This is a genomic window from Pseudomonadota bacterium, from assembly GCA_039033415.1.
Taxonomy (GTDB): Bacteria; Pseudomonadota; Gammaproteobacteria; order Xanthomonadales; family SZUA-38; genus JANQOZ01.
In genome coordinates, this window is sequence record JBCCCR010000027.1 from 1 (window position 1) to 54,891 (window position 54,891).

General features: G+C 58.7%; 65 protein-coding genes (1 of these 65 only partly in view). 45 read left to right on the top strand and 20 right to left on the bottom strand.

The annotated features are described in order from the left end of the window. Positions 1-189 precede the first annotated feature (189 nt). From AAF358_19750 to AAF358_19895, 30 genes are all read left to right on the top strand, one after another. Positions 190-807: a hypothetical protein gene (locus tag AAF358_19750; GenBank protein ID MEM7707796.1), complete on the top strand. Its 618-nt coding sequence runs from the start codon at positions 190-192 to the stop codon at positions 805-807. A gap of 53 nt (positions 808-860) precedes the next feature. Then, positions 861-1,412 carry a hypothetical protein gene (locus AAF358_19755; protein ID MEM7707797.1) on the top strand — a complete coding sequence of 184 codons (552 nt, stop codon included), beginning with the start codon at positions 861-863 and terminating at the stop codon, positions 1,410-1,412. Between the two features lie 74 nt (positions 1,413-1,486). Then, positions 1,487-1,930, top strand: coding sequence for a hypothetical protein (locus AAF358_19760; protein ID MEM7707798.1), 444 nt, complete (start codon positions 1,487-1,489; stop codon positions 1,928-1,930). 612 nt (positions 1,931-2,542) lie between these two features. After that, a complete protein-coding gene (locus AAF358_19765) occupies positions 2,543-2,920 on the top strand; it encodes a hypothetical protein (protein ID MEM7707799.1) in 378 nt (125 codons plus the stop codon). 78 nt (positions 2,921-2,998) lie between these two features. Beyond that, positions 2,999-3,418 (top strand): hypothetical protein, encoded by a 420-nt coding sequence (locus tag AAF358_19770; GenBank protein ID MEM7707800.1) that lies wholly within the window; start codon positions 2,999-3,001, stop codon positions 3,416-3,418. Between the two features lie 37 nt (positions 3,419-3,455). After that, a complete protein-coding gene (locus tag AAF358_19775) occupies positions 3,456-3,881 on the top strand; it encodes a hypothetical protein (protein ID MEM7707801.1) in 426 nt (141 codons plus the stop codon). A gap of 160 nt (positions 3,882-4,041) precedes the next feature. Beyond that, complete coding sequence (locus AAF358_19780; GenBank protein MEM7707802.1) at positions 4,042-4,431, top strand: hypothetical protein; 390 nt, start codon at positions 4,042-4,044, stop codon at positions 4,429-4,431. A 414-nt stretch (positions 4,432-4,845) separates the two neighbouring features. Then, positions 4,846-5,139 (top strand): hypothetical protein, encoded by a 294-nt coding sequence (locus AAF358_19785; GenBank protein MEM7707803.1) that lies wholly within the window; start codon positions 4,846-4,848, stop codon positions 5,137-5,139. 275 nt (positions 5,140-5,414) lie between these two features. Next, positions 5,415-5,918 carry a hypothetical protein gene (locus tag AAF358_19790; GenBank protein MEM7707804.1) on the top strand — a complete coding sequence of 168 codons (504 nt, stop codon included), beginning with the start codon at positions 5,415-5,417 and terminating at the stop codon, positions 5,916-5,918. Between the two features lie 89 nt (positions 5,919-6,007). After that, entirely contained in the window at positions 6,008-6,412 is a 405-nt protein-coding gene (locus AAF358_19795) for a hypothetical protein (protein ID MEM7707805.1), read from the top strand. 609 nt (positions 6,413-7,021) lie between these two features. Continuing rightward, positions 7,022-7,666, top strand: coding sequence for an alpha/beta hydrolase (locus AAF358_19800; protein ID MEM7707806.1), 645 nt, complete (start codon positions 7,022-7,024; stop codon positions 7,664-7,666). 890 nt (positions 7,667-8,556) lie between these two features. Then, a complete protein-coding gene (locus tag AAF358_19805; GenBank protein MEM7707807.1) occupies positions 8,557-9,075 on the top strand; it encodes an O-acetyl-ADP-ribose deacetylase in 519 nt (172 codons plus the stop codon). Positions 9,076-9,215: 140 nt separating this feature from the next. Beyond that, the gene (locus AAF358_19810) at positions 9,216-9,509 is read left to right on the top strand and encodes a hypothetical protein (protein MEM7707808.1); all 294 of its coding nucleotides are present in this window, start codon (positions 9,216-9,218) and stop codon (positions 9,507-9,509) included. Continuing rightward, entirely contained in the window at positions 9,506-9,691 is a 186-nt protein-coding gene (locus AAF358_19815) for a hypothetical protein (GenBank protein MEM7707809.1), read from the top strand. The genes AAF358_19810 and AAF358_19815 overlap by 4 nt, the downstream gene beginning before the upstream one ends. A 452-nt stretch (positions 9,692-10,143) precedes the next feature. Beyond that, entirely contained in the window at positions 10,144-10,413 is a 270-nt protein-coding gene (locus AAF358_19820) for a hypothetical protein (protein ID MEM7707810.1), read from the top strand. Positions 10,414-10,437: 24 nt separating this feature from the next. Beyond that, entirely contained in the window at positions 10,438-10,788 is a 351-nt protein-coding gene (locus tag AAF358_19825; protein MEM7707811.1) for a hypothetical protein, read from the top strand. 197 nt (positions 10,789-10,985) lie between these two features. Then, positions 10,986-11,612: an MSMEG_1061 family FMN-dependent PPOX-type flavoprotein gene (locus AAF358_19830; GenBank protein MEM7707812.1), complete on the top strand. Its 627-nt coding sequence runs from the start codon at positions 10,986-10,988 to the stop codon at positions 11,610-11,612. Positions 11,613-11,994: 382 nt separating this feature from the next. Continuing rightward, positions 11,995-12,297 carry a hypothetical protein gene (locus AAF358_19835; GenBank protein MEM7707813.1) on the top strand — a complete coding sequence of 101 codons (303 nt, stop codon included), beginning with the start codon at positions 11,995-11,997 and terminating at the stop codon, positions 12,295-12,297. Positions 12,298-12,425: 128 nt separating this feature from the next. Next, on the top strand, positions 12,426-12,863 hold the full coding sequence (locus tag AAF358_19840) for a hypothetical protein (protein ID MEM7707814.1): 438 nt from the start codon (positions 12,426-12,428) through the stop codon (positions 12,861-12,863). Between the two features lie 114 nt (positions 12,864-12,977). Next, positions 12,978-13,373 carry a VOC family protein gene (locus tag AAF358_19845; protein MEM7707815.1) on the top strand — a complete coding sequence of 132 codons (396 nt, stop codon included), beginning with the start codon at positions 12,978-12,980 and terminating at the stop codon, positions 13,371-13,373. Positions 13,374-13,575: 202 nt separating this feature from the next. Further along, a complete protein-coding gene (locus tag AAF358_19850) occupies positions 13,576-13,959 on the top strand; it encodes a RidA family protein (protein ID MEM7707816.1) in 384 nt (127 codons plus the stop codon). Positions 13,960-14,061: 102 nt separating this feature from the next. Further along, a complete protein-coding gene (locus tag AAF358_19855; protein ID MEM7707817.1) occupies positions 14,062-14,577 on the top strand; it encodes a hypothetical protein in 516 nt (171 codons plus the stop codon). Between the two features lie 623 nt (positions 14,578-15,200). Next, the gene (locus tag AAF358_19860) at positions 15,201-15,446 is read left to right on the top strand and encodes a hypothetical protein (protein ID MEM7707818.1); all 246 of its coding nucleotides are present in this window, start codon (positions 15,201-15,203) and stop codon (positions 15,444-15,446) included. 47 nt (positions 15,447-15,493) lie between these two features. Then, complete coding sequence (locus AAF358_19865) at positions 15,494-15,763, top strand: DNA-binding protein (protein ID MEM7707819.1); 270 nt, start codon at positions 15,494-15,496, stop codon at positions 15,761-15,763. A 31-nt stretch (positions 15,764-15,794) separates the two neighbouring features. Beyond that, on the top strand, positions 15,795-16,322 hold the full coding sequence (locus tag AAF358_19870) for a GNAT family N-acetyltransferase (GenBank protein MEM7707820.1): 528 nt from the start codon (positions 15,795-15,797) through the stop codon (positions 16,320-16,322). A gap of 39 nt (positions 16,323-16,361) precedes the next feature. Then, on the top strand, positions 16,362-16,664 hold the full coding sequence (locus AAF358_19875; GenBank protein MEM7707821.1) for an antibiotic biosynthesis monooxygenase: 303 nt from the start codon (positions 16,362-16,364) through the stop codon (positions 16,662-16,664). Between the two features lie 149 nt (positions 16,665-16,813). After that, positions 16,814-17,338, top strand: coding sequence for a GNAT family N-acetyltransferase (locus tag AAF358_19880; GenBank protein ID MEM7707822.1), 525 nt, complete (start codon positions 16,814-16,816; stop codon positions 17,336-17,338). 37 nt (positions 17,339-17,375) lie between these two features. After that, on the top strand, positions 17,376-18,125 hold the full coding sequence (locus tag AAF358_19885; protein ID MEM7707823.1) for a class I SAM-dependent methyltransferase: 750 nt from the start codon (positions 17,376-17,378) through the stop codon (positions 18,123-18,125). A gap of 52 nt (positions 18,126-18,177) precedes the next feature. After that, positions 18,178-18,672: a DUF3291 domain-containing protein gene (locus tag AAF358_19890; protein ID MEM7707824.1), complete on the top strand. Its 495-nt coding sequence runs from the start codon at positions 18,178-18,180 to the stop codon at positions 18,670-18,672. Positions 18,673-18,690: 18 nt separating this feature from the next. Then, positions 18,691-19,194, top strand: coding sequence for a ClbS/DfsB family four-helix bundle protein (locus AAF358_19895; protein ID MEM7707825.1), 504 nt, complete (start codon positions 18,691-18,693; stop codon positions 19,192-19,194). A 190-nt stretch (positions 19,195-19,384) separates the two neighbouring features. Here the strand turns inward: AAF358_19895 and AAF358_19900 are convergent, their stop codons facing one another. The 3 genes from AAF358_19900 to AAF358_19910 all read right to left on the bottom strand — a co-directional run bounded on the left by AAF358_19900 (position 19,385) and on the right by AAF358_19910 (position 21,298). After that, entirely contained in the window at positions 19,385-19,675 is a 291-nt protein-coding gene (locus AAF358_19900) for a hypothetical protein (GenBank protein MEM7707826.1), read from the bottom strand. Next, positions 19,668-19,889: a hypothetical protein gene (locus AAF358_19905; GenBank protein MEM7707827.1), complete on the bottom strand. Its 222-nt coding sequence runs from the start codon at positions 19,887-19,889 to the stop codon at positions 19,668-19,670. The genes AAF358_19900 and AAF358_19905 overlap by 8 nt, the downstream gene beginning before the upstream one ends. A gap of 278 nt (positions 19,890-20,167) precedes the next feature. Beyond that, positions 20,168-21,298 (bottom strand): SRPBCC family protein, encoded by a 1,131-nt coding sequence (locus tag AAF358_19910; GenBank protein ID MEM7707828.1) that lies wholly within the window; start codon positions 21,296-21,298, stop codon positions 20,168-20,170. Positions 21,299-21,371: 73 nt separating this feature from the next. Between AAF358_19910 and AAF358_19915 the strand changes: the two genes are divergently transcribed. Together AAF358_19915 and AAF358_19920 are read left to right on the top strand one after the other, a co-directional pair. Continuing rightward, the gene (locus AAF358_19915) at positions 21,372-21,989 is read left to right on the top strand and encodes a TetR/AcrR family transcriptional regulator (protein MEM7707829.1); all 618 of its coding nucleotides are present in this window, start codon (positions 21,372-21,374) and stop codon (positions 21,987-21,989) included. 68 nt (positions 21,990-22,057) lie between these two features. Next, the gene (locus AAF358_19920) at positions 22,058-22,690 is read left to right on the top strand and encodes a gamma-glutamylcyclotransferase family protein (protein MEM7707830.1); all 633 of its coding nucleotides are present in this window, start codon (positions 22,058-22,060) and stop codon (positions 22,688-22,690) included. On the opposite strand, the gene AAF358_19925 is transcribed toward AAF358_19920, so the two are convergent. Then, positions 22,638-25,010 carry a serine/threonine-protein kinase gene (locus AAF358_19925; GenBank protein ID MEM7707831.1) on the bottom strand — a complete coding sequence of 791 codons (2,373 nt, stop codon included), beginning with the start codon at positions 25,008-25,010 and terminating at the stop codon, positions 22,638-22,640. The two genes, AAF358_19920 and AAF358_19925, sit on opposite strands and share 53 nt — an antisense overlap. Positions 25,011-25,191: 181 nt before the next feature. Continuing rightward, positions 25,192-26,235, bottom strand: a complete 1,044-nt coding sequence (locus AAF358_19930; protein MEM7707832.1) for a TIGR03032 family protein — start codon at positions 26,233-26,235, stop codon at positions 25,192-25,194. A gap of 113 nt (positions 26,236-26,348) precedes the next feature. Between AAF358_19930 and AAF358_19935 the strand changes: the two genes are divergently transcribed. The 4 genes from AAF358_19935 to AAF358_19950 all read left to right on the top strand — a co-directional run bounded on the left by AAF358_19935 (position 26,349) and on the right by AAF358_19950 (position 28,754). Next, positions 26,349-26,588 (top strand): hypothetical protein, encoded by a 240-nt coding sequence (locus AAF358_19935; protein ID MEM7707833.1) that lies wholly within the window; start codon positions 26,349-26,351, stop codon positions 26,586-26,588. A gap of 94 nt (positions 26,589-26,682) precedes the next feature. Beyond that, a complete protein-coding gene (locus AAF358_19940) occupies positions 26,683-27,375 on the top strand; it encodes an aspartate/glutamate racemase family protein (GenBank protein ID MEM7707834.1) in 693 nt (230 codons plus the stop codon). A 115-nt stretch (positions 27,376-27,490) separates the two neighbouring features. Continuing rightward, positions 27,491-28,285, top strand: a complete 795-nt coding sequence (locus AAF358_19945) for a hypothetical protein (GenBank protein ID MEM7707835.1) — start codon at positions 27,491-27,493, stop codon at positions 28,283-28,285. Continuing rightward, a complete protein-coding gene (locus AAF358_19950) occupies positions 28,242-28,754 on the top strand; it encodes a GNAT family N-acetyltransferase (protein MEM7707836.1) in 513 nt (170 codons plus the stop codon). Before AAF358_19945 ends, AAF358_19950 begins: the two co-directional genes overlap by 44 nt. Before the next feature lie 16 nt (positions 28,755-28,770). On the opposite strand, the gene AAF358_19955 is transcribed toward AAF358_19950, so the two are convergent. Then, positions 28,771-29,916, bottom strand: coding sequence for a sigma-54 dependent transcriptional regulator (locus tag AAF358_19955; protein MEM7707837.1), 1,146 nt, complete (start codon positions 29,914-29,916; stop codon positions 28,771-28,773). A gap of 31 nt (positions 29,917-29,947) precedes the next feature. Beyond that, complete coding sequence (locus tag AAF358_19960) at positions 29,948-30,499, bottom strand: hypothetical protein (GenBank protein MEM7707838.1); 552 nt, start codon at positions 30,497-30,499, stop codon at positions 29,948-29,950. Between the two features lie 359 nt (positions 30,500-30,858). Here AAF358_19960 and AAF358_19965 point away from each other — a divergent pair, with 359 nt between their 5' ends. Continuing rightward, on the top strand, positions 30,859-34,155 hold the full coding sequence (locus AAF358_19965; GenBank protein ID MEM7707839.1) for an amidohydrolase family protein: 3,297 nt from the start codon (positions 30,859-30,861) through the stop codon (positions 34,153-34,155). A gap of 17 nt (positions 34,156-34,172) precedes the next feature. Here the strand turns inward: AAF358_19965 and AAF358_19970 are convergent, their stop codons facing one another. Beyond that, the gene (locus AAF358_19970; protein ID MEM7707840.1) at positions 34,173-35,186 is read right to left on the bottom strand and encodes a GGDEF domain-containing protein; all 1,014 of its coding nucleotides are present in this window, start codon (positions 35,184-35,186) and stop codon (positions 34,173-34,175) included. A 218-nt stretch (positions 35,187-35,404) separates the two neighbouring features. Here AAF358_19970 and AAF358_19975 point away from each other — a divergent pair, with 218 nt between their 5' ends. Further along, complete coding sequence (locus AAF358_19975; protein ID MEM7707841.1) at positions 35,405-36,976, top strand: ankyrin repeat domain-containing protein; 1,572 nt, start codon at positions 35,405-35,407, stop codon at positions 36,974-36,976. Between the two features lie 25 nt (positions 36,977-37,001). Here the strand turns inward: AAF358_19975 and AAF358_19980 are convergent, their stop codons facing one another. The 6 genes from AAF358_19980 to AAF358_20005 form a co-directional block, all read right to left on the bottom strand. Then, the gene (locus AAF358_19980) at positions 37,002-38,309 is read right to left on the bottom strand and encodes an HD domain-containing phosphohydrolase (GenBank protein ID MEM7707842.1); all 1,308 of its coding nucleotides are present in this window, start codon (positions 38,307-38,309) and stop codon (positions 37,002-37,004) included. A 63-nt stretch (positions 38,310-38,372) separates the two neighbouring features. Beyond that, a complete protein-coding gene (locus AAF358_19985) occupies positions 38,373-40,940 on the bottom strand; it encodes a M14 family zinc carboxypeptidase (protein MEM7707843.1) in 2,568 nt (855 codons plus the stop codon). Positions 40,941-40,960: 20 nt separating this feature from the next. After that, positions 40,961-41,887, bottom strand: coding sequence for a hypothetical protein (locus tag AAF358_19990; protein MEM7707844.1), 927 nt, complete (start codon positions 41,885-41,887; stop codon positions 40,961-40,963). A gap of 79 nt (positions 41,888-41,966) precedes the next feature. After that, on the bottom strand, positions 41,967-42,353 hold the full coding sequence (locus AAF358_19995; protein MEM7707845.1) for a hypothetical protein: 387 nt from the start codon (positions 42,351-42,353) through the stop codon (positions 41,967-41,969). Positions 42,354-42,394: 41 nt separating this feature from the next. Then, positions 42,395-42,928 (bottom strand): RNA polymerase sigma factor, encoded by a 534-nt coding sequence (locus AAF358_20000; GenBank protein MEM7707846.1) that lies wholly within the window; start codon positions 42,926-42,928, stop codon positions 42,395-42,397. A gap of 14 nt (positions 42,929-42,942) precedes the next feature. Further along, positions 42,943-43,326, bottom strand: coding sequence for a hypothetical protein (locus AAF358_20005; GenBank protein ID MEM7707847.1), 384 nt, complete (start codon positions 43,324-43,326; stop codon positions 42,943-42,945). Positions 43,327-43,460: 134 nt separating this feature from the next. Between AAF358_20005 and AAF358_20010 the strand changes: the two genes are divergently transcribed. Both AAF358_20010 and AAF358_20015 read left to right on the top strand, forming a co-directional pair. Continuing rightward, on the top strand, positions 43,461-44,981 hold the full coding sequence (locus AAF358_20010) for a PQQ-dependent sugar dehydrogenase (protein MEM7707848.1): 1,521 nt from the start codon (positions 43,461-43,463) through the stop codon (positions 44,979-44,981). Between the two features lie 89 nt (positions 44,982-45,070). Further along, positions 45,071-47,227 (top strand): pilin, encoded by a 2,157-nt coding sequence (locus AAF358_20015; protein ID MEM7707849.1) that lies wholly within the window; start codon positions 45,071-45,073, stop codon positions 47,225-47,227. Positions 47,228-47,254: 27 nt separating this feature from the next. On the opposite strand, the gene AAF358_20020 is transcribed toward AAF358_20015, so the two are convergent. The 4 genes from AAF358_20020 to AAF358_20035 all read right to left on the bottom strand — a co-directional run bounded on the left by AAF358_20020 (position 47,255) and on the right by AAF358_20035 (position 49,589). Then, positions 47,255-47,614, bottom strand: a complete 360-nt coding sequence (locus tag AAF358_20020) for an energy transducer TonB (GenBank protein ID MEM7707850.1) — start codon at positions 47,612-47,614, stop codon at positions 47,255-47,257. Beyond that, positions 47,604-48,122, bottom strand: coding sequence for a tetratricopeptide repeat protein (locus tag AAF358_20025; protein ID MEM7707851.1), 519 nt, complete (start codon positions 48,120-48,122; stop codon positions 47,604-47,606). Before AAF358_20025 ends, AAF358_20020 begins: the two co-directional genes overlap by 11 nt. 64 nt (positions 48,123-48,186) lie before the next feature. Beyond that, positions 48,187-48,714, bottom strand: coding sequence for a hypothetical protein (locus AAF358_20030; GenBank protein ID MEM7707852.1), 528 nt, complete (start codon positions 48,712-48,714; stop codon positions 48,187-48,189). A 191-nt stretch (positions 48,715-48,905) separates the two neighbouring features. Further along, positions 48,906-49,589 (bottom strand): hypothetical protein, encoded by a 684-nt coding sequence (locus AAF358_20035; GenBank protein ID MEM7707853.1) that lies wholly within the window; start codon positions 49,587-49,589, stop codon positions 48,906-48,908. A 124-nt stretch (positions 49,590-49,713) separates the two neighbouring features. Here AAF358_20035 and AAF358_20040 point away from each other — a divergent pair, with 124 nt between their 5' ends. The 4 genes from AAF358_20040 to AAF358_20055 all read left to right on the top strand — a co-directional run bounded on the left by AAF358_20040 (position 49,714) and on the right by AAF358_20055 (position 52,998). Beyond that, positions 49,714-50,340 carry an alpha-ketoglutarate-dependent dioxygenase AlkB gene (locus AAF358_20040; GenBank protein ID MEM7707854.1) on the top strand — a complete coding sequence of 209 codons (627 nt, stop codon included), beginning with the start codon at positions 49,714-49,716 and terminating at the stop codon, positions 50,338-50,340. Between the two features lie 125 nt (positions 50,341-50,465). Next, entirely contained in the window at positions 50,466-51,278 is an 813-nt protein-coding gene (locus AAF358_20045; protein MEM7707855.1) for a 5-bromo-4-chloroindolyl phosphate hydrolysis family protein, read from the top strand. Then, complete coding sequence (locus AAF358_20050; GenBank protein ID MEM7707856.1) at positions 51,271-52,272, top strand: toxic anion resistance protein; 1,002 nt, start codon at positions 51,271-51,273, stop codon at positions 52,270-52,272. The genes AAF358_20045 and AAF358_20050 overlap by 8 nt, the downstream gene beginning before the upstream one ends. Positions 52,273-52,350: 78 nt before the next feature. Then, positions 52,351-52,998, top strand: coding sequence for a DUF6498-containing protein (locus tag AAF358_20055; GenBank protein MEM7707857.1), 648 nt, complete (start codon positions 52,351-52,353; stop codon positions 52,996-52,998). On the opposite strand, the gene AAF358_20060 is transcribed toward AAF358_20055, so the two are convergent. Then, entirely contained in the window at positions 52,985-54,319 is a 1,335-nt protein-coding gene (locus AAF358_20060; protein ID MEM7707858.1) for a dihydroorotase, read from the bottom strand. The two genes, AAF358_20055 and AAF358_20060, sit on opposite strands and share 14 nt — an antisense overlap. Then, positions 54,312-54,560, bottom strand: a complete 249-nt coding sequence (gene yidD, locus AAF358_20065; protein MEM7707859.1) for a membrane protein insertion efficiency factor YidD — start codon at positions 54,558-54,560, stop codon at positions 54,312-54,314. Before yidD ends, AAF358_20060 begins: the two co-directional genes overlap by 8 nt. Positions 54,561-54,804: 244 nt before the next feature. On the opposite strand from yidD, the gene dksA reads away from it, so the two are divergent. Further along, positions 54,805-54,891: the 5' end (the start) of an RNA polymerase-binding protein DksA gene (dksA, locus tag AAF358_20070; protein ID MEM7707860.1), read on the top strand. It continues 366 nt past the right edge of the window; the window shows 87 of its 453 coding nt (coding positions 1-87); the start codon lies at positions 54,805-54,807; the stop codon falls past the right edge of the window.

Consider the following 54,891-nt stretch of genomic DNA (forward strand, 5'->3'; position numbering starts at 1 on the left):
AAATCGACGGCGATGGTTTTAGACTGCATGGGTGGACTCCTCCGTTTCCAATTGCATAGCAATTTTGGCACTTAGATGCCGGGCGACCGGTCCCAACCTACCGGTGGGACGTGAGGAGTCCATTTCACCACTGCAGCTGACTGGCTGCGCTGGAAGCTAAGCCTAGTCGTTGTATTCCACACAAACAGCATGTCGGCAGCCAATAACTATCAAAAAGAGCTTGGTTCGGATCTGGAGGAATTATTCGGAGGGGAGTTTAGATTTTTCAGATCTAAGCTTGAGCTTAGGAGAGAGCGGCAAGATGGATACGACGTAATCGTGTTATCTGGGTCAAATAAATGGTCGCCATTTATTAATCTATCATTCTACTTTGGTAGAAATTTCGCTGCGGCTCGAAGAATGGAAAAGCTACTCGGACTCTGCCCCATGCATTACCAAATTCAGCAATACTCACCTAATGTCCAACATATGGAAGGCTTAGGCTACGAGGGACAAGGAAGCTGGGATATAAATATCGAAGATCCGCCTAAAGATATGCCACAAAAGCTTAAGATCGCAATCGAAGGGATAGCATTTCCCTTCTTTGAGCGATTTTCTACATTGGAATCTGCACAGAGAGCGCTTGAAACAGACGATTCTTGGTGTTTCTCTCCAAGAGGGCCTTGCTTTCACATGTTGTTTAAAATAGACGCGGCCCTGAACGATATGGATCATTTTAGAGAATGGAGTAAATGCTTAGAAAGCTTCTATCGTCAGCAGGCTGCCGAAAATATCGAAAGCTATGAAGCCAAGCAATCTGGAATATAACAAGCGCATGCACCCCGACCTTACACGGCGCATCGCGCCGTGTAAGGTCGCTGATGCTGGGCGTTTGTCAAAAAGCACGTATGCATTCAATCAAAATTATCGTTCCACTATTGTTGACTATTGGTACCGCCGATTCAGGTAAGTGGTCATCGAACCATCATGAAATAACTGTTCATTTCAACGAAAAAATATGGTCAATTGTAGAAGAGGTAGATTCAGAAAACGATACCTTAATTGGCCTTTATGACAAGGATGACGGGTCGACTTTCCTACTAAGAATCGAATTTCAAGAAGATGCGATAAACATTCCAGAGGAAGCAATAGATAAAGCGTTAATTGAGACACTGAGGAACGCAGATAGCGGTGTTGAGGTCTATCGTAGGTCCGCGATGACTATTGCCGGAAATGACTTCAGAGTGATCGACTACTTATTCGACAATCGCGAATTTGGCACACAGAGAGTAAGACATGCTTATCAGCAGCAAAGTAATCACATTTTTATGTTAATGATGTCTTGGCCGATTGAAATGAATATCCAAGTAGGAAAAAATTTTCCATTCAAGCATTTGGCACTAATAGAAGGGCTATCTTTGACTGAACAGTAATGCGAAGGCATAACAAATGCAGGCAGCTAACCAGCTGCGCCGGAGGCTGATCTAAGTCGCTAGCTGCTCAGACAGTGGATGATCTCAAGACCTCAGGATTGATACTTGGCGCAACAGCACTGGCTTTTCTGCTTGATGCTTTTGTCACCCTAATTCCACTTGGCAGAGGCGTATTGGGTCACGGGCTTTTTACAACCATATCGGAGTATAAAGCCCTGGAAGTTGCGCTGATTACATTCGCGGTTCCGTACTTTCTGGGCAGGAGACTGTTGAAAGAATACCCCGTGGAAGTTGTATTTGCTGCGGTCGGCTTGGCCATGCTCTTCTTGGCATTGTTTTGCTTTGAGGCCCGTTGGTACGATTTCTCGCCGGAAATAGAGCGCCGTATTGAAGGCCTATACGGGACGAGAACCGAAATACTGACGAAAGCAGGCATTCTGGGTGCTGTGGGCCTATCAATCTACATTGCGGCGCAATTATCAATCGGTATCCGGAGTGCTAGCCGTGCACGCAGCTAAAAGGTGCAAGCAGGTGACGGCCAAAACACTCCGAGTTTCGCGGGGAGCTCATGGATAGCGTTTTGTCTCAGTCGTTCGAGCTACTCGACACCGATGCTAACCCTTCGAAACCATCTTGGCTGAGTGGGGACAACTCGTTTTATGCTACGAGGAGTCTACGCTCGGGCGGGTTGGCTTTTGCCCTAAATAGCAGGAATGTCTCAACTGGCAAAGTGTGTCGGGCTTTAATAGTTAGTCCGGCTGAGATACCCGACGTGCCGTCGAGCTACAGCTCTTCCAGATATGATTTTGTCTGTGCTGTTAGCGGCAACTCTTCGGTTTCTCAGGTTGAGGGTGTCGACTTGGAGTTCGTCGGAGAAGCGGCAGTTAGTGGCCGTGTACACAATTACCCCCACGCGATAGCTGCCCTTGCCTTGTATCTATACATTTACGGATGGAACGATTTTTCTAAGCTAAGGTACGGAAGTGAAACTTGGCTTGGGAGGGTAAGTCACAAGAATACGCAGTGTGAGCTTCGCCGGGTTTAGGGGGCGATCGATGCAAAATTAGAATCTGCAGCTAATCGCCTGCTTCTGCGGCTGAGTATCGTCGTTAGTCATAAAGGTTAGATTTATGCCAATTTTCGATCTTCTTGAAGAATTCTTAGATAAAGGGGCTAGTTCGGATGACCCGCTCCAGACTCAAACGCAACGTTCGGTCAGCGCGAACCGTGAGAAAAACCGGCGTTTGGAGGTGCGTTACGAGCGGCTGAAGCTTCTGACATTGGCCATGTGGGAGCTCATGAAACACAAGAACGGAATGACCGACGCTGATTTGCGGCTAATGGTGGCCCAGATTGATATTGCTGACGGGAGAAGAGACGGAGAGGCGGAAATATCTGAACAGTTGGCCGATTGCCACAATTGCGGGAGAGTCATTTTGACCTCAGCGCCTCGTTGTCCCTATTGCCATGCTGAGAACGAATCATATGACCCAATTCGTGCGATTTAAACTTCGAGGAACGACTAACAAGTCGCTTCAGCTGACCGGTTGCGAAGGCAGTTGAGGCTACTCGTGATTAGGAATTCGATGAAAACAGTATTGCTGAGTATGTTGCTTGTATTCGCCTTTCCTGCGCGCGGGGAAAACCGACACCTGGAATTGGCGATGGAATTCGACAGAGTGTCTTCTTCCCAAGATAAGGAAGAGCTCGTCGATCGGTCAGTTATGCCAATGGTTCTTCAGAATTTTCCCAGTTTGAGAGAGCACAGGGACAAGCTCCGTGAGGAATTGCTGAAGACAATTCAATCTGATGAATTCATGGAGGCGAAAGCGGATGTCTATGTCCGAATTTTTACGGAGAGGGAACTTGAGCAGCTCATTGAGTGGTTCCGGCATCCTGCATACAAGCTATTCAATACACGGAGATTTGAAGTCAATGAAAAACTCTTTGAGTATTCGCTGCCAATCTACCTAGGTATTGGCGAGCGCCTGGCCGAATCCTTATAACAAGCGGCTGCAGCTGAGCCTAGTCCTAAGCAAGTCGATGAGATTTCTTCTGCTTTTCGTTTTGTTTGTGATCTCGCCATCAAGCCAATCAACAAACTGTCGCAAACATACCTACGGTAGCGTCGAAAAGGATGTGGCGAACGCTTACGGCAAATATGAGTCGATTTTTGTCGCGCTGGTGCAAGAAACTCCCGGTGGAACCAATGAATACGATTTGGCTCATGGCCTCGAATACGAAATGACAGTTCTCCAATCTTTGAAGGGCGCGGTGAATGGGCAGTCTCACCGAGTGAAGGTTTCAGTATTCGACCGAATGTACAGATTCGCTCCAGGTCAGGAGTATTTGGTATTTGGCAAAGTGGAGGCTGGCTACGCCATGGTCAATGAGTGTTCACCAACCGGTCTGCTATCAAATTCTCTGGAGAAGCTGGGTTTACTCGATGAAATCAGTACGACCCGCTAGCAAATGGGGCTTATCACGGGGATGAGGGTAGTCCATTGGTATTTGTAACCTGCAGTGAAGTTGAGCTCAGCAAAAATACGCCCAAACAAGATTTAGCGGCTAACCGGCTGCGCCAGCAGCTGATGTTTGGCTTTGTGGTTTCCTGCAACGTGGAAAAGAGATGCTAACGGAGCTAAGTCCAAAAGCGCTTCTCGCCGGCACACTAGCGTTTGTGGGGACGTTTCTTGTGATTTCGATGGCTGCAACACTGGCAGCAAACAACGCAACATCGTTATTCGACGCCGGCTGGTTTTGGTTGGCGCTTTCGGTGTTGGGAACAGCGATGCTCGGAATTGGCGGTTATGTATCTGGTCGGATGGCCGGGCGGCAGGGTTTACTTCATGGATTTGTCGTTGGACTTTTGGGTCTAGCAATAATCCTGTCAATCGTTGGCGTTGCGTTTAGTCGTAGCGCAGCGCAGGAAATCATCTTTTCGTACGGTTTATACGGCATGTTTTTCAATTGCCTCGGTGGCTGGCTGGGAGCTTATGCCTCCAAAGAATCCGCATGACCAATGCCTGAAACTGGCCAGCGGCGTCGGCCGCTGAGCGTGGTTGGTAAGCGTTGAGTCGATTTCTGTGCTTCTAATCTTCTTGCTCATGTACGCGTACCTGCCGGGGCTCATTGCCGGGCTGTTGACCTTTGGATTGAGCCCCTTGTCCCATTCAGCAAATACCAGGATAAGTTGGTTGCTCGTAACTATCAGCGCGTTCACTTATGGTTACCTGGCTTCGAGAGGCCCCTTACCACCAGAGGTTCTTTTCCCGCCGCTATTGGGCGGTGTAGCGAGCATTCCGGTGGCTAGAATCATCATTGAAAGGTGGCGAGGACAGAAGGATGGCGATTCCCATGCATAACAAAAGGCTGCTGCTGGCCGTCTGCACTGGCAGTTGATACTTGTCGTTGTGCTTCAGAGGACAAAAAGATGGAATACATTCTCTTCATTCACAACAACACAGAGTCCGATACATCAAAAGAAGAGTGGGATTCCTTTTTCGATAGCGCAATTCAAAGTGGCCTTTTTCGAGGTGGTAGTGAGATTGGCAATCGATCTCAGCTGGGTAGGAAGCCGGTCACAGACATCACAGTCAGTATCGGCGGATTCATGCGCTTTGAAACAGAGGATTTTGATTCGCTAGTTTCTCTGCTGGAACAGCATCCGGTTGTAACCCACGGTGGAACACTTGAGCTTTGCGAATTGCCCAAAACTGATGCTTAGCGTCTGGGTATTTGAGCATTCGATTGATCCCACCGGTCGCGCGGAGCCCTGATGGTTTGAATTGTCGCCGCAGTCCAATTCACTGGATTCTTCTGATATCCGTCTTTTCTGCCAGTCACGGCTTGACTCTGAGCCATTTTGGCTGGTCAACCTACTCCCCGCAGAAAATTCTGGTGGCGCACCTGATCACGATGGCAGTGCTGTTGGTTCGGGAGGCGTTACGACACGATACAGTGATGCTCCCAACCAAAAACGCCTGCGGTTGATAGTTAAGCATGATGTTCAGCCGAAACTCTCGCAAAAGACTTCTGCTCTCCGTTTGTATCGGAATGATCTGCTGTGGCCTTGTTTTGGCGAGCGCGCCGTTCATTTCTTCCTTGCGCCCAAATGCTAGTTCACTGGCCAGCCTGCCTCGTATTTCACTTCCGCCGCTCGAGGCGGGGGAGTATGCGCATATTCCTGGAGTGCTTTATTGGGGAGGTATTCTGGTATTTGTCGATCTAGCGGGTGAAACGCACCTTTTCGGTACCTTGGTCTATGAAGGAAAAACGTGGGTGCACGACTATCGCGCCAATATACCGCTGTATCAATGTGAGGACTTTGGTCCAGATTTTGAAATCGAAGAAATCTACTGCAAAAGCGACCCCTACGATTTTGCCCACTTTAGGCTAGATGGAACGTCATTCACTAAGGGGCAGGACGCCCTGCGGCGAATACCGGGGCATCGGCAAGGAGACGAATTTGTCTTTTTCAGACACGCCTACCTCCATAGTGGCTAAGAAGAATGCGATTGAGCTGATGCCCTTTGGCGCCGTCTGAGCACATTTGTTAAAACGCAAAGGCCTCTCGCATGGGTGGAGAAACCGACTTGAATGACATCAGCGAAAACAAGCAAAAATTCTTGCCAGCTTGGGTATGGACAATCGTCTTTGTGCAAGTGTTCCTAGTACTTTTCTTCTCGGTTGGAACTGCCCTAAATCCTGGTGACTTTATTCCAGGAGTGAACGAGATCAACTATGTAGTACAGCTCTATCTTACGAGGAATGTGACTGCGGTATTAGGAATAGTCATCGCGTTGTTTCTCAGATCGCACCAAGCCCTTTTTACGATATTGGTGGTCCGAGTGCTAACTGATTTATCGGACATCATTTCTGTGTATGTACTGAACGTAGAAGATATCAAGGAAAGTGTTCCGATGGTGGTCGCCTTGCTAGTTATTCCGGCGTTAGTGGCACTAAGTTACCTATGGAGAAGAATGAAGGCAGCCTCGTAATTACAAGCTTTTTGGCTGTCCTATATCGCTAACCGCTAAGTGCGGTAGCCTGCACTTCAAAAACCTACGTTGCAGGTAAGTCTTTCCGGTGAAAACTTACGTCTTCGTTTTCCTGATTGTTTATGGCGCCGATTTGAGCGCGTGCATCCGGGCGTCTCATCCGCGGCAGCCAAGCGCGACCGAGTCTATGCTCATTCAGGCTGTCATCAGCCACGAGTTTCGTGAGAACGTTCATCTGGAGATGCTCGTCGAATCCAGAGGTTTACCGATTCAAGCTGAGATTGAGGCGCCACAGAGTCCAGATGAGGTTAGCTTGGCTTGGCTTCTGAAAAAGACGAAGCGGGATTCCGAGCGGCCTTGTGAGGTGGCTGTTCGGGCAACAGTGTGCACATCGATTGGACCAAAGCCTGAAGCATCGTTCGTCTACCTGCGAAATTTTCGCTGGTTCTGGTGGGTCGTAAAGGTTAAGGAGTTTGAGAATTTGCATTCCTGTAAGAATCGACGCACCGAAGCGTTGGATAGGTCCACGGGTCCGTAGGAGGACCGACGAGCGGAGTCGTAGTGAACCCTAAGCTAGTCTTATTGCCAGGTACTGATGGAACCGGGGCGTTGTTCGAACGTTTCTGCGATTTCTGTGAGCTGAAATCAGAGGTGGTGCGCTATCCCACTTCAGAGCCACTCGATTACCTAGAGCTGGAAGAGATTGTGCTTGCAAAGCTGCCTCAGGCCACGCCGTACCTTTTGGTTGCTGAGTCGTTCTCGGGGCCAATCGCAGTCTCCATCGCCAGTGCGAACCCGAGCGGCTTAGTAGGGTTGGTTCTATGTGCATCGTTTGTCGTCAACCCAGTGCCATACCTTCGTGTCTTCTCGCCGCTACTCGGAATGCTGCCCATGTGGTCTCCTTCGGCGATCCTGTCGACCTTGCTTATGGGGCGTTTTCGGACCGAAGCTTTGGTCAAGGAAACTCAAGGCTGTCTCAAGACGGTGAGTCCGACCGTTTTAAGGCACAGGCTTCAAGCGGTTCTGAACGTAGACTACCGGGAGAAAATGCGTAAAGTAGAGGTTCCGGCAATCTACTTCAGGGCAACGGAGGATCGAGTGGTGTCCAAAAGATCCTCGCAGGAATTCATGGATTGCTGCACGCACGGAGAAATAATTGACGTCGAAGCACCTCACTTTTTGCTCCAGTGCTGCCCGGAAGTAGCGGCAGGTCACATAGAGCGTTTTGCCGAGCGTCACGCTAATGCGCCCTGAATGGTTTCGCGAGTCACCCAATGCTGGCGGAACCCAATGAGCAAGTTCAATCGTAGGAGATTTCGGTGAGATGACAACGAGTTCCAAAGCTTCCGGTATTGCTCTCCTCGTCTTTTTGGTGTCGCTACCATGGCTGTCCAGACTTCATGCGCCAGCGGAGCACAAAACCCAAGACGAGGCTCTGCAGGACTTTTATCAGCAAGTTTTCGTAACGCCAGAAAGGATTTTGAGAAGAAGCACCGGGGCAAGCGTCACGCCGTGTTTGATTGATGGAATGCGCTGCGCGGACCTTTACCCTGAGCCCGTTACGCCCTGTTTGTTGTCTGGTCGTAGATGTGACGCCGAGGCACGGGTTACGCTTCTCGAGAGCCGGCCAGAGTACTGAGGAGGCGTTTTTTTACGAAATGACTGCTTCGTCGTCTTCGCACCGTGGTACCTGATATACCCCATTCAGTGAATAATCCCAGACTTACGCATAAGGCGGTGCCGCAGTTAACCAAGTGAGCCACCAGTCGGGTGTTATAACCTTTTAGCGAAACTAGACGCTTTTATGAATCTCAAGGACGTTACTTTTTTCGTTTCCTCGGGCTGCGTGCTGGCTCTGTTTTATCTCGAGGATATGCCGTCAGGATCGATCCTCCGCGCAATGGTGTTGGTCACTCTGGTTGTGCTCCTAGTTGTCAACTGTATTGCGTGGTTTCGACGGATCAAAACGTCACGTCGGGAAGGGCGTGCAACCCGTGAACGCCTCCTTGCGGAAATCGAGGCGTACTCCAGCGAGGCGTCTAAATCGGCGGAAGACCGCAAGTCCCAAGACATTTGAAACCATTGAGTCAATACAAAGGGTTAGCGATTGGACCGCAGCGAAGAAAAGTCTTGAGCCGGAACCCATGACGACAAGAATCGAGGCGCATTTAGGTGATATCACAGCCCTGGAGGTCGACGCGGTAGTCAACGCGGCGAATTCGTCACTGCTTGGTGGTGGCGGCGTAGATGGCGCGATTCACCGTGCCGCCGGTCCAGACCTGCTGCACGAGTGTCGCTTGTTGGATGGCTGCAAGACGGGCCAGGCCAAACTGACCAAGGGGTACAACCTGTCGGCCGGTCACATCATTCACACAGTGGGTCCTGTTTGGCGGGGTGGCCACGAAGGCGAGCCAGAGCTTTTGGAGGCCTGTTACATAAACTCGCTAGGCATCGCCAAAGAGCAGCATTTCTCATCGATAGCGTTTCCGTGCATAAGCACCGGAATCTATGGATACCCTAAAGCGCTTGCCGTAGAGATTGCCGTGGCGGCGGTTACTTCAGCGACAGCAGAGCAATCCTCGCTGGCTTTAGTCGAGTTTTGCTGCTTTTCGCAGGAAGATTATGAGCTCTATTTTGAGCGACTCAAAAACGTTGAAACTTAACGAATTTCGGATCCTGCAGGATGCCAATCATTTTGTTTAGGGTTTTGCTACTGAGCATTTTCGTCGCTGCCAGTTCGCTTACTCCTGTGAGAGCAAGCTGTGTTAACTATGTTCATGAGGACGCTCCATACGGGATGCTTATGAGCGGTTACGACTATGTGTTCTCAGGTATCGTCACATCTGCTAATCCGTTTCTGGTTAGTTTCGATGTACACCATGTTTGGGAAGCGAGCACCGAGCTAGGTAAGAATGCTGTCATGAGCCTTGACCCACAATACTCACGTAGCTTTGCGAAAGGATCTAAATACCTGGTGTTTGCGTCACTGGTAGAAGGCTATATTAAGATCGAGACCTGTAACCCAACTAAAGAATGGAGTCACGCTGAGAGCATCATCGAATCAGTTGTGGTTCGACTTTATGGAGTAGGATCGTGATCTACCCGTTACTTCACGTCGGTATATGCGTCTGGCTGATCTGGCTCGGGGGCGCAGAACGCTTGGAGGGAAGCTTCAGCACGATCTTTTTCATCTACCCGGCCATGACGGCCACAGAATTGAAGTTCTTTGCGTTCCTATCGCTGCTCACCGTTCCTTTTTACCTCGGTCTGGTTGTTTAGTGTCCTGGTGCCAGACCGATGGGGAAAATAGAGATGGTCGCCGCTGGCCAACGAAGTCTGTTGAGAAGGTGAGTACTTATCAGCAATGCTCTGTAGTGATTATCGGGCTCTTCTTGGCGGGTTGCGCGTCTGAGCCGGTTGCTCCTTGGGTGCGGTGCGAGAATACGGCCGAATGCGAGATTGAGGTGGGTTACTACTGTGGGGTTGTTGCTGTCAACGCCGAAAACAAAGCCCCCTTAGTTGAAGACGTCGCAAAGTGGTATGCCAAAAGCTCGGACAGCATGGAGACCTGCGCGAAGCGGAAAGAGCGGTATGTTCCGCAGTGCCGAAAAGGAAAATGTGAGGCCGTCGTTAGGGATTCGGACTAGTTTCGCCGCCACGCGAATGGGTGCAGTAGACTAACGCAAAGGCAGACTAGCAGCCGCGGATAAATCGCTCATTAGGTAAGGATTGTGCTGGAAGGAGTACTTATTCTCCTCAAGATATTTGCCATGGTGTTCGCGCTGATTGCCGGGATCGCTGTGATCGTCATTGACCTTGCTCCTGAGAAAACATTAGAGGATCGGCGATGGCAGCTTATTGCGGCTCTATTGCTTATCCTTATCCTGGGAGTTACTGGCGGGTTCCAATTTGCCATGTTCTGGATTGCGGCCGCAGCAATGATGGTTTCGTTCTACCTGGGGTATCGCGACGCCAAGAAAGCGGTTTCCACCACCTGCTGATTATTCCGAAGGTTTCACTCCGCGATGAAAAAGACGGTCATTACGTTGCTCATTGGTGTCCTGTTGGGGGCGGGCGGTATGTACGCGTTGAGCCTCCGGGCACACCTTGCAATCCTGGATCTAAAAGGCGCTGAGTCTCTTCATCACTCAATATTTAGCTTGGAGCATTACCGGCAGTATGGGATCGAGCGGCACGAATGGTTCCTAGAGCAGGACGTAAAATGCAAAGTGTCTATGCAAAGGCAAATCAGAGAGGAAAACATCGAGACCTATCCCGGTTGGTTTTATTCTCCAAAGCCTGTGCTGACGGGAAAAGCACTGGAAAAGGCTGTGGGCCTGGTCGGCACCGATTTTATCTGTGAGTCGGGCGTCTAGGTCTTAGGCTTAATGAGGTAGCTAGGGCTTGACCATAAGGACCGTGTCCGACCGGATCCAACCCGATTATTTGGTTTTGATAGCTCCCGATAGAGTGAAAAGCATTGGGTCAGGCAGCTCTTGACCCAGTCAGTCACTCTCCGCCGAGTCCTTTCTGATAATGATAGGCTGATGCCAAATGGGATTGGGAGACTACTGTGGCTCGTTTTGAAGATGTGATAACGACCCGAGAGCAATTCCGCTCAATCATGGGAGAGCCTAGCGACAAGGTTACTCGGAAATCCCTTTCCGCATTAGACAAGCATTGCGGTGTTTTTATTGGTCGAGCGCCGTTTATGTTGATCGCTTCCGCTGATGCAGACGGCAATACTGACGTGTCACCCAAAGGTGACCCAGGTGGCTTCGTCAAGATTCTCGATGAGAAGACTCTCGCGATTCCCGATCGTCTGGGAAACAGGAGAGCCGATACGATAGAGAACATTCTTCAGAATCCGAAGGTTGGACTGATTTTTCTGATTCCTGGAAAGACGGAGACGCTGCGCGTCAGCGGCAAAGCCATGATTGTCCGTGATGCGGTACTGCGTGACTCGATGGCTATGAAGGGCAAGAGCCCCGACTTCGCCATAGTGGTGACCGTTGAGGAGGCTTTTTTTCATTGCTCCAAATGCATGATTCGCTCGCAACTGTGGCAGTCCGAGCACTGGCCTAGTCTTGACGGACTGCCTCGTCTCGCTCAGACCATGGTAGATGCAGGCAAGCTTGAACTGACCGAGAGCGAGATGCACGAGATCGTCATAAATGACGAGAGAGAGCGCCTTTACTAGCATCTGCCAGCGGCCGCTTCTGGCTGTACTCAGACTTTCGAAGCCCACGTGTGTAGGCTCAGGAATCGACAATTACAGCTACTTGCTAATACCAATTTCTCTAGAGTTTGGCGCAAACTAATCCACAAATATCGATCAGCGAAACCTGTTGTGTCGTAGTCTTCAACCTCGAATTATTCAGCATTCACGATGTCAGATCCCTTGCTGTCGGAACTAAACAACGAGGTGAGATTGCTAAGGTTCAGCGCTTTGGCTTAAGACCCGCTGGTCTAACGTCTGACAAAGACTACACATAAGCCTTGTGCGCGCAGCCGTCCTGGCGAACCCGAGTTGTTGCGTTATGAGGAAATGGGGCAGGCTAGCAACACTTCTGCTTTGTGGCTTGGTTCTGGTAAAGCTGCTGCCATTGATTTTCATGGTGGCCTTGCATGCGGCCGTTGATTCGGAAGGCGGCATGTTCTTCCATGGAATGCAGGCCATCTTGTTCACCCTCGTGACGGCGCCTGTGGCTTTCCTCTCTTCCATAGCTTGGATTCGTGGTATCTCGGTTGCTCGCCGGTCGGGACTGTCGGTCGCGCGGTGGGAGTCACTGATTTCCAAGAGCGCCTTGGTCCTCTCTACCGCGGCGATCTTGCTACTGCAGGACTTGTATCGCAACCTGCTGTCGACTTGGCTGACTGCATGAATATTGGTTGGAAAAGCTAGGAATCACTGAATCAAAAAGCGCTGTTTCGTGTATTGCGACGTAATGGATAGGGTAGCGGTCTAGAATGGCAGCACCCCAGTCCACCTCAACCTGCCTTGGGTCAGATCATGAAGCCTCTCCTTAGCCGTTGCTCCATCGTGTTATGCATACTGGTGTTCGAAAACGCCTTCAGCAGCTGTGTATACGTGATCAGTGAAGATGCCCCGAACGGCCACCCGGTCGCGGGTTATGATTATGTGTTTGTTGGCACGACAACCTCAGAGGTTTCGGTTTTCACCAATGGTGACCGGATTCCCGATAGTAAGGAATATCATTTTCGCGTGTCGAAGAAGTGGGCTCCAAAACGAAACATTGGTGCAACGGTCCGCATTCGAACACGGTTTCCTGCCCGAAGATTTGTACTTTTTGAGGAGTATCTGGTGTTCGGGCGAATCATGGAGGGCGAACTCCGCGCGGGTCTTGGCTGTAGCCCGACGACAACGCTTGCTGAAGCTGAAGACATTATTCCAGTAGTTGAACGGATCTATGGCTCAGAAAACCGATAGAGCAATGCTACAAACTATGACTGGCAATCGTATGGCTTTAACCCGCGGTTCGATAGCTCAAGAATAATGCGTAGGCCTGGCGATGATACGGGCAGGAACGGAGAGAAACTAACTTTGGTTAAATTCGGATACACCATCACCTACGTTGCTGACGTCGAGAAAGCGTTGTCTTTTTTCGAGGAGGCGTTCGACATGAAGCGTCGGTTCATTACTGAAGAAAATGACTACGGAGAACTGGATACCGGTCAAACCACGCTGGCGTTTGCATCGCATGGCCTTGGTGCGACCAATTTCTCCGGTGGATACATCAGCGCAACCGACGCCGATCAGCCCTTGGGTATTGAGATCGCCCTGGCTGCTGAGGATGTGCCTGCCGTCCACGCATCGGCTCTGAATCATGGGGCTATCGAGCTTAAGCCGCCCGAAACCAAGCCCTGGGGGCAAACGGTTTCTTATGTCAGGTGTCCGTCAGGCATGCTGATTGAGCTCTGTACGCCAATGGCAACGTAGGCCGTTGCGGGCGTTTGGTTTCGGCGCTGGTTAGAAGGCCGGAGAGCGGTGACGGTGAGAAATCGTCTCAAGGCAATTGTCGTTAGTTTTTCGCTGTTTGTAATTATCGTCGCAGGCTGTGCGCCAGATCTTGCGCTGCCCACGCAAGGTGAGGCCACGGTTTGTATCCTCAACACCATCTTTCCACTTCATGGAGGCAAAATTGATTCGCAAGCTAATTTCGAGCGGCTCAGAGTTTGAGTCCAAGATCGGTTATTCACGCGCTGTCGTCGACGGCGACTATGTGTTCGTCTCAGGCACTACCGGCTACAACTACGAGACGATGTCCATTTCCGATGATGTTGTTGAGCAGGCTGAACAGTGTTTCCGGAACATTCAGGCGGCGCTCCTGGAGGCGGGAAGTTCCATCGAAAATGTTTTAAGGATTCGCTATCTCTACCCCGACCGATCGGATTTTGAGCCTTGCTGGCCCGTATTTCAGAAACACCTGGGCGATGTCAGACCTGCCGCGACCATGCTGGTCGCAGGCCTTTTGGACGATGCCATGAAACTGGAAGTTGAGGTGACGGCGAGGCTCAACGCTTAGGGACACGTCTTCGATTCTCCGATTACCGAGTGTCGTTTCCCTGCCGCCAATAAAGCCTGAATTCCGCCAATTCGTTGCGCAATGGTAACCCCGTGCGACTAAATGGCACGTTCTTTGGGTATGGCTCAACGAATTCTGACTCTACTTTTCGGACTGGCCGTGATCTCGGTGACAGCACCTACGTTCGCTTGCAGCTGCCGCTGGCAAGGCACTTTTGAGACCGTTGCGAAAAAGGCGCCTGTTGTTGTTAAAGCCAAAGTCGTCGGAACCAAGAGTTTTGATCCCGCATTAATAATGGGGCTCGATGAGACCAAGCAAGAAGCGTTTCAAGCTATCGCGGTAGAGGTAGCTGAAGTCCTAAAAGGCTCGTTCGGGAACTGGAGATTGGAGCTGCTGGGAGACAACGGCTTTGAGTGTCGCCTGTACTTGCTGGCGTCACGTTTTGTTATAGGAGACGAATACCTTTTTGTCCTGCGGTCCGATTTGCCGACGCAGGAGCTATCGATCTGTGGGGAGCATTGGGTCCGGGTTCAGGGTTCATCGTATTTAGGGCAGGATTTAGCGGGGGAGGGATACCAACAGCCTCTCAACCTGCTTCGAGAAAACCTTACGCGATGATTCTCAACGCCGCTGTGTGGTGGTGGATAGCTCAGCAGCTGCGCCAATTGGTCGCTGCTCGTTCCCGCAGGAGATCGATAGCCAGCGAAGTGGCAAGCCTTATTACGATGTGCCTGACCGTTGTAAGCCCTGCCCATGCGCACCGATGTATGCCAAACGAGAGCCTCTCCTTTTACGAGACCTCGCGGTTGGTTGTTTCGCAAACGTTTCCTTACACGGCCTCCTATCGGGATCAGCTGGTGAAATTTCCGTTTGAGGTTAAGCCCCAGTGTTCGGTTCGGCATGGCCGTCGTGTTGAGGACGTTTGGCGCGAACCGTTCCGTATTTTTGTCAGGACGTTTCCGGCCAGTTGCCTGGAATACATTTCCGCTCCGACTCCGCTAGGAAAAGCGATGCTGAAGGTTTGCCTGTACCGAAATCGAGAGTAACGTTGGGCCCCTCATTCTTCAGCCATTACAGGCGGTCGGAAAGTGGTTTTCCTGCCAACTAGAACGCCTAGGGAAAGTGGCCTATAGACATCCAAGCTCCCTTGGGTTTTAGTTGAAGAACGTGTCTTGTTGATCAGAGCGAGCATCGCAATAGACGGATCAAGAAAGGGCACCTGCAAACGCTGTGGCGGGCCCATGCAGGGAACGATGTCCGAAGGGTTGGGGTGTCTGTTCGCCAGCCAGTTCTCGTTTGAGGTGACGATGGCATTGCTGGTGGGCGGCGCCACGGTTTGCATGACCGTCCTTGACCTGGTCGTTCCCATGATCATTGCCTCCGGCGTTTTTCTGCTCGTCGCTTTTCTGTTCTGGCCAAGAAAATGCCGCGCCTGCATTCTTTACCCTCGCCGCCGCCGTTCACGTGCCGAAACTGGTGATTTGTAAACTCACCCTGTTGATTTCCCGGACCTCGGTCCAAGAGGTATAAGGGCATGAACCCGTTTCGAAAGCTGTTTGGTGGCAACAAGGGCGTGTTGGGCCACAAGGAGGTCACAACTGTTGAGATCCACGGTCGGCCAATACGCTGTTTGATCTGCTCTCACGACCAGTTCTGGCGTCACGACGTCCAGCTCAACACCACGGCGGCTTCGTTCCTTGACCTCGATTGGATGAATATGTCGGCCATTTGTGCCGTGTGCGACAACTGCGGGTACATTCACTGGTTTATTCCGCCGGAGACAGACTCATCCGATCGGTATTGATACAGCCGTTGGAGCCTTCCAAAGCCCACCGATGACAGAAATTTGCGAGGTAGACACGAACGCGGCGGTCGAGCTGGCGACGTTGTGCATTGAGAGTTTTGCTGAGGCCTATCGGGGAGTGCACAGTGACGCGTCGATTAAGACCTACTGTGATGAGCACTACGCCGTCGAAAAGGTGCGCGCGCAGCTAGCCGATCCTGCTATTGCATACCGCGTAGCCTACCGCGACGACCGGGCGGTAGGCTTCCTGATGACCCGTGAGGGTGCTTGTCCGATTGCTCTGTTGGGCGGTTCGCTTGAGCTCAAACAGATTTACGTTCGGGCCAGCGAGTTCGGGGCCGGGCTGGGCCCACGGCTGCTGACAGAGAGCCTGCGACAGGCTTCGGTGTTAGGCAAAAAGTGGCTTTGGCTGAGCGTCTCTGATCTAAACGCGCGAGCTCAGGCGTTTTATGAGAAACACAACTTCGAAGCCGTCGGGACGGGGCCGCTGTTCCAGGTGGGTGAAGATCAGCTGTCCTCGACGCTCATGGCACGCGAGGTTGTAACAGCGATAAGCTGACGATTCCTGCGTAAGTTTATCGATCACTTGGAGCCATTGATGATTCGGGTTGTCTACCGGTGGCAGGTGCCGCCAGAGAATTTCGACGCGTTCCAGTCGGCCTGGCGGTCAACTACCAACCATATTCACGAGACGGTTCCAGGGGCGCTGGGGAGTTTTATGATGCGGTCACTGGCGTCCGAAGCCGAAGTGATCACGATTGCCCGGTGGGACTCGCTCGAGGCGTGGAAAGCGTTTTGGGGGCAAGAAAATCCTATCCAGATGGTTGAGATGAGGACGCTGGGTGAACGAATTTCGGTAGAAGCTTTTGCGGAGGTGGAAGATCACACGAGGTTTATGTGACCCCGTTACTTCACAATTAAACGCTTTCATTTTATCGGACTGCAGGTATTCACTTGGCCAGTGCTGGCGCAACATTGAAGGCCGGCTTTCAGGGCAGTAAACGCAAACGCTGTGGCATTAGCCACGCGGCAAAAAATCGTCGAAAGCGCATGACTCCATTTCGCCTACAACCTGATGATATCGACCGTTACATCAAGCTTCGAGCACATATGCTCGAGGACTCGCCGTGGGCGTTCGCGGGGAGTCCGGACGACGATGACGCCCTGAACGCTGCTTTTCTTAAGTCTACGCTGGAAAAAGCAGACAACGCCATCATGGCGATGGCGGAGGATGAGTCCACGGGTCCCCTGGTCGCCGTGGCCGGAATTTACCGAGTCGGCCAGGCCAAGTTCTCGCACCGGGCGAAGCTGTGGGGCGTGTTTGTCGCCGAGGCTTATCGTGGCCAGAGTCTGGGCCGTGCGGTCACCTCCGCGGCGCTTGAGTTGGCATACACATGGAATGGCGTGGCATACATTGACGTTGCCGTCAGCGCGAATGCGCCTGAGGCCCTCAGCCTCTACCAAGCTCTGGGCTTCGTTCGGTGGGGGCGGGAACCGGAAACGACACAGGTGGATGGACAGCGGTACGATGAGATCTATCTGTCGCTTCGCACTGGAACGGAGGGTCGTGCCTGATGAAACTTCGCGTGGCCGTCCCACGACGTTTTCAGACATGAAAAAAGCGCTGTACGACACCATAGGCAAGGATTACGTCTTGGGCCGGAGGACCGATCCAAGGATTGCTGCTGAGATTCATCGCTGGCTGCAGGGCGCTGAGTCTGTCCTGAATTTGGGTGCCGGGTCGGGTTCCTATGAGCCGCCAGACTGTCGCGTTGCTGCCGTTGAGCCCTCAGAAACGATGATTCGGCAACGGCCCGCCACATCAGCGCCGGCGATAAGAGCCCAGGCGGAGAATCTGCCGTTTCCGGGCGCGGCCTTTTCTCACTGCATGACGGTGCTGTCTATGCACCACTGGCAGGATCGGGAAAAAGCCTTTGCGGAAATCCGCCGGGTTACTCGCAAACGGTTTGTTGCTGTCACCTGGGATCCTGAGGCGGAACCCTTCTGGCTGACTCGCGACTATTTTCCGGAACTTGTCAGTCTGGACCGAACCAACTTCCCGACGATCGACGAGCTGAGCCGGGCTTTTGCGAAGATCTCCGTCAATACGCTCCCGATCCCGGCCGACTGCATCGATGGGTTTCTGGCTGCCTACTGGCGGAGGCCGGAGGCGTATCTGGATGAACGTGTACGAAACAACATCTCAACCTTTTCCAAGATCAGTGACGTCGAGTCTGGGCTGGCGCAACTGGCCGCTGACTTGAAAAGCGGCGCTTGGGAATCGCGAAACCAGGCTGACCTGAAGCTCGACGCGATCGACGTCGGATACCGGGTCATCTGCGCGGACCTGACGAGCCCCTGATCGGCTGATCAACCATCAAGGACTTCACAACCCTGGAGTTTGAGGAGAGACGATGAGTCACTACGAACTAGCACAGCTGAATGTTGCCTACTTGCTGGAGCCGCTGGAGTCCCCGGCGCTAAAGGATTTTGTCGGCAACCTCGACCGCATCAACGCCCTGGCCGAGGCGTCACCAGGCTTTGTCTGGCGGTTGCAGACTGACGACGGAGACGCAACGGCAATCCGGCCGTTCGGCGAGGACTGTATCGTCAATTTATCGGTATGGCAGGACGTGGAATCGCTGCACAACTATGTGTTTCGATCAGCGCATATCGAAATCATGCGGCGCCGCAAAGAGTGGTTCTCCCGGGTGAAAGACGCCACCGTGGTGCTTTGGTGGGTGCCTCGGGGACATCTTCCCAGCGTCGAGGAGGCCAAGGCGCGTCTTGAGCAGCTGCGGGACCATGGTCCCACGCTCGATGCCTTCACCTTTAAGCGATCCTTTCCGGCGCCCGATGCGGGTGACGCTGACACCGATGCCTTCGACGACACCTGCCCCGCCTACTGAGGGAATCTCAGTCGACTAATGCCGATCCCGGAAACGCGCGCAGAGCTGCTTGCCCAGCTCGACGAGAGTTTTAGCAAGCTCTGGCAGGAAATTGAGGTGGGCGGTCCGCGTCTGGGCTCGCGTGCCTGTGTCGATGACTGGACCGTCAAAGAGCTGCTGGCCGTGCGTGCCTGGTGGTCCGAGAGCGTGTGCGGCTGGATCAGTCAATGGCGCGAGGGTGGTGCACCCACACTGCCTGCCGACGGCTATCGGTGGAACGAGACACCTCGGCTCAATGATGTCATCGCCCAACGCGCGCGCCGAGAGTCGTATCGTTCGGTGTGCCGCCGACTCCAGGAAGCGCAGCAGTCGGTGGTGAGCCTCATTGACGGTCTCAGCGATCGAGAGCTGCTCGAAGTTGGCGTGTATCCCGGGGCAGGGCGGTATCCGGTGAGGCGCTGGCTGTCCCTGAATACCGTCCGGCAGTACACCACCGCCCGCACGTTGCTTCGCAAGGTCGCGAGGTCAACGATCCCGGGGTGATCCCGCCGGTGGCTTGCTAACCGAACTCAGTCTTCGAAACCGCCGGCAAACGTGGGCGGGTTCAATATTTCAAACTGAAAGGGTTCGGTGGCGACGCTGTCGTTACCCCACTCTTCCGGAAGCGTGCTGGCGCTGTTGGCCCAGAGGGAGCTGTCTGCTTCAAGCTAGCACTTCTCTCAGAGTGCAGCGTTCATATTGTCTCAATCGCCAACGTTTTGATGAGTCCGAGTTCTCTGACAACCTGCCAGCCACGCGTTTCACTCGGTTCGTTCAGCGGGATTCCCGCCTGCACAATCCAGTGTGACTCGCTGGCCGCTGGCGCCGAGCGTACCGCGGCGGTGGAGTTCGCCGGATGGGCAGCGTGCCACAGGTTGTGGGCTGCGAGCAGCCCGCCCAGGAGGATGACCAGGATCGTGAGCCAACGCTCACTCTTGCGATCCTCAGCAGCTCGCGAAGTTTCTAGGCCGTTTCTCTTAGTCATTATTCATTCCCTGCAATTTCAGGGCATCGGCATGTGGCTGGAATTTGGCGACATGCAGCGCGGCGGATTTCCCGACAGTCTTCCCATCTGTCGCCGCCAGGTCGCTTGCGCGAACGGGATGCAGGTGCGAATGGAGCGCCGTATTGACGTTAGCGCCGGTGAGCAGTAGTCCTGCTGCGGCCGCAGTAGCGATTGTGAAGGTCTTGATGGTCATGGTCCCAAAACAATTTTGTGTCTTCTGGTCCCGTACGGAGCAAACCCTGTGCCATTCCAGCCTAAGACAGAAAGCTGTTTAGAAAAGTAAATAAAATCAATCCACTATAAGCTCTTTAGGGGTTTCGATCTTCTCTTCAGAATTGTGCGTCGGCGCAAATAACGGTGGAAAGAAAGCAAAAAAATGGTGGATGAGTAAAAACCGGCGGAAATGCACAAAAACGGGGCAGCCCCGATTGGGGTAGCAAGGGGTAGCGGCGTCTCATTGCCATGCCTGCTTCATCTCAAGCAGCTTTCCACGTTGTCGTTAAAGACGTTCAGGGCCCCCTCGTACCTGCCGAAACGCAACCGGTCGTTGGCGCCGCTCGTCAGGCCGGACTGAATGCTTTCCGCCAGATCAAAGTCTTCGTTCAGCGTCGTGACGGTCAGCTCGTGATTCTTGTCCCAGTAGTCTTGCGACTGCTCGGTTTCCCGCGGAATCAGCGTTGTCATCCGCACCAGTGATAGGTCAGGTGCCTGGGGTTCGACGCTGATCCAAATCACGTGGTCGGCCTGGACGAGCAGCATGGACTTTGGGAAGAGGGTATAGAGCACGTTCGCGTGCTGACGGATGTCCCACGTGTCCTTCGGCTGGCCTTCCAGTTCCACGATGGACGAACGGGGCAAAATGGATCGCAGGTGAGGGCCCAGGGTGTGGTAGCTGGACAGATTGTCGTTGAAACGCTTGGCGATCGTCTTCCGATGCGCGACGCGGAAGTGATACGCCTCCAGTCCTCCCTCCACCAGCATCTTCCAGTTACAGCGCCTTTCCTGCCACTCAGACTGGTGAACGGTGAGCTGATCAATACCGACCCAGGCGAGATCGTCGTCGATCGCGGAGAAGAAATCGGTTGGGTCTGGGGCTTCATCGCGCTCCGGCAGCAGCCAGATGAACCCGTGTCGCTCGATCGCTGGCACGGTCTTCAGGCCAAGTTCCGCTGGATCGGTGCCCGGGAAGCCGGCTTCAAAGTGGGGTGCATTCACAAATTCGCCTCGGCTGTTCCAGGTCCAGCCGTGGTATGGGCAAGAGAAACGCTTTCGGCAGCCGGAGTCGCCGTCCACCAGCCGCGTCCCTCGATGGCGACAGACGTTGAGGAAAACTCTCAGCTGACCGTCGTCGCCACGCAGGAGCAGCAGTGGCAGTCCTCTTGCGCTCACTCTCATATAACTGTTCGGCTCCGACAGTTCGCTGACGTGCGCAATGACTTGGGGGTGACGAGCGAACACCTGCTCCTGCTCGCGCTGGAATCTCGCCGGGTCAACGTAGTGACTGACGGCGTTGGTCGTCGGCTGATCATCCAAAAAAAGCGCGCTTTGCTGCTTGAGGCCGAGAAGCTCCTCAAGCAGCTGGATCTGTAGTTCTTGGTTCATCCACGAAACCCTTACCAAATGGTAGGGTAATCGTCACCTACCAAGTGGTAAGCTGTCAAGGTATAGTCTCGCGATGAGCCAGCCGCCGCATGCAACCAACACCCGTGAGCGCTTTATTGCCGCGGCCACCACGCTTTTTGCCGAGAAAGGCTTTTACGGCGCGAGCATGGATCATATTGCCCGCGAGGTTGGCCTGACCAAACAGGCCCTCATTCACCATTTCGGCAGCAAAGAAAAACTCTATGGCGCGGTGCTGGAAGACATTTCCGATCGGCTGCTTGCTGATCTGGCGAGCGTAGAGATCCCCGCCGCCCAAGATCGCACGGAAGCGTTCCTGCAGGCTCTGGATAAGATCTATCGGTGTACCGTTCAGCGCCACGCGGACACGCAGCTCTTAATGCGCGAGCTGCTGGACAACCGGCGCCGCGCCCCTCGGGCAGCCAGCTGGTATCTGAAGCCATTCCTCGACCGGCTTGAGCAGCTCTTGAGCGAAGATCCCCGCTGGGACCAGGCTGGCCGCTTGCCAAGACAGACGCATATCTACCAGTTGCTTGGGGCCATCAACTACTTTGCCGTGTCGACCGAAACGCTCAAAGCGATGTACTCAACTCGGCACGTCAACGCGATGGCCAAGGCTTTTCCCGCGCAGCTCAGGCGGTTGGCCGACGCATCACCTCAATCCGAGGACTAACAGCGTCTCTGGCAAGATCGCCCCTAGCGATCACCTATACTGGAAAATTCAATCGTGGGGGCTCGCCGCTGACTACCGCGCGCTATTTTGCTTACGGTTCGAACATGTCGATTCAACGGCTTCGCGCCCGCGCGCCTTCGGCGCAGTGTGTGGGTCGGGCGCTGCTGCCTGACTATCGGTTGGCCTTCGATAAGGTTGGCCTTGATGGGTCGGGCAAGTGTCATATCGTTCGCCATACCGGAAGCAGCGTGTATGGCGTCCTCTTTGCTCTCAGCGAGGACGATAAGGCGCGTTTGGATGAACTCGAAATGACCGGCTTCGGCTATCTCAGCGAAACGGTCACGTTGCGGCTGGAGGGCGAGCAAGACCAGCAGGCAACAGCCTATATCGCCACTCGTGTAAGGCCAGGCCTTAAGCCTTACACCTGGTACAAGCAGCACGTGGTTTGTGGCGCAAGAGACGCTCGGCTGCCGACGGCCTACGTATCGCAGCTCGAGACGGTCCAGGCGCTTGAAGACCCCGACCAAGAGCGGGCGTCGCGAGAGCTCGGGATCTACCCTTTAAGGAAGTCCCGAGGCGAGCAGCTTTTGATCAGACGGCCTCTACGAGACGCGAGATCGAGCCGCTACTCTCTCTGTCGAAAAGATCTTAGCGCCCAGGCTTCACGTCACCTGCCGTCAGCGTCGCGAGACGGGTGTTAAGCGTCTCGACCAGCGTCGATTCCGGCGCGGAGGCCTGGGCCAGATCAAGTGCGGACCGCGTAGCGGCGAGTGCCTCGCTGTTGGCGCCGATGGTTTGATAATAGTCGGCCAGGTGATTGAGGCCCCAGGCTTCCTGAACGGTGCCGGCAACCTCGGACCCACGCATGATCTCAAGCCCACGCTCGATGGTTGCTTTGCCTCGTTCGATCTCACCGACATACGCATAAAACCGGCCGATATCGGTTAAGGCGAAGCCAACCCGCCAGTGGCTTTCGCCGTAGGCGCGCGACATATGCCCGATGCCGCGCTCGGCTGACTCGATGGCTTTTTGGTGTTCGTTGTTGTCGGCGTAGACCGATGCCAGATTTAGCAGCGGCGACATAATGTTGTGATCCGGGGGATTGTTCGCGCGCTCAAACGTCGCAATCGACTTTCGGTAATACTCGATGGCTTTCGGGTTGTCACCGAGCTGCAGGTAAACCGCGCCGATCCGATTGAGAGACCCAGCAACCTCGTCGTGATCCGCGCCGAACAGCGATTCATAAATGGCCGCAGCCTTCTGGTGCAGCGCCATGCCTTCTTCGGTCCGATCCTGATCGACCAGTAAGCGCCCCAGGTTGTCGAGTGTTCCCGCATAGGCCGGCGTCTGCGTCTCACCCGACGCCTCAAATTGTTCGATCGATTCGCGGCTGAACTGCTCGCTGGCGGTGGCGTCACCTTGCCACATGGCAAGAACGCCAAGGGTCGCCAGGCTTTTCGCGATACTGCTGCTGTACGGGCCTTCGTAGCGGCGCTTGAGATCGAGGCTCTGCGTCATCACCTCGCGCGCGGTTTCGATGTTGCCGAGGCGCGCCTGAGCGTTGGCAATGAGATGCAGCGGGCGAATCATGGCTGCATCGGTGTCCGACCGCGATCGAGCCAACCGGGTACGCGCTTCCTCATACGTCTCAAGCGCTTTGGCATAGTTGCCGCGGTCATAGCTCATGAGGCCAAGCGCAAGGAGACTGTTGATCACGGCGGGATCGTCGTCGTCCAGGAATTCCAGCTGAGTCGCGTATGAGGACTTCAGCAGCTCTTCAGCCTTGTCCAGCCTGCCGAGTTCTCGATAGACATGACTGATGGTTTGGGTGAGCTCCGCACGCGTTACCGGCTGGCTGCCAAGCTCGTCCAGCCGAGGTAGCGCCTCATCGACCAGGTCGCGGGCGAGCAGGTCTCGCCGACCGCCGCGTTCGGGGTTGGCGTTCTCGAAGAGGCTCACGAGAAAGCCGGTGATCTCTTCAGCACGTTCTGCGGCCTGCTGGGCCTCATCGCGCGATTGGGTGAGCTGCAGGGTGTACAGGGTGGCGCCGGTGATGATTGTCGCCAGCGCCGCCGCTGCGGTGAGAGTGGCGGCGCGATTCCGAGCGAGGACCTTTCGGAACCGATAGAAGCCGCTGGGACCTGCAGCCTGTATCGGATAGCCCCGGCGATAGGCCTTTAGATCGTCCAGCAGGGCGTCGACGCTGGCATAGCGATCAGCGGGGTGAAACCGCAGGCATTGCTCGACAATCAGCATGAGCTCATGGGGTACGCGTCGGCGCAAGGCCGGGTCGATTCTGATTTCCTTCTCAGCCGCCGCGCGCTGGATCGCGTCCGAGATGGAGCGCTCCTCGACCACAGGCTCGCCCAGCAGCAGGCGAGCCAGGAGGAGGCCCAGCTGGTAAACGTCAGATCCCACCGTGATGGGCTGCTCCAGGAGCTGTTCTGGACTTGCCCAGCGCGGGGTCATCGGATTGTGACGGGTTACGGTTTCCCCATCGGCCGCCAGTGGCTTCGCGATACCGAAATCCAGGAGCTTGGGTTGACCGTCCGCCGTCACCATGACGTTGCTCGGTTTGATGTCACGATGCACAAGCAGGCGCTTGTGGGCAAAAGCGACCGCGTCAACCGCTTTGCTGAACAGGTCGACAATCGCGTCGGTCGGCAGTTTGTGTGTCGCAACAAAATCGTCGATCGCCTGACCGTCGATCAGCTCCATCACCAGATAGGGCCAGCCTTCTTCGGTGACGCCGGCATCATAAAGCTGGCTGATGTTGGGGTGGTTGAGGCTGGCCAGGAAACCCTGCTCTCGAAGAAACCGATCCTTGAGCTCCTGGTTGAGCCCGGATCCGGCGCTGATTTTGATGGCCACTTCACGCTCGAAGCTACCGTCGATGCGCTCCGCCCGATAAACCTGGCCCATGCCGCCGGCGGCAATAAATTGGGTAATGCGGTAGTCACCAAACTCACGCCCGAGCATGGCCCGATCGGCTGGGTCGCCGACGGCGGACAAGACGTCCATGGCGCCGCCGGTATTGAGCGCGTTCTTGTGATCGGAGGTGATGGTCAGGTTCCTTTTGCTCTGAGATGTCCGTCGGTTGCTACCGCAGGTCTAATATAGCAACTCGATGACAGACCTGGCCGCGGTTCCGAACACCGTAGGCGGCTAATGAGTACCCTTTAGGAGGCTCTCTCTCCAGAATTCAGGCTACGTCCGGCGGCAGCGAAAGCACCCGCCGGATCTCGTCGGTTTTAAAACCGAGGGCCATCGGGCGTTTGACGGACGGAAGCGCGACTACGTCATAGAGTTCCTCGACCACACCCTCGATGCGAAGCTCATGCACCACGTCTCCGCGTTCCAGATCGATCACCTGCAGGGCGCAGCGCGGCGTCGCGTTGCGGGCAGCCAGCGCTTCGCTCAGCGGAAGGCCGGCGAATGTTCCCTCGTCGCGAGCTTTGGAAAGGCCCACCACGGCGTAGCGGCCGGTGAAGGTGAGACCCCGCAGGTAGCCCGGGCAAAACGCGACGGGTTCAAAGCGGCCGGCGTCCAGGTCCACCCAGCCGAACTCCCCGGTGCCGGAGTTGTGCAGCCAGAGCTTGTCCTGGTGCCAGCGCGGGGAATGCGGCATGGAGAGCCCATCGCAGACCGTTTCCCCGTCATCGATCGAGAGCATAAGGCCACCCCCGACGCGCTGGTCGCGCCAGCCCTCGTTGACGTCGGTGGCGCCGACGCAGGTGGCAAAGGAGGGCTTGCCATCGCGGAGCGCCATACCATTCAGATGGCAACGGTCTTCGGCGGCTAGCTTGGAAACGAACGGTGGCCGCCACAGCGGGCGAAAGCTGTAGCGGTCGTCGACCGTGGCAAGGCAGCTGAACAGAGTGTTGACGAACAGCGGGCGGTTGTCAGCGTCGACCGCGACGTCGTGGATATCCAGGTCGCCGGTGGTGTAGCCAAGCTGGGGCACATATAGGCGGTCGTATCCGTCATGGCTTTGGCCCGAGGGCAGGGCGTTTTCGAAACGCCACAGCTGATAAAGCGTTCCCACCCACAGCGTTTCGTCGTGAAACGCCAGACCCATGCAGCGAGCGAACGTGCGTTCGAACACCGACAGGCGTCCGCTAGGCGCCAGCCCAATGAGAAACAGCTTGCCGGCCTGATAGGTCGAAAAAGCCAGCGAACCGCCGGTCTCATGCAGCCAGCTGGTGAACTGTCGGGAGCCCGTGAGCTCCAGCTGAGGCGTAGCCATCAGCGGTCTCCGTGTCTAAGTCCAAGCGTAACGAGCCATTATAAGCAGGCTGTGCAGGCACGGCTGGAGCCGTGTACGCTTGGTCGCGTGACTTTCGTTCTTGCGAGGCTGCAATGAGCGCCAATCGTTGGTTGCTCCTGCTGGTGTTTATCCCGCTGATCCTGCTTGGAGCCGGCGGCAGCCCCGTCGTGCAGGTTCTGATGTTTGTCCTCGGATTCGGGCTGATGGGTTTCGGGCTACTGGCGGTTCTGAACCGGTGGCGGGAGTACCGTACCCGGGCTGAGACCAACGAGCGGCGCTTTGCGGCAGAGATGATCGCCATGCGCCACCGCACGAAAAACGACCAGCCCTAAGCCACAGTTTTTCGGCCTTGCGTGGTTGCACTGACGCTGTCGCAGCGTTCCACACCCTGCTAATTTCATCCTTGGTCATCGAGAGGCAAAGCGCATGAAAACGATTGGTCTGCTCGGCGGCATGAGCTGGGAGAGTTCTCAGATCTACTACCGCCTAATCAATCAACACGTTCGCGACCAGCTGGGTGGCTTGACCTCAGCGCCGATAGTGATGATGAGCGTGAATCTGGCTGACCTTAAGCCTCTGCAGCACGCCGGTGACTGGGAAGCGGCAGGCGCCTTTCTGGCGAAACCGGCGATGGCGGCTGAGGCTGCCGGGGCTGAGCTGCTGGCGATCTGTAGCAACACGATGCACAAGGTGGCGGACGCGGTAAGTCGCGTCGTGTCTGTGCCGTTGGTTCATATCGCTGACGCCAGCGCCACCGCAATCAAGACGGCGGGCATCGAAACGGTTGGACTCCTGGGTACCCGCTTTACGATGGAGCAGGCGTTTTATCGGGATCGGCTGGAGTCGCTCGGTGTCAAAGTGCTGGTGCCGGCTGCCGAAGAGCGCAACATGATCCACAACGTGATCTTCGACGAGCTTTGCCTTGGCGTGATCAGCGACGCCTCGCGAGAAAAGTATCTGCGCGTTATCAGCAACCTGTCCGCTGAGGGTGCGCAGGGAATGATCCTCGGCTGTACCGAAATCGGATTGCTAGTAGACGCTACTCATACCGCGACGCCGCTATTTGATACCGCAGCAATCCACGCTGAGGAGATCGTAAGACAGGCACTAACCAAGTGATTTTGTTTTCCAAGCCACGGACCGGCGGCGTGACCCATGGGCCTTGTCCGCAGGCGTGGCGGGCCGTTAAAACATGGCAGGCTCAATCAGACGTGAGGTCAGCAAAGCCATGACGATGACATCACCCCAGGAAAAGCAGGCGCTGTTCGAGAAGCTCGAAGCGTTTGACATCGACGGCGGCAAGCCAGATTTTTCCTTCGCCGACCGACTGGCGCGGGACAACGGCTGGTCCCGGCCTTTCGCCAAAAAGGTGCTACGGGAGTATCTGCGGTTTGTTTACCTCTGCGCGACCTCCAAGCAGATGCTGACGCCCAGCGAGGAGGTTGACCAGGCCTGGCACCTCCATATGGTCTACACGCGTTCGTACTGGGATGATCTGTGCGGCGAGATCCTTGGGTTTCCGCTGCATCACGACCCGACGCCCGGCGGGGCTGGCGCCGCAGAAGGATACGCGGCGGCTTATGAGCTCGCGAAACGGCGCTACCGCGATGCATTTGGTCACGCGCCGCCGGCCGACGTCTGGCCGTCGACCAAAGCGCGGTTCGCGAACGCCGGGCGGTTTCAGTGGGTGAATCTCGCCGATCATCGCCTGGTATCCTTGAAATCCCTTCGCGCCGCGTGGATTGCGGTCGGGTTGGGATTGACTGCTGCACCCGTTTACGCGGCGGGTGACTGGTCCAGCATGCTGACCGTTGTAGGCGGAGTCATTCTGATCCCGGTGGCGCTCCTATGGGTTTTCGGCAGCCGGTTAAAGGCATTGCACGACGCGCACCAGCGCAAAAACGCCGGCGCCGCGGGCTGCGGCGCCGGGGCTAGCGGCTACAGCTCCAAATCGGCCTCGGGCGACAGCGACGGTGGTGGGGGTGATGCGTCAGGTTGCGCCAGCGGTTGCGGCGGGTGTGGTGGCTGAGCTTTTGCTGCGGCAGGCGGCGCTGGCAGAAGCTGACGCGCTGACGTCGCTGGCGCTTCGTTCGAAGGCGGTGTGGGGTTACGACGAGGCATTCATGGCGGCCTGTCGTGATGAGCTTTTGGTGTCTGCTGACGACATCCAAAGTGCCGGCACCCGCCTGACGGTCGCGGACCGGGCGGGGCAGCTCGCGGGATACTGCTGGGTCGAGCCGGTGTCACCAACGGTATGGGAACTCGAAGCGTTGTTTGTCGAACCCGATCTGATGGGGCAGGGCATCGGGGAAAAGCTGTTTCGGCAGGCAGTCCGGGAAGCGGCTTCAAACGGCGCTTCCACGCTGACCATTCAGTCCGATCCTCAGGCTGCTCGATTCTATGAAAAGTCCGGCTGCGTCAAAGTCGGCGAAAAGCCGTCGGGCAGCATCCCGGGGCGAGTGCTGCCGCTGTATCACCTCTCGCTAAGCTCGACCTGAAGCTAGGCGCTAAACCTCAGGCGCTGACGGCAGAATCGCGCTGAATGTCAAACTTGCGGATCTTCTCCACCAGCGTTGTTCGACGAAGCTTGAGCAGGCGCGCAGCCTGACTCACCACGCCGTCGGAAGCGGCCAGCGCTTGCTCGATCAGACATTTCTCGCGCTGCTGGAGGTATTTCATCAGGTTCAGCCCGCTGGGCGGCAGCACCGGTTCGATTTCTTCTGCGGGTGGCTGTAGACGCCACAGCACGGGTTCACCCGACGCCTCGCCCCGTCCCGATTGGGTCTCCTCTGCGGCCTGAAACTCATCCGGCAAATCGTCGCGTTCCACTCGATCGCCGCCGTGAAACACGGCCAGCTGCTCGAGAAGATTGCCCAGTTCTCTGACGTTGCCAGGCCACGGGTAGGCACGAAGGCTGGCTAGGGCGCTGGGGGCCAGCTGGGGCGGTTCGAGGTCTCGTTTCTCGAGCGCGTTGCTCAGACTGGTCAACAGAAATGGCAGATCCTCCATACGCTCGCTGAGTGTTGGCACCCGCAGCGGCACCACATTCAGTCGGTAGAACAGGTCTTCGCGAAAGGTGCCTGCGGCGACGGCATCCAGCAGATTGCAGTGGGTGGCCGCCACCACGCGAACGTTGAGGGCAATCTCCTCACGTCCGCCAACGCGTTCAATGCACCGTTCCTGAAGTGTCCGCAGCAGCTTGGCCTGCATCGGCAGAGGCATATCGCCGATTTCATCGAGAAACAGAGTGCCGTGGTTGGCCCGCTCGAAGCGCCCGATGCGCCGCTCGAGTGCGCCGCTGAACGCGCCTCTCTCGTGGCCGAAGAGCTCACTTTCCAAAAGGTCGGCGGGGATAGATGCACAATTCACGGCCACAAATGGCCCTGAAGATCGGTTGGAATAGCGGTGGATTCGCCGGGCCACCACCTCCTTACCGGTGCCGGTATCCCCACCGACCAAAACCGTGACGTCCGTTTTGGCGACGCGTCGGACCTGCAGCCAAAGCTGTTTCATCCTTGGATTACTGCACTGCTCAACGGGATCGGTTCCTGTCTCCGTGTCCAGCTGAATCGGTTTCCGGTGGTTTGCCGGCGCAAGGTTGTTCCGCCGCAGCGACAGGTAATCCTTGCCGGTAACGCGATCAGGCGCGAACTGAGCCATGGACGAAGTGCTCCAGAGTCTGCGCTGAGTTTTAGTAGTGGTTAGCGACGGCGGTCAGTCGTGGGCTGCCGATTCGCGGTGCCATGACCGGCTCGTAGGGCTGTTTCGCGCAGCGACGTGCCGTATCCAGCGTCAGCCGGGTGTTGTGCGCCATATCGAACATCAACGCGAGTTCGATGTTGATCTTCAAATCCCATGGACGGATCGGGTGGACCACAAAGTTGAGTGATTCCGGATTGTCATCGTCGAGCGCAACCTGCGCCTGATCCTGATTCAGACAGCTGATCACCGGCTGATCACAGGTTCGTCGGAGCCATTGGGTAAGCAATTCCCCAGGCGTACCCATCATGTCGACCACAATAAGATGTGGTCGCTGGAGACGCAGCATGTTTTTGATATCGGTCTGATCACCCCAGACCGCCAGGGTGTCGAAGGTGAGCTCTTTGAGCTGCTGCTGTACCGGCAGCGGATCTGGCGAAACCAGCAGCACGCGAAGCCCGTCGGTGAGGCTTTCCCGGGCAAAGGCGCCCTGTGGCTGGGTACGCATCGAAGGCTGCGCGGTGGAAAGTTGTTGGCGAATCATGGCTGTTCCTCAAGTGTTGTGTCTCCGTTGCCAGAGAAGCAGCAAAGCCCGTGCCAACTTATAAGTTATTGATTTTTAATGAGAGAAGACAAAATGGTGGTCTGCGATCCGTCGTTTTGTGCGAACCGCAAAAATATCGGCGGGGAAACGTACGGCTTAGGCCAAAATTGTGGCGGCCGCCGAACTGAGCCACAGAACGCTCCGCGCTCACAGACCAGCTTTGTTGCTTAGGTGTGTCCGAGGGCGAGGCGACGCTTTCGACGCTTTTCTTTACAATCGAGGCAATTCGCAGGGGTAAGCAAGTTATGCAGAAGCACGTTCGGTTGATGGTCTGCCTGTTGGGCCTGGCGAGTTCTGGAATGGCGCAAGACCTTGAGTCGGCAAAAGGCTTTGAAGCCGTGGAGTCCGGCGCTGGGAGCGAGGCTGGGGCCGAAGAAAAATGGTCGGTGAACGCGCCGCCCGGGCCGACAAAAACCGTGACGATCGATACCCGGGAGATGACCTGGACCAATCTCGACGTGTCGCCGGATGGCAGCACGCTGATCTTCGATATGCTCGGTGATCTCTACACCGTGCCCCTGAGCGGCGGGGAGGCGAAGGCGCTAACCGCTGACATCTCTTGGAACATGCAGCCTCGTTTCAGTCCGGACGGCGAGCAGATCGTTTTTGTATCTGACCGCAACGGCGGCGACAACCTCTGGCTGATGGCGGCAGATGGCACCGGAGAGGCGACCGAGCTGACCAGCGACCGGGCGCAGCTTTTTCATAATCCTGCCTGGTCTCCCGACGGCCAGTGGCTGGCCGCTCGCAAAGGTTATGTGTCGACCCGCAGCATCCCGGCCGGCGAAATCTGGCTGGTGCATGCCGGTGGTGGCGGCAAGGGTCTCCAGGTGGTGGAACGGATCGGCAAGCAGCAGGCGCAAAAGAATATTGCTGAACCGGCGTTTTCGCCCGACGGCCGCTATCTCTATTACAGCAAAGACGTCACGGGCGGCGTTGTCTGGCAGTACAACAAAGATTCGACAGGGCAGGTTTTTGCAGTTCAGCGCCTGGATCGGGAGACGGGCAAAACGGTCCAGGTGGCCGGTGGGCCCGGGGGAGCGATCCGCCCGACGCCTTCGCCTGACGGGAAATTCCTGGCGTTTGTGAAACGACTGCCCAACATGACCAGCGCGCTGATGGTCAAGGACCTTGAGTCGGGACTCGAGCGTGCCGTCTTTAAAGGGCTGGATCGAGATCTGCAGGAAACCAACGGCGCTCACGGGAATACGCCGGCGTTTGCGTACACGCCGGACGGTCAGGCGCTGGTGTTCTGGGCCGGCGGCAAGATCCACCGGGTTCCTGCTGCCGGTGGTGAAGCAAAGGTGATTCCGGTCTCGGTGAAAGCCGAAAAAGTGGTGAGGCCGGCGCTACGCTTCGCTGTAGACCCTTCCCCCGAAGAGTTTTCCGTCAAAGCCGCACGCTGGGCGCAGTACTCACCCGACGGCAGTCAGGTGGTTTTTCAGGCGCTGGGCTACCTCTACGTTCAGGCTGTCGAGGGCGGCGAGCCTCGACGCCTGACTCGCCAGAACGATCACTTTGAATTCTGGCCGAGCTATTCAGCGGACGGCAAAAGTATTGTGTACACGACCTGGCATGACCAGGAGCTCGGCAGCGTCCGAACGGTCTCCGCGAAAGGCGGGCGCAGCAAGACGCTGACCGAGCAGCCGGGCCACTACGTAGAGCCGCGCTTTTCCGGTGATGGTCGGCGCGTCGTTTTCCGAAAGTTTGCCGGCGGCTCGCTGCTATCGCCGCTGTGGTCTGAGCAACCAGGGGTTTATGTTGTTGACGCTGGCGGTGGCAAAGCGAGAAAGCTCACCGATCGCGGATTCAATCCGCAGTTTTCCCGCAGCGGCGAGCGCGTCTACTTTTCCGAATCGGTCGACGACACCGCGCTGGCGCTGAAAAGCGTTGACCTCGCCGGGTTCGACGAACGCAGCCACTTGAAGGGTGCCAAGGCGACCGAGTTCAGCCTCTCACCCGACGGCCAGTGGGTTGCCTTCACCGAAGGCTACAACGCCTACCTGGCGCCGCTGCCGACCATCGGCAAACAGGTTGATCTGGGCAAGGACACCAACGCGTATCCAGTGACCCAGGTAGCCAAACGTTCCGGCGAAGGGCTTCACTGGTCTGCTGACAGCTCGGCGCTCCATTGGGCTCACGGGGCAACGCTGTACTCGCGAGACCTGGCTGACGCCTTCAGCTTTGTCGGCGGAAAGTCAAAAGAGGTGCTGCCGGAACCGGTTTCTGACGGCCTTAGCGTGAGTTTTACGGCCGAGACCGATATACCTGGCGGTACCGTTGCGGTCACCAATGCCCGCGTCATCACCATGCGCGACGCCAATCGTTTTGAGGAAGTGATCCAGCAGGGCACCGTAGTGGTGAGCGGCAACCGCATCATCGCCGTTGGACCCTCGGATGACGTTGAGATCCCGGCGGATGCCTACGTCGTCGACGCCAGCGGGCACACGGTGATTCCCGGGCTGGTGGACGTTCACGCCCACGGGGGTATGGCCAGCAACGAGCTGACGCCCCAGCAGAACTGGCAGCAGTATTCCAACCTGTCGTTTGGTGTCACTACCATTCACGATCCGTCCAACGATACGACGGAGATCTTCTCTCACGCCGAGCTGCGCGAGGCGGGCTTGACGGTAGGGCCACGGACGTTTTCCACCGGGACGATCCTCTACGGCGCCCTGGTGCCGGGTTTCACTGCAGAGATCAGCAGCCTGGATGACGCGCGCTTTCACCTTCAGCGCCTCAAGGACATGGGCGCCATCTCGGTCAAGAGCTACAACCAGCTCCGGCGAGATTCCCGCCAGCAGGTGATCGCCGCGGGGCAGGAGCTGGGAATTATGGTGGTGCCGGAGGGCGGCGCGAAGTGGCAGCACAACCTCACCCATATTGTGGATGGCCATACCGGGCTGGAACACGCGGTGCCGGTCGCCCATCTCTACGACGACGTCAAGCAGCTTTGGTCTCAGACCGACGTTGCGTACACCCCGACTTTTGGGGTCGCCTACGGGGGCATCAGTGGAGAAAACTACTTCTACGATCGCGACCAGGTCTGGAAGAACCCGCGACTGCTTCGGTACACGCCCAAGACGTTTCTGCTGCCCAGGGCGATTCGGCGCCAGCGAGCGCCGGATGAGCACTACAACCATGTATGGGTGGCCGAGCACGCCAAGGCGCTGCGGGATATGGGCGTTGGCGTTCAAATCGGCGCGCACGGCCAGCGCGAAGGCCTGGCGGCTCACTGGGAGATGTGGATGATGCACCAGGGTGGATTCACGGCTTGGGAAGCGCTGCGGGGTGCAACGATCGACGGTGCGCGCTACATTGGACTCGACGCTTCGCTGGGCTCACTGGAGGTCGGTAAGCTGGCCGATCTGGTGATTATCGAGGGCAATCCGCTGGACGATCTACGACAGTCGGAGATGGTGTCCTACACGATGATCAACGGTCGGGTTTACGAGGCGGCGACCATGAACGAGGTAGGCAATCACCGTCGGCCGCGGACGCCGTTTTTCTTTGAGCTGGAGGGTGGCGAAGCGTTTCCTTTGGCGGCGCAGCAGGCGTTGCTCAAGAAACAGCGCGCCTATCACTGGCGGCACTAAGCTTGCGGGCGACCTGATCAGGCGGCGGTGGTGACTTCGAGCGGCTGCTCGCAGGAATGCAGCCGGTTGCGACCGCGCCGCTTAGCCTCATAGAGGGCGTCGTCGGCACGCTTGTAGAGGCCGTCTCGCGATTCGCCGACATGGTATTCGGCCAGCCCGAAGGACGCGGTGACCGTCGACCCGGCTAACTCGCCCACAGGCCCGTACCGGAGCTCTGAGATCGCCACCCGGAGGCGCTCGGCCAGCTTTCGGGCCTGCTCGAGGTCAGCCATCGCCGCGACGACCACAAACTCCTCACCACCGGCACGAAAACAGGAGTCGTCTGGTCGAATATTGGCCTGGATCGCCTGGGCAACGTCGCAGAGCACCGTATCGCCGACGGTGTGGCCATAGCTGTCGTTGACGATCTTGAAGTGGTCCAGGTCCACCATGATCAGGACAAATCCTTTCTCCCCTTTGCCGGCCACATCGATGACGCGGTCGAGCGTTTGATCGAGGGCTCGGCGATTGCCGGCGCCGGTTAAGGGGTCCGTGAGCGTAATGGCGTGCAGCTCGCGCCGCTGCTTGGCGGTCAGGACCGCGAACGCAATCGAGAGTGAGATCGTGACGCCGAGCGACGTCAGGAATACCGCCACCTCAGCGCCGCTTCGGCCTTCGAAGACGACCGGCATGATCAGCATGATCGCGACCACGGCGGTGATGGCCGCTTCGCGCGGCTTCAGCAGGTAAAACAGCGCGATGGTCGCTGGATACATCCAGATGATCTGGTTTCCGCCTTTGACGCTGACCGAAATCACCGCAGTCACGATCGCGACCATGGCCATACAGGCGCTCGCCAGCCGCACCGATCGTTTGACGTAGACCAGCCGCATAATCAGCACGAACCCAATCACGGCAACGGTATCGAGGGCCGCCACCGCGTAGCTGCCTTCGATCAACCGGTAGACCGCCATCGGGCCAATCCCCAAAACCCCGGATAGGGCAAGCAGGATGGGAGGCTGTTCCTCCAATGTGAGCTTACGTAATTTCACGAACAGCATATCGGCTGATCTGGCCCTGCCTTTACCCCTGTCGAGCATGCCGACCGGCAAAATCGGGGATGCGACAAAGGTTCACAGCGCCGGCTCTGTCGGATTGTGGCGAATGCCCCGGTTCAGGTGAGGTATTCCGGGTTTTTTTCCGTTCATTTTTGTGCGATTGAGCCGTTTTGCGGCGTTCTTTTTTCTAGACATGCCGCGGGAGTCAAATCATGAGGCAGTACTTCTATGGAATGGTTTTTTTGCTGGCGAGCGTCCTTGGTGGGGCTCAAGCCAGCGCTGAGACGCTAGATGAGCGTCTGATCGAAGCGGTGCAGTGGGGCGACGTACCGGCGGTCCAGCAGCTGCTGACCGACGGTGCAGACCCTAACAGCACGCTGCGCCAGCGTACGGCGCTCAGCTGGGCGGTGCAGGGCGACAGCGCTGAGCTGGTTCAGCAGCTGCTCCAGGCGGGGGCGAACCCCAATCTGACCGACCTGCAGGGCAACAACGCGCTGTCCTGGGCGGCCCAGCTGGGAAAGGTAGCGCTCATCGCACCTCTGGCGGCTGCGGGTGCCTCGGTCAACGAGCAGAACTCTGCGGGCAACACGCCGGTGCTGATTGCCGTGTCCGACGACAATCTGGAGCTGCTGTCTGCGCTGGTCGAGGTGGGGGCGGATATGAACGCCGTCAACGTCGATGGGGCAACGCCCGCGCTGATGGCCGTGCAGGGTTATGCGTCTGATGCGGCCGCCACGCTGGCCCTGCTGGCCAAAGGCGGCGCGGACCTGGACCTAGGCGATCGCTTTTACACGCCGCTCACCTTTGCTGCGGAGCAGGGTACCGAACCGGCCGTCGCCGCGCTGCTGGATGCAGGTGCCGATCCTAACGCGGGCGTTGACGGGAACTACCCGCTGATCAAGGGCGCGAGCTCAGCGGCGATTGTGGGTCGATTGCTTCTCGCCGGTGCCAACCCAAACGTCAAAAATGGCTGGGGAGAACCGGCGCTGTTCAGCGTCATCGACTACGGCACCCCGAAGCTGGTGCAGGCGATGATCGACGCGGGCGCGGATTTCACCATACCCTCCGAGCAGGGCCAGACGCCGCTTGACCGGGCCCGTGTTCAGGGCATGGAGGACATCGAGGCCGTGCTGCTTGCCGCGGGTGCCGGTGGCGAGTCGGTTGAGGCCAGCGAGCAGACCTCGGCGGCTGAGCCGGGCCTCCTGGCGAACATACCCACCGGAGAGCTGGCCGAGATGCCCAAGCTTGGTATGGTCACCGTGATGGGTGGCGCTGGTGGTGGGATCACCTATTACTCGTCCAGCACCCTCGCGGAGCTTACGGCGTTCTATCAGGACCTCCTGGCCGAGCGCGGCTGGAAGGCCGCCGGCGATCTGACCACCGACGACGCGACCTACCTGTCCGGCAGCTACACGCGCAGCGGAGAGAGCCTGAGCCTGTATTTAGGCCAAAATGACAGCAACGAGGATCGACGGGCGATGGTGTCGCTGACGCCGCACGGTTCCGCAAAGCCGGCAGATTTGCCGCGGGTTGCCGATACAACGACTCTCTATGAGGGGCCGGCGACCGCGATCTACGTATCGGAACTCAGCGTCGTCGCGGTAAGCCAGGAAACGCTATCCCTGCTGACGCAGGCAGGGTGGAATGGCGCGGCCACGGTAGACACCGAAACGATGCAGGTGCTGACCCTGGACCGGGGCGGCGTCAGGCTCACGGCGCAGGTCTCGCAGGCGCCGGCGCAGGGCAACAAAACAACCATTCAATACAGCGTGGTGAAACAGTAGGCGAAACGGGCGGGTACGTGATTCGCTAGCAGAAGTAGGATCGCGCTGAGATGCCGAGCTCACCGTCGGTGAAGTCTTTGACGATCTGACGCTTCTTGGTGTCGCTGCTGAGGTCGAGCGCGCCCGGGCGGCCGAAGGCGAGCCCGTCTTCGTCCAGCATTCTCCAAACGACGGGTTTGAGGTGCTTGGAACGGGAGTCACTGATAACTACACCGCATTCCTTGCTCGACAGCCGAACCGTCGTACCGGCAGGATAGATCCCGATCGCCGAGATGAACGATTCCACCAGCCCCCGCTGGAAGTGGGTGCCGCGCAGCGCGTAGAGCTGCTTGACAGCCTGCGACACCGGCAGGGCGGTGCGATAGGGGCTGTTGGTGATCATGGCCTCAAAGCAGTCCGCAATCCGGGCGATGCGCGCGTAGAGATCAATCATGCGCCCCTTGAGGCTTTGGGGATAGCCGCTGCCGTCCAGATGTTCGTGATGCTGCGCCACCATCGCAAGTACCGCCGGGTCGAGCTCGTCGCCCGACTCGAGCAGCTCCAGGCTGAACGCGACATGTTCCCGGATTACGCCGAGTTCCCAGTGGCTCAGGCTGCCGGGACGCTCAAGCAGCTCGGTGGGCAGCTTTTCTCGGCCCAGGTCGCACAGCGTGGCGCCGAGGCCGAGCAGGGTGAGGTCGTCAGCGGGCAGCCCGAGCTGGCGCCCTAGCGCCATCGCCCAGACCGCCATGTTCACGCAGTGACGCAGGGTGTAGGGGATCTGTTTTCGGCCCATGGCAAGGCCAATCGCCGCGTCTGGATTGCGGATCAGGCTGCGAGCCAGCTCCTTGGTGGCGCTGCTAATCGCACGGAAGTTGATGGCCTCGCCGCTGGAGATCGACTCCACCGCAAAAGCGATGGAGGCTTCGAGATCGGCTACCGCAACGCGGGCGTCGCTGAGCTCTTTGGACACCGGCACGGAGTCCACGTGGCGTACCACCTGGATCTCGCGCTGCCCTGGCGGGGTCTTGCCTTTGACCCATTCATCCATCCGGCGCCGGGAATGAAACTTCACCTTGCCCGCAATACTGCCCAGATCCTGCTCTTCGGAATCCTCGGTCGGCGCTAGCGAGATTGCCTCTCTGGGAATGTGCTCGGTGGACAGGCGTTGACTGACAAACACATACCGACAGGTTTTGCGGAGGCGCTGAATATCTTCGGGGGTTTCAATCCACATGCCCTGCAGGGTAAAGGGCGACTCCTCCCAGGGACGATCCAGGCGAGCGACGTACATGCCGATCTTCAGATTCTCGACGCCGACCCGAACGTCAGCGTCTTCCTGCTGCTGTGCCATGAAATTCCCGCAACCGAGGCTGGCGCTATTAGACCATAACCGTCTGGCTGTGGTGAGAGGCGGTCAGGGTGTCTCGGTACAGTCGGCGAGGCCGTCAAGAACGGTCAGGCGTTCCAGCGTGATGCTGCCTGAGCCGAAGCCTTCCAGCTCCGAGTCGTAGCTGACGCTCGCAGAGGTGCAGCCGAAGTCAAAGGTGAGGCTACCCCAGGGGTCGAAGACAACCTCAGCGGGATCGAAGTTTTCGCCGAAGCGTCCGCCTGAGCTGATCAGCGCCTCGTTGACGGTCAGGGTGCTGCCGTCGAGCACCCCGTCAGAGAAGATCCAGGCCTGGTTACCGTTTTGGTCGTACGTGAACCAGTACACCAGCGCCCGGGTATCACTGAGCGCCTCGACAACAAATCCCTCACCGCTGCGCTGGGCGTTAAACCACGATCCGCTGATGTTGGCGGCGGTGGCGCCCTTGGCAACCGGTTGGCCGCAGGGCAGGCTGGCTAGTTCCGTCAGGCGGATGAGGTCCTGACGCCGGTTTCGCACGTCGACGTTGTGCCGCATGCCGGCGCTCGCGCAGTCTCCCCAGAGAAAGCTGGCGCTGCCCGCATCGGTGAGCACCACCTGGTCGGGATCAAAATCAGGACCGAAGATGCCGCCGCGCGCTTCCAGAAGCTCGGGAAAATACAGCTCGTTGCCGCGGACGTCGCCCGTGCCGATAAACCACCGCTGCTCGCCCAGCTCATCATAGGTAAACCAATAGACGACGGCCCGGTTTGCCGCGAGGATTTCGATCAGAAACCCCTCGCCATTGCGCGCCGGATCGAACCAGGCGGCGCTGATCCCCGGCTCCAGCACGAAGGGTGCCGGCACCGGCTGATCGGTGACGGAGAAACTTAGCTGGTTATCCCGGCCGCCCGCATCACCGGCTTCGCCGTCAGCGTTTTCGTAGCCCTGCCAGCTGCCGTCGCCCCAGTCCACCGGTGTGGCCGGATCGGCATCGGTCCGCAGTCCGACGAGATCCCGGGCATCGATCCCCAGGGTTGCGGTGGTCTCGCCGCTGACGGCGGCGCCGAGATCGTTGGAGCGAAGCGTAAAGCTGATCAGCGCGGTGTCGTCCCGGTAGCGATAGAAACCCTGCGCGCCAGCGCCGGGTTCGTCGAGCCAGCGTAGACCGCCGACCACCGGGTTCGTCGTGGCATCGCCGATGCTGAGTTCGGTGGTGACCGAAAGCTGCGCCAGGCTTTGCCCGGGCAGGGCGGCGACGGAGCCCTCGGCGTCGCGCCAGCGCATCGGTTTGTCAAAGGCCACCCAGAGCTCATAAGGCTGATCCAGGGCGAGCGGCTGGAGCTGATTGACGTAGAGGACCCGGCTGGTCGGGCTGGTCACGTCCCACTCCACGTCGGCAACCACGGCGCCGGACGTTGGCTCGAACCAGCGAACCGCGCTGACCGACGGCGGGCCGGCCTGGTGGTAATAGGCGATTGGAAACGTCTGGGCGAGATTCTCCCGCACCCGCTGAATTTCCGATTCCGGCAAAATAAATCCGTCGTTGCAGTTGCTCGCAAAGCCGCCGTAGTCGGCGCTGCAGCCGGGGAGGTCGGGATGTGCGTCCGGCTGCAGGTTGCCCGAGGGTTCGATCTCCAGTGTCCAGCTGGGGATCTGAAAGGTCTCGGCGAAGTATTCGTCTGTCGAGCCAATGCCGCGGCCGGGTCCGCTGGGAACGTCCACATAAAACCGGTCCCCGGGCAGGCGTTGATGGAAGTTGCTGAAGTCGGAAAGTAAGGCGCCCTGGATCTGGTTCCGTCGGACGTTGTCGGTCAGTACCGAAAAGTGGACCTGGCTAAAAGAATGCACGTCGGTGTACATCCGCAGCCGGTCGCCGGGGCCGAGCTCCGCAGATGCCACCATCGCCTGTGTCTCCGCCTCAGAGTTTGCCTCGGTGCCGTGATAGACGAGCGAGGTCGGATTGAAGGAGCTGGAGCCGGAGGATGCCCAGAAGGGCGGGTTGTTGCGGTTGAGGTCGACGCCCAGCAGGTAGTCGGCAACGCTGAAGAGATCCTCATCCACGTCACGCATGTTTTTTCGGCGCATCCGACCGTCGCGCGGTGAGCCGCCGTTGAGCTGAACCTGAGTTGGGAAACGCTGGGTCTGCAGGAAGCCGTCGATATTGAGTACGGGCGTCAGCACCATGTTGAGATTGTCCAGCAGATAGCGGTAGAGAAAACCGTCATCCTGCTGGGCCACCAGCTGCTCCATAATCCCGGTCAGGACCTCCGGCGACTGCCATTCGCGCGCGTGGATCGTTCCCTGCGTCAGCACCGCGCCCTCGGGCAGCCCGGTAGCGGTCAGGGCGTTGCTGTCCCCCAGCTGATAGGTCCAGATATCGCGGCCGTTGAGGGTTTGCCCAACGATCGTGCCGCTCACCACGTCGTTGTCCATCATGAGCGACTGGTGCCGTTCATGCAGGCCGCTGTAGGTGCGAAAACCAGCGAAGGGCAGGGCGGTGTCAACCGGGATCGGGACCGGGAACCCGAGCCCGAGCGTGCCCGCTTCTTCCGTCCATTCGGTCAGCACCTGGGGCCTAACCGCTCCCGGTGCGAGCGCCACAGCCGCCGCGACCAGCAGTTTCGATGCGAACATTGAGACTCCGCCGTCGCGACTCACGGGTGCTGCTCCAGCAGCTGTTGGATCTTGTTCGCCTGCTCCGGAGAGAGGCCGGGTTGCCGCGCCAGCAGCGTCACGGCCTGCCGCGCAAAGGGCTGCAGCGGGCCGGCGTCAGTGAGCTGGCGCCGCCAGACGGCGAGCGCTTTTTCGGTGCCCAGCAGCGACGCGAGCTTGAGGCTCAGGGCCGCCCGTTCACCCTGCGGCCAGCGCTCGCTGGCGGTCTGGAGGAGCTGTGCGTCGCCGGTCAGCTCGACAACCGCAAGTGTGAGGGGCGCCAGCGCGGGATTATTCTCAAGGTGCATCTTGAGCCGGGGGTGCGCCAGAGTTTCTGGCGGCAGCTCCCGCAGACCTGCTGCCGCGCCGCGGATGGCGGCCTGCTGTGCCGGTGTTCCGCTCAAACGCTTCAGCTCTTCGAGCCGTTGCCATGCGCCTGTCTGACCACTTTCGATCATCTGCCGTCGCCAGTCTTGCCAGATCCAGGCATTGTGGGTTCCCTCGGCAACGGCGGTGAGCCCGTGGGGATCATGCAGTACCGCAGCACGTTCGGGATGGGGTGCCAGCACCAGGGCCGGCGCGTCTCTGAGGTAGTCGACCAGCCAGCGGCCGGCTGGCGTGGGTGGCTGATCACGAAGCTGCAGCAACGTCTGGCGCAACGCGCCCGCGAGCGCTTCGGGCTGGCGGTTTCGCGTGAGCAGGTCCACGAACTCGCGCTCAAACGTTGTGGCCGACTGCGTCAGCGCTCGCTGGGCCAGCGCCTGGGACAGCGGCCGGGTTGCCGGCTGCTGTGCTGCCGCCGGGTAGACCATCGCAACCGCCAGAACGGCGACCGGCAGCCAGCGGGTGAGCCTCGGCTTAAAGCCCAGGGCCCGGATTGAGGCCTGCGTCGCTTGGCGCGCCGCTGCCGCGAGTCTGATCAGGACCATTCGGTGGATGCCTATCCTTGACGTTGCAGCAATCTACGAAAACTGCGGTGCCAATGCCAGTACTCCACCCAACGCCGACTTACGGGCGAGCGTTCTCCGCGATAATCAGATCGAGCTGCTCCAGGGCTTTTTCGGCGTCACCGGTTTCCTTGAAAATGTCGCGCAGCTTGAAACGCACCAGGTTTCGGACCACCCGATCGTTTTCGTAGCTGTCGAGAATTCGATTGAGATGCTGAACAGCGCTCGGCGCATCGCGCCGCTGCTCGTAAACCTCAAAAATGCCCTCGATGGCCAGAAATACCGCCGCCTCACGGCGCTCGGCGGTGTCTACCACCTTGTCCGCAAGGCTCAGGTAGTCGTTCATCAGGGTGACAAACTGGGCCGCGTTGGCGTCCTGGGCGCGGACGGGTGTCAGCCACAGGCTCGCAAGGATGGCGGTCGTCAGCAGGGTTGTGCGTCGAATCATGGCAGTTTCTCCTTTGGGTCAGTGATAGTTAGGTGTACGGTTTAGGGAATCACAAAGTGTTTTCGCAGCTGTTTCAGGGCCCGCGACCGATGGGTTTTGACCGACCCACCGCTGATGCCTAAGGCCCGCGCCGTCTCGTCGTTGCTCAGCCCCTCCAGCTCTCGAAAGATGATGACGTCACGCTGCCGCTCCGGCAGGCGGGCGAGCGCTGCCGCCAAGGTTCGGAGCAGGGCGGCGTCTTCCCCAGCCGCCGTCTCCGGTACGTGCGGCGCTGGCTCCTGGTGGTGCTCCTCTAGTGCCACCTCGCGGCGCAGCCGGCGCTGCTGATCTCGAGCGAGATTGGCGGCGATCCGGAACAGAAACGTCGTGAATCTAGCGCCTTTGAAAAACGGTTTGCGCCGGGTGGCGACCCGCAGAAACACCTCCTGGGTCAGATCTTCTGCGGTGGCGCGGCTGCCCGTCTGCGAGAGCAGCACGCGAAAGACAAAGTCCCGGTGGCGACGGAAGAGCTGGTCCATCGCTTCGGGATCCGCGCGGCTGGCCAGATCCCAGTCATCAACTGGGGTAGCGGTCACCGAGCCGTCAGTGCTCAGCCGACGATCTCGCTGGACTTCAGCTGAACGCTGGCTTCGGTCTGATCGGCTGCAAAGCCTGACTGCTTCGCGGGACGGGGCGGCAGACGGGTCAGGGTGAGAGCGCCTGTCCCGGGTGCCGCTTCGCCAGGCAGCGCGCTGCGCGCCTGCTTGAGGGCGCTGTAGGCACTGGGCCTAGGCTTGTAGTCCGCCCCAAAGGCGGATTCGGTCGCCAGCTTCGGCAGCAGCACTGCCGCCACAAGGGCCGCTGCGGCGGCGCCGGCAAAGAGCAGGGGCGGGCGCGCAAAGCGTCGTCGGGGCTCGGGCCACGCAGGCGTTGGCCCGGCATACCGCTGCTGCTGGAGGACGTCGATGGCTTGGCGAAGTTCGGGTGCGTTCATGGCGGTTTCTCGGGTTTGCGCTAAGTTAATGCATATGGCCGGGTTTTGGTTGACGTCGATTCAATAAATTCGGGCATTGCCACGCCGCGACCGACCTACGATACTTACGGTAGAGAAACCAGAGGAATAAACCGATGCGTTGGATCATCTTTTTGCTGGGGTTGGGGCTCGCCGGCCAGACCGGGGCCCAAATTGACCTGCGTCTGACGGAGGTGGTTCAGCTCAGTAACGTGGTCGATATCCGGCACGCCGGGGACAACAGTCAGCGGGTCTTCCTGGTCGACAAACGCGGCGAGATTCGCATTTTGCAGGACGGCACGCTGCTGGAAACCCCGTTCCTGGATATCGACGCCCGGGTCGGGGTCACGTTTAACGAGCAGGGTTTGTTGAGTCTGGCCTTTGCACCCGACTACGCCAGCTCCGGTCTTTTTTATGCCTACTACACCGATAACTTGGGCAGCACGGTCCTGTCGCGGTTCCAGGTGACGGCCGATCCCAATATAGCTGACCCGGCTTCGGAAGAGATCCTGCTGACCATGATCCAGCCCGATGTCAACCACAATGGTGGCCGACTGGCGTTTGGGCCCGACGGCTTGCTCTACCTGAGCGTGGGTGACGGCGGTGGCGCCAATGATCAATACAACAACGGCCAGGATCGCGGCACGCTGCTGGGGACAATTCTCCGGCTGGACGTGAGCCAACCGGGGCCGTACCAGATTCCAGCTGGCAACCCGTTTCTCAACGATGCTGAGGGCCGAAACGAAATCTGGGCGTACGGCCTGCGCAACCCGTGGCGGATCACCTTCGATGACGCGAACGGTGATCTTTATATCGCTGACGTGGGCCAGAACGCGATTGAAGAAATCAACGTTCAGTTGGCGGCTTCCGCCGGCGGCGAGAACTATGGATGGCCGCTGTTTGAAGGCGGCAGCGGGGGTGACCCAAGCCTGACCTTTCCCGTTTTTGACTACGAGCACGGCGACGGCGAGTGCTCGGTGACCGGCGGTGAGGTCTACCGAGGCGCTGACTACCCGGCACTGCAGGGCCGGTACGTTTACGGCGACTTCTGCAGCGGCCGGATCTGGTCGCTGCAGCAGGTGAACGGACAGTGGGAAAACGAGCTGCTGCTGGACTCGGGCACCATCGGCAACATCCTGACGTTTGGCCAGGACCAGCGGGGCAATATCTACGTTTCGGCGTCGCGGGATCTGCGCGGCCGGATCTTTCTATTGAGCGATGGCGATGTGGTGGAAGGCTCGGGCCTGGCCTGGGACGGCAGCCTGTCGGGCACCTACACCGTAGAGGGTCTGAACGATCAGGGGTTTTTTGTCACCGTTGGGAACAACGCCTCGGGAAGCTTTCTGTTTATCGCCTGGTTCACGTTTGACGAGGCCGGCGAGCCCCTTTGGCTGGTCGGGGTGAGCTTCTTTGACGCCGGGCAGACAGAAGTCACGCTGAATATGGAGCGGGTCTCAGGGCTCCCGTTTCTCGACTTCTCCGACAACTCTGGAGACCGTGAATCGTATGGCGACATGATTTTCCGTGCCCCGCAGTGCGGTGAGCTGCAGGCGGACTATGACTTCGGCAGCCGCGGCAGCGGCACACTCGACCTGAGTCTTTTGACCAACATCGAAGGTCGCGACTGCGGCGGCTGATCGTTTCGCGGGAACGTTCCGACGCCGGGCGATGCCCGATCGGAGCGCTGCGGGTATCATGGGGCGGAGCAACCAGGAAGGAACGCCTCATGAGACGGTCATTGGCTTTGGCGGCGGCGGCGCTCGCCGCCGCGGCGCTTTGCGGCTGTAATACCTCTACTGAACCCGAGGGTGGATCTGCGCTAACCGGACCGCCGGAACGTCGAGCGCTAACCGACGTCCCCCATGTAGCTTGGCTGAGCCGCGAATTGCCGCCGGAGACGATCGGTTATTTTCGCGTGCCGTTGCTGTGGGATGGACTTTCCCAGCCCGGCGGGGACGCGATGAATAACGTCAAGGCCAGCGCCGCGCATCAGGCGCAGCTGGCAAAGATCCGCCAGGGCCTGACCGACAACATCTGGAGCCAGCTGCCGCCCGTCGCCGCCGCGCCGCTAAAGCTGTTGTTTGACGCCATCGACTCGCCGCTGGAAGTGGCCGCGACGTTGCCGCCTGACGGATCGCTGGTACCCAACTTCCTGATCGGGGCGAGCCTCAGGCTGTCGGGCGATCAGACATTCCCTGAACTGCTGGAGGATCTGCTTTCCCTTCACCCTCAGCTCCGGCGTCTTTCGCCGGAAGACGAGCAGGGGGTCTCTACCATCCTCGCCGGTCCGCTGCCCGTATACGTCCATTATGCTGCGGACAACAAGCGACTCCGGATGTTCACCGGCGCATCCGCCACCGCCCAGTATTTCCGCGAACGCCTGGCAGCTGAGCCAACCGACAACCCGGTTCATGCGTGGGAACAGCCTCGGGACCAAAGCGGGCGGGGACTTTCCATGTGGGTCGACATCGCGCGGCTGTGGCCGCAGGTCAGCCCGATGGTGCCCGCCGAGGAACGCCAGCGGCTGGACGCACTGGGAATCAGCGCCATGGAGGCTCTCCACCTGGCCAGCGTGGCTCGAGACGGCCACGGACAGCTGCTGCTTGAGCTCAAGATGCCCGAGGTGGGTTTCCGGAAGCTCTTGCCGCGTCCTTCGGCTGCCGTGGGGCTCAAGTCTGCAGGACCGCCAGATCTGATGGTGCGCATTGCGCTGCCCACGGCAGAGGACCTCGCCGCGGGTATGGCGCTGTTCCGCACTCAGCTGCCCGACCCCACGGAATTTGCTGACGCGATGGCGCAGGTGAACGAAGGCTTGTCGCTGATTCTGGGCGCAGATCCCAGCCTGCTCCTGCAGGCGCTTGGGCCGCAGTATGTCTACATGAGCGACCAGTCGGGCGTCTGGGGCGGCTACCAGGTCCGGGATCAAGGGGCGATGGACGAGCTGCTGGAAGCCCTGCAGACCTCCTCCGGCAACCGAATCGAGCGCCGCACGACCGGCGGCGAAACGGTTTCCTATCTGAAACTCCCGACCTCATTTCCCTTCGATGAGGAGCTGGCCGCGGAGGACGTGCCGCCGCCGGTCAAGCTGGCGCTGGAGGTCACCGACCGCATTTCGGCCCATCTTTTCTGGCAGGACGAGGACGACTACATGGTCGCAGCCTCGGTGCCGCAGGTGCTGATGTCTCGCAGCTCGCTGGGGGCCGCGTACGACGTGGACCGCTGGCTCACAGAGTCGGTGGGTGTCGACCCGGAGAAGTCCGTTTTGCTGCTGGCTAAACGCAATGCCTACGGTGCGCGCGATGCGTACCATTTCTATCTCGAGCTGCTGATGGTACTCGCCGATCTGGCCAACGTGTCGATCGATCCGTTTGAGCTGCCGACCTGGCAGGACGCGGGTCCGGGTGATCCGGGCGGCATAGCGCTGGGGTTGGACTCAAGCCCCGAGAGCCTGGCATTGCACCTGACCTACCAGGCCTCGCCGCTCGAGGTGCTGGGCGGGGGCAACGCCATGGTGGTTGCGGCCGGTCTTGGGATTGTGAGCGCCGTGGCAATCCCGGCGTATCAGGACTACCAGGTGCGCGCCCAGGTTTCTGCCGCCATGCTTTCGGTCGGTTCGCAGCAGCTTGCCGTTGAGATGCACTACCTCGAGGAAAGGCGCTTCCCCGATAGCCTCGACGACCAGCCTCAACTTGCCGGCGCGGAGGTCGACTACAACGCGGAGACTGGTGCGTTGATCATTGAATTTGGCGAAGGGGCTCCCGGGCCGCTGGCTTTCGGTTCGCTGGAGTTTCTGCCTAGCGTGGACGCCGACGGTATGGTCACCTGGAGCTGCTTTAGCGCCACGCTGCCGGACAAGGTGCTGCCCGCCAGCTGTCGGGAGTAGGAGCTGGCTAGTGAGCCAGACGGTTCACTAGCGCTGCTCAAGGCTGAAGCGAAACGTGCGGCAATAGTTGGCCGCCACCGAATCATTGCCGCGGCGGGCCGGCTTAAACGACGCCTTGCGGACGGCTTTGAGGGTGGGTTTGCTGAACAGGTCGTTAGACGACTGCACCACCTGTGGGTTTCTGACCTTGCCGCGTTTGTCGACGGTAAAGCAGGCGACGGTTCGACCGCTCAGTTCGCGGCGAATGGCGTTGCGGGGATAGTCGGGAGTGGGCACCCGCACGGGTACCGGCGGGACGTCGAGCGGCAGTTCATCAGCACCGTTGACTGGCGGCTGGTCTTCGACCAGCGTCGCTGACGCCAGCACCAGCAGCAGCTCAGGGATCATCGGAGATCGTTACCGTCGGCCGGTAGCGCTCCAGCCGAGCAGCGTCCAGCACGCGCAGCAGCGTCTGAGAATTGGGCCGAATCTTGAGGCCTGCCTCAACCGCTGCCTCGGCCTCCTCGAGCCGACCGAGATTCAGCAGCACGTTGGCCCGGTTGCTGTGGGCCCGCCACTGGTTGGGTTTTAGCTCCAGCGCGAGGTCACATTGCTCCAGCGCCAGATCAAAATGCTCTAGCTTGATGTGGCCGGCGCACAGGTTGGAGTATGCAGCGGAGCGCTCGCTGTCGGATCTGGCCATGCGAAGCCCAATTTCTGTGAGGCGCACGCCCTCGGCATAGTCTCCAGCGAGCAGCGCCATCGAGCCATCAGCAAGGAAGGTGTTGTCGGGTCCAATCACGGTGCGGCTGCCGCTGACCCCGGTGCTGCCCACGCCCGCAGTTGCCCTTGCGGTGTCAGGGGCACCGCCCGGCGCCGCCAGGGCGGCAGCAATGAGCGTCACAAACAGCATCATCCACGAGTATAGCAGGCGGGTGCGGTTCGCCGTTTCGGGTTTTCCGACGAAAGCGCGACTGAACCTAAGGTGCAGCGGATTCCGGATACGCCGTTGCGGCCGGGGAGAAGTCAGGCCGCCGGCGCAGTCGATCCGCCGTCATCCATAGGGTAGCAATCAGACCCCAACCCAGCCCGATGACGACTCCAGCGTCGGCAATCCCCCGCCAGGGTTGCGGCACCAGCTTCAGCAGCAGCACCAGGCACACGATCATAACCGTGAGCAGCCAGGCCGTGATCACAACTCGCCGCGGTGCCGCAAAAAAGCCCATCGCGTAAAACGGCGCGAGTAGACATTGCGTCAGCGTCCCGGCTCGGCGAAGAGCCAGCACGCGGTCGGCGAAGCGCGGGGAGAACTTCAGCTGAAAACCCCGATAGCCCTCCGTGTAGGCCATAAACAGGGCACCAGCGGACAGGACCAGCCAGTGATGCCACGTAAACGTGTAGGTAAAGCCCTCGAGGGTACGCGCCGTAAGCCTCAGCAGCGCAACGCCAAGCAGTAAAGAAAAGCCTGTGATGGCCCAGGCGACAGCCAGGCGTCTCAACAGCGTCATGGAATAGCGGATCCCGGAACAGCCGAATCGTTAGCAGGACCCGCATCTTGTCAGGGACGCGCGTCCGGCTCAAGCATCGTCAAGCATTTGGGGCGCTGGCGCCGGAGTTGGGCGGTGTAAGGACGCAACCTGCCCAGAAACGCGCAGGCCGGCGAAGTTCGCCGGCCTGCTGTGCGGGGACTGGTGGCCCCTTATCTCATGTCTCCGCGCTGGACCTCTTCGCCGAAGATCTCGCCGACGGTTGCGCTCGGGTGCACCGTGAGCTTCACCGGCTTCTCAAAATAGAGATCGCCGTGGATGACGGTGTTGGCACCGATGACAATTTGATTTGGCTTGGACTTTTTGCGATTCCAGCCCCAGCCTTTGGACTTGGTCACCCTCAGGTCGCCGAGCACTTCGGTGTTGACCAGCTCGAGGTCGCCGTTATAGGTTTCCACGCTGCCCTGAACCGTGGTGCCCGTCATGTCGATGCCGCCGTTGACGGTTTTCACGTCCTCGCCGATGGTCACCCCCTGGTTAGTGCGGATCCGTCCGTTGACGCTCTCAACGCTCTGGGAAACGATTACGTCCGATTCGAGGTCGATCGAACCATTCACCACCTCAATGGCGTTGACGCTGGCGCCGCTGCGCAGCTTGACCGACCCGTTGACTGACTCGATGTTTTTAACCAGCGCACCACTGCCGACACGGATAGCGCCATTGACCGAATCGATGTCGCCGATTTCGGCGTCGCGCCCGATCTGGACGCTCTTGTTGACCGAGTTATAGTCAGAGTTCGGCGCCGACACGCCGTCTTCGACCTTGATGTTGGCGCCGAACGCTGAGGTGCAGCTCAACAGAATGGATGCGGTAAGAATTAGGCCGGTGCGTTTCATGATGTCTCCCTTGGACTCGCTTTTTGGAGCAGCGCTATGGCTGCTGTTGCTGGGGGGTTGGACGATCAGGCGGGCAAAAGGGTTTAATTTGTCTTCCAGCCGCTGCTCTTAAGATCTCAGAATCGTGGTTTCGTTGACCGCACCTCGCTTTGAATGTATCGAACTCGCCGGCGCCAGCCTCCGCTGGGCGCCCCAGGCTGTCGATCCCGAGCAGGCCGATCGATGGCTGGCTGAGCTGACAACGGAGATCTCCTGGCGTGGCGAGACGCTCAAGATGTACGGGCGGGAGGTGCCGGTACCACGCCTCATCGCCTGGTACGGCGACCCTGGCACCGACTACCGCTACTCCGGCGTCAATCACGCGCCGCAGCCCTGGAGCCCCACGCTGGCGTCGCTTCGGCGCTGGCTCGCCAGCGCCTGTGGCCATCCGTTTAACTCGGTTCTGGCCAACCTCTATCGCGATGGACAGGACGCGATGGGGTGGCACGCGGACAACGAGCGGGAGCTCGGACGGCAGCCGGTGATTGCGTCGCTTAGCCTGGGTGCGACCCGACGAATGCGCTTTCGGCGGGTCGACCGGTCGCACCAGAGTTTTCACCTGGATCTGACCCACGGGAGTCTGCTGGTGATGCAAGGCCAAACGCAGGAACACTGGCAGCACGCAATCACCCGAACCCAGCGGACCGTGGCACCCCGAATGAATCTGACGTTTCGCCAGATCTCCCCGGCGGATGGCCCTCGCCCAGGCTGATCGACACGCGCCGGCAGGAGGCGGGCACGGTACAATGACAAGCATGACTACCTTCCTGCGAAAATTTGTCGGCGTCATGCTGCTGCTGTGGACCGTCGGCTACACCTCAATCCTGGCGTTGTGACATGAACAAGCCTCCCGTTGCGCCGCTGCCGCCACGCACGCCGCAGGCCCTCATGCTATTTGTGCTGCCGCTGCCGCTGCTGGCCGTTGTGCTCGCCGCGGTGGTGAGCGGGGACCTGCTGCGCCTGGCGAGTAGCGCCGGATGCCTGGCCATTTTCATGACCGCTGCGGTGCTGATGCGCAAAGGGATGCTGGAGGAGATGGCTTTTGCCCAGCGTCGGCATGTAATAAAAGCGCCGGCGCCGTTGAAGCTGCTGAGTTCACTCCTCGTGGGTGGGGCGACCACCCTCAGCGCGCTGACCCTGTCTGCGAACGGATTGTTTGACGCGGTGGCTTTTGGGCTGGGTGCGCTGAGCGGGTCCCTCCTGCTCTACGGACTGGACCCGAGGCCTTCTCGGTCAGCACAGCTCGATGCCGCCGGTGCCCAGGTGCTTGCGTTGGCCGAGCAAAAGATCCTGGCGATTGAGCAGGCGAACAGCGAGATTCAGTGCGCTGAGCTGACGCAGCGGCTCGATCGCATCACCGATAAGGCGCGCGGCGTGCTGGATGTGCTGGAAAAACAGCCGGCGCAGCTCGGCAGCGCCCGCCGGTTTCTGAGCAATTACCTTGAGGGCGCTGAGCGGGTTGCCCGGGGCTTTGCCCGGACGCACCCGCAGGCGGGCGATCAGGCGCTGGAAGAGAAGTTTCGCAGCGTCCTGGAGACCATTGAAGGCGCGTTTGATCAGCAGCGCGAGCGCCTCCTGGAGGACGAGATGATGGATCTGGATGTGCAGATCGAAGTCCTGAAGACCCAGATCGAGCGAGAGGGTGTCTGACAGCAGCCGGACCCTGAAGCCCGAGCAGTCAGGTGCGGTGTCTTCGCCGGCTGCCGCGGTACCGCAGGCGGATCTGGCGAACGTCCCTCTGGATGCGCAGACTCGGGACAAGCTCCTCGCTGAGCTGGACCTGACCGATTCCCAGTCGATCATTTTCTTTGGCGTGAAGGCACAGCGCCTGCTTTCCCGGGTCACCCGACGCATGATGAAACTCGCGTCCGCCGGTGGGCCGAGCAAAGCGAGCCAGGACCTGGACGACATGCTCGCCGTCATCCGTCAGTTTCAGCCCGACACGGGCAGCAGCTGGCTCGGCCGTCTACTGGGTTCACGGCGCCGGCGATTGCTGCGCGATGTCGCTGAGGTGGTCAATCGTATCGACGCGGCCGCTGCGACCCTAGAGCGCCGCAAAACCGAGCTGCTCACCGAAGTGGTGGCCATGGATCGCCTGCTCGAGCAGTGCCGTGAGGCGTTAACCCAGGTCGCCCGCTACGAAAAGGCGGGTCGCTACAAGCTGGCCGGGCTCAAAGACCCCTCGAGCGACATCAGCGGCGCGAGGCTGGATGAGTTGCTCGGTCGCTGCGAGGATCTGAGCATCAGTCATGTGCTTGCGCAGCAGGCGCTCGCGACGCTGCTCACGGCACAGCATGCCAGCAAAGGTCTCCACAGCCGCGTCGGGGCGGTGCTCGATCAGACGGTGCCGGCCTGGCAGCTGCATATGAGCCACCTGCTGGCCCTGTGGCGCGGCGAGCAGATCAACGACGCCCTGGATGACGTGAAAGGCATGCACGGCGAACTGGACCAAATGAGTGAACAGCTAGCCGCCGCCCGTGCGGCGGTCCGCGGTGAGCTGGCCAGCGGTCGTCGAGATGCGGAGGCGCTCGCCGTCGCCAATCAGGCCTTGGCCGAGGCGGTCACCGAAAGCGCTGCGCTGGCCCAGTCCGCCAGCGAAGCCGTGAGCCACTTGGTTAGTGATCTCGGTTCGGCCAAGTCATGACGCTGGGCCGCCCGGAAGTTTCCCCTCGCCACGCGCCATGGCTGAGACCGCACGACCGACCATTCCGCCGGGACATCGGTGTCGGCTAGCCGGCTTCGCGTAACCCCGGTGCGCGCCTGGCCTGCCAGCGCGTGGCTGCTGGTGGTGGTCAATCTGATCCCCGTTTTGGGAGTGCTGCTGTTGGACTGGGAGGTGCTGACCGTCCTGGTGTTGTTCTGGCTGGAAAACGTCATGGTGGGCCTGGTGAACCTGATCCGCATGGGCTGGGTCTCAGCGCCGCTGGCGAAGAAGCTCCCTAATATGGGTTTTTTCTCGGTGCACTATGGCGGCTTTGCGCTTGGCCACGGCTTTGCGGTGACCCATTTCTTTGGCGATGGCTCAACCTTGGACCTGGCGCCGCAATCGCTGTGGACCTTTGTGCAGGATCAGGGCCTGGTGCTAGCGGCCCTGGCCATTGGCGTCAGTCACCTGGTGTCGTTTGCGCTGAACGATCTGGGCAGCAAACGCTTCAAAGCCGCAACGCTCTCTTCGGTGTTGCAGGAGGTCTATCGACGCGTCATCATCCTGCACGTGACCATTCTGGTGGGTGGGTTCCTGGTCACCGCGCTGGGATCCCCGGTATGGGCTCTGCTGGTGCTGGTCGCGCTGAAAACGTTCCTCGATCTCAACGGCCATCTGGGCCGTCTGGCCCGGGGCCAGGCGGCTGGAGAGTTTAGCGTTCGCTGAACTGGATGGGCTGAACGTCTCGCTGCTCGGTGAGCTGGCCTTGTTCGTAGGCGACGTAGCCATTGATCACGGTGGTGTCGACCGTCGCCCCGAGCGTCATTCCCTCGAAAGGTGACCAGCCACAGCGTGACAGCACCTGATCGCGGCTGACGGTGCGGCGGTTTTGTGTGTCCATGATGACGAGATCCGCCCAATAACCCTCGCGGATAAAGCCGCGGTCAATAATGTTGTAGCGCCGAGCGATGTTGTGGCTGGTGCGGTCGACCGCCATCTCCAGCGGCAGCTCGCCGCGCCGAACCAGTTCAAGCAGCGCGCACATGACGTCCTGGACCAGCGGCAGGCCGGCGGCGGCGCGCGGGTAGGGCACCTCTTTCTCCGCCAGCGTATGAGGCGCGTGATCCGTCGCGATGGCGTCGATACGCCCTTCAGCCACCGCCTTCAGCAGCGCCTGCCGATCCTCTGGGCGTTTGATTGCCGGGTTGCACTTGATGAAGTTTCCCTTGTCGGGGTAGCTGGTCTGATCAAAAAACAGGTGATGGACGCAGGCTTCGACCGTGATCTGCTTGTCCTCCACGGGGCCTGGCGCAAACAGCTCAAGCTCCCGTGCCGTGGTCAGGTGAAGCACGTGCAGCCGCGTACCGTGTTCTTTGGCGAGCCCAACGGCAAAAGACGAGCTTTTCCAGCAGGCCTCTTCGCTGCGTATTTCCGGGTGCGCGGTGACGGGAATGTCGTCACCATACTTTTCCTGCGCCGCGGCGTGGTTGGCGGCGATCATGGGGGAATCCTCGCAGTGGGTGGTGACAATACCCGGTGCGTGACGAAAGATGTCTTCAAGCGTCGCCGGGTTGTCCACCAGCATATTGCCCGTGGAGGCGCCCATAAAGACTTTGACGCCGGCCGCCTGCCCGAGCTTCAGGCGCTTGATCTCCTCAATGTTGTCGTTGGTTGCGCCCATATAGAAGGCGTAGTTCGCCCAGGCTTTCTGATTCCCCAGCGCATACTTCTCCGCCAGTCGCCCGGCGGAGGTCGTGGTCGGATTTGTATTGGGCATCTCCATAAAGCTGGTGATGCCGCCGGCCACCGCCGCCCGTGATTCGCTTTCTATGTCGCCCTTATGCGTCAACCCCGGCTCGCGAAAATGCACCTGGTCATCGATCATGCCGGGCAGTACCAGCTTGCCGCCGGCATCAATTTCCTTGCGGGCCGCAGCGTCAATACCCGCTGCCAGCTTCTCGATACGGCCTTTGTTGATCAATATGTCGGACTCCCAGCGCCGGCCTTCGTTGACCAACAGGGCGTTGCGGATCAGCAGGTCATTCATGATTGTCTCGATCAGCGGGTGCGTCACAGCAGTGATGCGGGGTCGGAACCGGGTCCAGACCGCCGCGGCTCAGCGGATGGCATCGCAGCAGGCGGCGGGCGCCCAGCAGCACGCCCCGACGGACGCCATAGAGGGCGATCGCCTCGCTGGCGTACTGCGAACAGCTCGGATGAAATCGGCACCGCGGCCCGAGCAGCGGACTGATAAAGCGTCGGTAACCTGCCAGCAGCCGGAGCAGCATCGTCTGCACCACATTTGTCGGTGACTGCGGTAGCGTTTGGCCTGGCTGGGGGTCCTGGGGAGGTGCCGCGTCGAATTCGCTCACCGGCGGTGGCCGCCGAGCAGGCGACTAGGGAGTTGCTGAAGCATCCGACTTACGATATAACATCGCCCCTGATCGCTCAAGGCAACGCAAAACAAGGGTGTTTTGCCATCGCCTTATCGCGACTTCATTCTTTGAATTTCAACGGGTTATACGAGTATTCATGAGTGCTAAGCCAAATGGACTGCCCGAGGGGTATAACCCCAAGGTGAAGCTTCCCAAGAACTACAAACCCACTGCCAAAGAAGAG

Coding starts and splice junctions, on each gene's coding strand:
- AAF358_19950 (MEM7707836.1), top strand. CDS start 28,242: ATGCGTCAGGTTGCGCCAGCGGTTGCGGCGGGTGTGGTGGCTGAGCTT.
- AAF358_19825 (MEM7707811.1), top strand. CDS start 10,438: ATGAAAAAGACGGTCATTACGTTGCTCATTGGTGTCCTGTTGGGGGCG.
- AAF358_20060 (MEM7707858.1), bottom strand. CDS start 54,319: ATGAATGACCTGCTGATCCGCAACGCCCTGTTGGTCAACGAAGGCCGG.
- AAF358_19885 (MEM7707823.1), top strand. CDS start 17,376: ATGAAAAAAGCGCTGTACGACACCATAGGCAAGGATTACGTCTTGGGC.
- AAF358_20005 (MEM7707847.1), bottom strand. CDS start 43,326: ATGAACGCACCCGAACTTCGCCAAGCCATCGACGTCCTCCAGCAGCAG.
- AAF358_19940 (MEM7707834.1), top strand. CDS start 26,683: ATGAAAACGATTGGTCTGCTCGGCGGCATGAGCTGGGAGAGTTCTCAG.
- AAF358_19790 (MEM7707804.1), top strand. CDS start 5,415: ATGATGTTCAGCCGAAACTCTCGCAAAAGACTTCTGCTCTCCGTTTGT.
- AAF358_19955 (MEM7707837.1), bottom strand. CDS start 29,916: ATGGCTCAGTTCGCGCCTGATCGCGTTACCGGCAAGGATTACCTGTCG.
- AAF358_19865 (MEM7707819.1), top strand. CDS start 15,494: ATGAACCCGTTTCGAAAGCTGTTTGGTGGCAACAAGGGCGTGTTGGGC.
- AAF358_19780 (MEM7707802.1), top strand. CDS start 4,042: ATGCTAACGGAGCTAAGTCCAAAAGCGCTTCTCGCCGGCACACTAGCG.
- AAF358_19975 (MEM7707841.1), top strand. CDS start 35,405: ATGAGGCAGTACTTCTATGGAATGGTTTTTTTGCTGGCGAGCGTCCTT.
- AAF358_19770 (MEM7707800.1), top strand. CDS start 2,999: ATGAAAACAGTATTGCTGAGTATGTTGCTTGTATTCGCCTTTCCTGCG.
- AAF358_19910 (MEM7707828.1), bottom strand. CDS start 21,298: ATGAACCAAGAACTACAGATCCAGCTGCTTGAGGAGCTTCTCGGCCTC.
- AAF358_19895 (MEM7707825.1), top strand. CDS start 18,691: ATGCCGATCCCGGAAACGCGCGCAGAGCTGCTTGCCCAGCTCGACGAG.
- AAF358_20030 (MEM7707852.1), bottom strand. CDS start 48,714: ATGACGCTGTTGAGACGCCTGGCTGTCGCCTGGGCCATCACAGGCTTT.
- AAF358_19930 (MEM7707832.1), bottom strand. CDS start 26,235: ATGGCTACGCCTCAGCTGGAGCTCACGGGCTCCCGACAGTTCACCAGC.
- AAF358_19945 (MEM7707835.1), top strand. CDS start 27,491: ATGACATCACCCCAGGAAAAGCAGGCGCTGTTCGAGAAGCTCGAAGCG.
- AAF358_19925 (MEM7707831.1), bottom strand. CDS start 25,010: ATGGACGTCTTGTCCGCCGTCGGCGACCCAGCCGATCGGGCCATGCTC.
- AAF358_19905 (MEM7707827.1), bottom strand. CDS start 19,889: ATGACCATCAAGACCTTCACAATCGCTACTGCGGCCGCAGCAGGACTA.
- AAF358_19915 (MEM7707829.1), top strand. CDS start 21,372: ATGAGCCAGCCGCCGCATGCAACCAACACCCGTGAGCGCTTTATTGCC.
- AAF358_19995 (MEM7707845.1), bottom strand. CDS start 42,353: ATGATTCGACGCACAACCCTGCTGACGACCGCCATCCTTGCGAGCCTG.
- AAF358_19900 (MEM7707826.1), bottom strand. CDS start 19,675: ATGACTAAGAGAAACGGCCTAGAAACTTCGCGAGCTGCTGAGGATCGC.
- AAF358_19875 (MEM7707821.1), top strand. CDS start 16,362: ATGATTCGGGTTGTCTACCGGTGGCAGGTGCCGCCAGAGAATTTCGAC.
- AAF358_20025 (MEM7707851.1), bottom strand. CDS start 48,122: ATGATGCTGTTTGTGACGCTCATTGCTGCCGCCCTGGCGGCGCCGGGC.
- AAF358_19870 (MEM7707820.1), top strand. CDS start 15,795: ATGACAGAAATTTGCGAGGTAGACACGAACGCGGCGGTCGAGCTGGCG.
- AAF358_19890 (MEM7707824.1), top strand. CDS start 18,178: ATGAGTCACTACGAACTAGCACAGCTGAATGTTGCCTACTTGCTGGAG.
- AAF358_19855 (MEM7707817.1), top strand. CDS start 14,062: ATGGCACGTTCTTTGGGTATGGCTCAACGAATTCTGACTCTACTTTTC.
- yidD (MEM7707859.1), bottom strand. CDS start 54,560: ATGCTGCTCCGGCTGCTGGCAGGTTACCGACGCTTTATCAGTCCGCTG.
- AAF358_19840 (MEM7707814.1), top strand. CDS start 12,426: ATGAAGCCTCTCCTTAGCCGTTGCTCCATCGTGTTATGCATACTGGTG.
- AAF358_19965 (MEM7707839.1), top strand. CDS start 30,859: ATGGCGCAAGACCTTGAGTCGGCAAAAGGCTTTGAAGCCGTGGAGTCC.
- AAF358_19810 (MEM7707808.1), top strand. CDS start 9,216: ATGAGCGGTTACGACTATGTGTTCTCAGGTATCGTCACATCTGCTAAT.
- AAF358_20010 (MEM7707848.1), top strand. CDS start 43,461: ATGCGTTGGATCATCTTTTTGCTGGGGTTGGGGCTCGCCGGCCAGACC.
- AAF358_19980 (MEM7707842.1), bottom strand. CDS start 38,309: ATGGCACAGCAGCAGGAAGACGCTGACGTTCGGGTCGGCGTCGAGAAT.
- AAF358_19990 (MEM7707844.1), bottom strand. CDS start 41,887: ATGGTCCTGATCAGACTCGCGGCAGCGGCGCGCCAAGCGACGCAGGCC.
- AAF358_19860 (MEM7707818.1), top strand. CDS start 15,201: ATGCAGGGAACGATGTCCGAAGGGTTGGGGTGTCTGTTCGCCAGCCAG.
- AAF358_20035 (MEM7707853.1), bottom strand. CDS start 49,589: ATGAAACGCACCGGCCTAATTCTTACCGCATCCATTCTGTTGAGCTGC.
- AAF358_19755 (MEM7707797.1), top strand. CDS start 861: ATGCTGGGCGTTTGTCAAAAAGCACGTATGCATTCAATCAAAATTATC.
- AAF358_19960 (MEM7707838.1), bottom strand. CDS start 30,499: ATGATTCGCCAACAACTTTCCACCGCGCAGCCTTCGATGCGTACCCAG.
- AAF358_19765 (MEM7707799.1), top strand. CDS start 2,543: ATGCCAATTTTCGATCTTCTTGAAGAATTCTTAGATAAAGGGGCTAGT.
- AAF358_19935 (MEM7707833.1), top strand. CDS start 26,349: ATGAGCGCCAATCGTTGGTTGCTCCTGCTGGTGTTTATCCCGCTGATC.
- AAF358_19805 (MEM7707807.1), top strand. CDS start 8,557: ATGACGACAAGAATCGAGGCGCATTTAGGTGATATCACAGCCCTGGAG.
- AAF358_19785 (MEM7707803.1), top strand. CDS start 4,846: ATGGAATACATTCTCTTCATTCACAACAACACAGAGTCCGATACATCA.
- AAF358_19750 (MEM7707796.1), top strand. CDS start 190: ATGTCGGCAGCCAATAACTATCAAAAAGAGCTTGGTTCGGATCTGGAG.
- AAF358_20045 (MEM7707855.1), top strand. CDS start 50,466: ATGAACAAGCCTCCCGTTGCGCCGCTGCCGCCACGCACGCCGCAGGCC.
- AAF358_19775 (MEM7707801.1), top strand. CDS start 3,456: ATGAGATTTCTTCTGCTTTTCGTTTTGTTTGTGATCTCGCCATCAAGC.
- AAF358_19985 (MEM7707843.1), bottom strand. CDS start 40,940: ATGTTCGCATCGAAACTGCTGGTCGCGGCGGCTGTGGCGCTCGCACCG.
- AAF358_20015 (MEM7707849.1), top strand. CDS start 45,071: ATGAGACGGTCATTGGCTTTGGCGGCGGCGGCGCTCGCCGCCGCGGCG.
- AAF358_20020 (MEM7707850.1), bottom strand. CDS start 47,614: ATGATCCCTGAGCTGCTGCTGGTGCTGGCGTCAGCGACGCTGGTCGAA.
- AAF358_19880 (MEM7707822.1), top strand. CDS start 16,814: ATGACTCCATTTCGCCTACAACCTGATGATATCGACCGTTACATCAAG.